The organism is Bacillus sp. FSL K6-1338 (genome assembly GCF_038006965.1).
GTDB classification, from domain to species: Bacteria; Bacillota; Bacilli; order Bacillales; family Bacillaceae_G; genus Bacillus_A; species Bacillus_A thuringiensis_S.
The window spans coordinates 5,211,211-5,267,920 of sequence record NZ_JBBOWI010000001.1 but is presented as its reverse complement, the minus strand read 5'-3'; the positions used below and the strand labels follow the sequence as shown (position 1 = coordinate 5,267,920).

Sequence of the window (56,710 nt, the reverse complement as noted above, 5' to 3'; positions counted from 1 at the left end):
AGGTGTCCCTCCTTTACTAAGATGGTAAAAGAATAAGGCTGCGCAACAAATGTACAACCTAATAAATATAAAATGTATATTTATACGAAACGTATTTTAAAACCTAAAAACGTCGTTTGTATATGAGATAGGGTTTTCGACAAAAAAACCAAATGTGGACAACTGTTTACCCACATGTGATTAAAACTGTCCACATGTTATACACAAATTGTGGATAAGATAAAGATGTGGAAAACTTATTCAAAGTGAAAACACAACTATAATATCAAAAAAAAGTGGCTATAGCAATGAATTTAAGAAAGTTATCCACAAAATCAATACCTTGTGGAATAAACTTGTCCACAACACGATATACTGTGTAAAAGTGGGAAAAAAGTTTGTGGATATAAAAAACGTGAAAAAACATTTATCCACAAGGAAATATAGATGCTGTGAAAAAGTATGTGAATAGGTTCAAAATGAATATTTGATGAAAATTTCTAGAACCATTGACATTTTCCTAGTTGATTAACTATAATTTATAGGACTGTCTTTAACAGATATTCCTCAGGGAGGTGTCATATAATGAAAAGAACTTACCAACCAAATAAACGTAAGCGCAGCAAAGTACATGGTTTCCGCAGCCGTATGAGCACAGCGAACGGACGTAAAGTGCTAGCAGCTCGTCGTCGTAAAGGAAGAAAAGTATTATCTGCGTAGACCACTGATCGTTCAGTGGTCTTTTTTTCTAAATAATAGTGAATTTCCGCTGATGAAATACAGGAGTGTCAATTGATATGAAGAAAAAACATCGTATAAAGAAGAATGATGAATTCCAGGCGGTTTTTCAAAAAGAAAAATCAAATGCGAATCGTCAGTTTGTTGTATACCAATTAGATAAAGAAGAACAGCCAAACTTTCGCATCGGCCTTTCTGTTAGCAAGAAAATAGGAAATGCAGTAGTTCGTAATCGAATTAAGCGCATGGTCCGTCAAGCTATTACAGAGTTAAAAGATGAGATAGATTCTGGAAAAGATTTTGTTATAATAGCAAGGAAGCCTTGTGCAGAGATGACATATGAAGAAGTAAAGAAAAGCTTAATTCATGTCTTTAAACGCTCTGGTATGAAAAGAATAAAAAAGTAGCGTAAGGAAATGAATTACACTATATACATACCGATACAAGGAGGAGTAGGCTTTGAAAAAGAAATTAGGTTTACTAGCCATGGTCGTTGCATTAATGGCGATTGCCACCGGTTGTAGTGAAACGGGTCAGCCGATTACATCGAAAAGTACTGGGATTTGGAATGAATATTTCGTATATCCGCTTTCTCAGTTAATCACGTATTTTGCCGACTTATTTAACAGTAATTACGGTTTAGCAATTGTTATTACAACTCTTATCATTCGTTTTGCATTATTACCATTAATGATTAAACAAACAAAGAGTACAAAAGCAATGCAAGCGTTACAACCAGAAATGGTGAAGTTAAAAGAGAAATATAGTTCTAAAGATCAAGCAACACAGCAAAAACTACAACAAGAAATGATGCAGTTATATCAAAAGAATGGTGTAAATCCATTGGCAGGATGTTTACCGATATTTGTTCAGATGCCTATTTTATTCGCGTTTTATCATGCGATTATGAGAACAACAGCAATTAGTGAACATACATTTTTATGGTTTGATTTAGGACAGGCAGATCCGTTCTATATCTTACCGGTTGTTGCAGCAATTACGACATTTATTCAGCAAAAGCTTGCAATGGCAGGAACAGCTGGTCAAAATCCGCAAATGGCAATGATGCTTTGGCTTATGCCGATTATGATTTTAATCTTTGCAATTAACTTCCCAGCTGCATTATCACTTTACTGGGTTGTTGGTAATATCTTTGGTATTGCTCAAATGTACTTTATCAAAGGGCCAGAGATTAAGGCTAGCAAAGCTGGAGGCTCAAGCAAGTGAGTATAATTACTGCTAAAGGACAAACAGTCGAGCTGGCAGTAGAGGATGCTTTAAGGCAATTAAATACATCAAAAGATCGAGTAGATATAAATATTGTCGATGAGGGTAAAAGAGGATTCTTAGGTTTATTTGGGAATCGTCCTGCAGTAGTAGAAGTTGTATTGAAGAAAGATCCAATTCAGGAATGTGAAGAATATTTAAGAAATGTTATTCACAATATGGGTGTGGAAGTTGAAATTAGTAAAGTTGTAAAAGGACGCGAGATCGAATTTACAATTTCTGGTGATGATGTAGGAGTTTTAATTGGAAAAAGAGGTAATACACTAAACTCTTTACAGTATTTAACAAAACTTGTTGCGAATCGTAACACGAAGCAGTATATAGGTATTACACTAGATGCTGAAAATTATCGTAGTAAAAGAAAAAGTACGCTAGAATCACTTTCTTATCGATTAGCGAAACAAGTATCTAATACGAAAAAAAGAGTTATTTTAGAACCGATGCCATCTTTTGAACGAAAAATTATTCATCAGGCATTATCAAATCATCAAGGTATCAAAACAACTTCTGAAGGAAATGAACCACATCGGCATGTTGTAATATCTCCTAAATGACCGGTTGCTCAAATGAGTGCCGGTTTTTTTGAGCGAAAAATAGATGTGGATAACTAAAAAACACTAAACTTATCCACTGTGAATAAGTTTAGTGTTTTTTACATGGGGATATAATAAAATGAGTTATTCTTCTTTTGTAGATAGGTTCGTTATGGTATCCTAATAATTTAGTGAAAGAAATAATCATGTTGAAATAGAGATAAATAAGCAAGTGAGGTGAAAGGACATGGAATTTGATACAATTGCTGCGATTTCCACAGCGCTTGGAGAGGGTGCAATTGCCATTGTTCGAGTAAGTGGGGATGATGCGGTTGAGAAAGTTGACCGTATTTTTAAAGGGAAGGATTTAACAGAGGTTCCTTCTCACACTATTCATTATGGTCATATCGTTGATTTAGATACAAATCAAGTTATTGAAGAAGTTATGGTGTCTATTATGCGCGCACCAAGGACTTTTACACGTGAAAATATAGTGGAAATTAACTGTCATGGCGGACTTGTTTCAGTAAATAAAGTATTGCAACTTATTCTAGCGCAAGGAGTACGATTGGCAGAACCGGGCGAATTTACAAAACGTGCTTTTTTAAATGGACGTATCGATTTATCACAAGCAGAAGCTGTTATGGATTTGATTCGAGCAAAAACAGATCGTGCGATGAATGTAGCAATTAATCAAATGGAAGGGCGATTATCTAAATTAATTGGTCGCCTACGTCAAGAAATATTAGAAACATTAGCTCATGTTGAGGTAAATATAGATTATCCAGAATACGATGATGTAGAAGAGATGACACATAATATTTTAATTGAGAAAGCGACGCATGTTCGTTCGGAAATCGAAAAAATATTAGAAACATCAAAACAAGGGAAAATTTTACGTGAAGGTATTGCTACAGCAATTATCGGTAGACCTAATGTTGGGAAATCATCGTTATTAAATAGTCTTGTTCAGGAGAAAAAAGCAATTGTAACTGATATTGCAGGAACAACTCGTGATGTTATTGAAGAGTACGTTAATGTGCGTGGTGTACCTCTTAAACTTATAGATACAGCCGGTATTCGTGAGACAGAAGATGTTGTTGAACGAATTGGTGTGGAGCGATCAAAAGAAATGATGAGCCAAGCAGATTTAGTATTAGTTGTTGTCAACTATAGCGAGGCTTTAACAAATGAGGATGAAGATCTATTCCATGCGGTACAAGGAAAAGACTTTATTGTTATTGTGAATAAGACTGATTTACCGCAAGCGATTGATATGGAACGTGTTACAGAGTTAGCTGCGGGAAATCGTGTTATTACAACATCCTTAATTGAGGAACAAGGAATAGATGAACTCGAAAAGGCAATAGCTGATTTATTCTTTGAAGGAACAATCGATTCTGCAGATATGACATATGTTTCTAATGCGAGACATATTGGATTATTAACACAAGCGGGACAAACAATCGGTGATGCAATTGAGGCAATAGAAAATGGTGTACCAATTGATATGGTGCAAATTGATTTAACAAGAACGTGGGAAATACTTGGTGAAATTACTGGTGACACAGTCCATGAAAGCCTAATTGACCAGTTGTTCTCTCAATTTTGTTTAGGAAAATAATATAGTGATGTTTTAGAAAGATAGAGATTATTAGGAGGAATAAACAATGGGATACAATGCCGGTTCATATGATGTCATAGTAATCGGTGCAGGTCATGCAGGATGTGAAGCTGGTCTTGCGGCAGCACGAATGGGCTCAAAAACATTAATGTTAACAATTAACTTAGATATGGTAGCTTTCATGCCATGTAACCCTTCTGTTGGTGGACCAGCAAAAGGGATTGTTGTTCGTGAAATTGATGCATTAGGCGGAGAAATGGGACGTAATATTGATAAAACTCATATTCAAATGCGTATGCTAAATACAGGTAAGGGGCCAGCTGTACGTGCACTTCGAGCGCAAGCTGATAAATTCTCTTACCAACATGAATTGAAGAAAACAATTGAAGAAACACCAAACTTAACGTTATTCCAAGGAATGGTAGAGCGTTTAATCGTTGAAGATGGTATGTGTAAAGGGGTAGTTACACAAGCTGGTGCAGAATATACAGCAAAAACCGTTGTAATTACGACTGGAACATTTTTACGTGGCGAGATTATCATGGGCGACTTAAAATATTCAAGCGGTCCAAATAATCAGCAACCGTCTATTACATTATCTGAGCATTTAGAGGAACTTGGGTTTGATCTTGTTAGATTTAAAACAGGGACACCTCCGCGTGTAAACAGTAATACAATTGACTACAGTAAAACAGAAATTCAACCGGGTGATGATAAGCCACGTTCGTTCTCTTTTGAAACAACGAAATTTATTATGGATCAAATTCCATGTTGGTTGACATATACAAGTACAGAAACACACCGTTTAATAGATGAAAATTTACATCGTTCAGCTATGTATTCTGGTATGATTAAAGGAACAGGCCCTAGATACTGTCCTTCTATTGAAGACAAAGTAGTAAGATTTAATGATAAACCACGTCATCAAATTTTCTTAGAGCCAGAAGGGCGTAATACACAAGAAGTATATGTGCAAGGTTTATCCACAAGCCTACCAGAAGATGTACAACGTGACATGCTTAGAACAATTCCAGGCCTAGAAAATGTTGAAATGATGCGCACAGGTTATGCAATTGAATATGATGCAATTGTGCCAACACAACTATGGCCAACACTTGAAACGAAAAAGATTAAAAATTTATATACAGCAGGACAAATTAATGGAACTTCTGGTTACGAAGAGGCGGCAGGACAAGGGCTTATGGCTGGGATTAATGCAGCATGCCGTTCTTTAGGTAAAAAAGAAGTTGTTTTAGGTCGTGAGGATGCTTATATTGGTGTCTTAATTGATGATCTTGTTACGAAAGGTACAAATGAACCATATCGTTTATTAACATCTCGTGCAGAATACCGTCTATTATTACGCCATGATAATGCTGATCTTCGTTTAACTGAAGTTGGTCGTGAAATTGGATTAATTAAAGAAGAGCGCTATGAGCGATTTACAAATAAAAAACTACAAATTGAACAGGAAAAGGAACGTTTAAGCAGCATTATTATTAAACCACGTCCTGAGGTTCAAGAATTAATTCGCAATATTGGCGGAAGTGAATTGAAAGATGGAATACGTGCAAGTGACTTATTACGTCGTCCAGAGATGACATATGAGCATATTCATCTTTTAGTACCAAGTGAAGTAGAATTAAGTGATGAAGTTACAGAACAAGTTGAAATTCAGATTAAGTACGAAGGATACATTGAAAAATCTTTACAGCAAGTAGAGCGTATGAAGAAAATGGAGAGTAAAAAAATACCTGTAGATATTGATTATGATGCGATTTCTAGCCTTGCCTCAGAAGCTAGACAGAAATTGAAAGATGTTCGTCCACTTTCAATGGGGCAGGCTTCACGTATTTCTGGCGTAAATCCAGCGGATATTTCCATTTTACTTGTTTATATAGAACAAGGAAAAATTGCGCGCGTATCGAACCAATAAATAGTAAGGAGATATTGCTAGATGAACATAGAACAATTTCAATCTATGCTAGAAGAGAAGGGGATCACCCTCTCTTCTAGACAGTTAGAGCAGTTCAAAATCTACTTTGAAACATTAGTAGAGTGGAATGAGAAAATGAACTTAACGGCTATTACAGAAAAAGAAGAAGTATACTTAAAACACTTTTTTGATTCTATTACAGCTGCTTTTTATTATGATTTTTCAAAACCGTTCTCAATTTGTGATGTTGGTGCAGGGGCTGGATTCCCAAGTATTCCTTTAAAAATCTGTTTCCCGCACTTAAAAGTAACAATTGTAGATTCATTGCAAAAACGTATTAATTTCTTAAATCACTTAGCACAAAAGTTAGAATTAAGTGATGTTGCATTTTGTCATGATCGTGCTGAAACATTTGGGAAAAAAGAAGGTGTACGTGAATCATACGATATTGTAATGGCACGTGCAGTTGCACGTCTTTCTGTATTAAGTGAGCTATGTTTACCACTTGTAAAAGTTGGAGGAACATTCATTGCAATGAAAGGTGCAGCAGCAAATGAAGAAATCGAAAATGGTAAGTATGCTTTAGAGGTGCTAGGCGGAGAGTTAAAAGAGATGTCTACGTTCCAATTACCGTTTGAAGAGAGTGAACGTAATATTTTATTAATCGAGAAAAAGCGCAAGACACCAAAGAAATATCCACGCAAACCGGGAACGCCCAATAAATTACCTATTGAAAAATAAATCTTATTAGACGTAAGATTAAATTATATAAATGAAAACGTAAATGTTTCATAGGAAACATTTTATGGAGAATAGTCAATAGGCCTAAAAGGTGGTGGAATATGTATGAAAAATACGTTTTCTCGTTTATTTGGCTTTGGAGATAAAGAGAGCGAATTCGAATTACAAGACGAAAGCCATGAAGAAATAGATAAAAAGGTATATGAAGAAATACAAGAAATTCCGATAGTAAATATTACCCCTAACCGTTATCAACCAAGAACAGTTTTTGATGATGCACGTATTGATGAGCTAGCATTAACGATTCGTACACATGGACTTATTCAACCGATTGTTGTAAGGCAATATGAGGATGATAAGTACGAGATTATCGCTGGAGAAAGACGCTTTCGTGCGGCAACAAAGTTAGGTTGGGAAAAGGTTCCTGCAATTATAAAGAACTTAAATGATACAGAGACAGCTTCTGTAGCTTTAATTGAAAACTTGCAACGTGAGGAACTAACGGCAATCGAGGAAGCTGTGGCATATCAAAAGCTGATTGAGTTACATAATTTAACACAAGAAGCATTGGCACAACGACTTGGAAAAGGACAATCTACAATCGCAAATAAGTTGCGATTGTTAAAGTTGCCTGAAGAAATAAAAAGTGCATTATTAGAAAAAAGCATTACAGAACGTCACGCCCGCGCTCTCATTCCTTTAAAAAATGAGGAATTACAACTGAAGGTTTTACAGGAAATTGTGGAGAAACAACTGAATGTAAAGCAAACAGAAGAACGAATTGCGAAGTTACTAGAGGAAGCAAAACCGAAGCGTAAGGCAAAGCAAAAAGCAGTAAGTCGAGATACGAGGATTGCTATGAATACAATTAGACAATCTTTACAAATGGTTACTGAAAGTGGTTTGAATGTTAATTCTGAGGAAGAAGAATTTGATGAGTACTATCAAATTACAATTAAAATTCCAAAGAAAAAATAATAACGACGTGTTAGAGACCTTATCCTATTGGAGAGGTCTCTTTTACTATATTTTCTTGTTAAATGAAGAAGGAGTTTAGAAATAAATTTTGAAGTTTAATAAAGGACGTAAAAGAAAAAGTTTTATTTCATGTTACAATAAACGTAATTGTTATTAGAATAAGATAGAAAGGTTGAAAGTAGGTGACATCATGGGAAAAATCATTGCTATTGCTAATCAAAAAGGCGGTGTTGGAAAAACCACAACATCTGTTAATTTAGGGGCTGGATTGGCGCAAGTAGGTAAAAAAGTCCTTCTTGTAGATATTGATGCTCAAGGAAATGCAACGACTGGTGTGGGAATTGAAAAATCTGAATTAGATCAATGTATTTACAACGTTCTTGTGGAAGATGCAGATGTTCAAGGGGTTATACAGAAAACCGCAACGGAAAACTTAGATGTTCTACCCGCTACAATTCAATTGGCTGGTGCTGAAATTGAATTGGTACCGACTATTTCCCGGGAAGTACGTTTACAAAGAGCATTACAGCCAGTTCGTGATGAATATGATTATATTATTATCGACTGTCCCCCATCTTTAGGGTTATTAACAATTAATGCATTAACAGCAGCAGATTCTGTTATTATTCCTGTACAGTGTGAATATTACGCACTAGAAGGGTTAAGTCAGCTATTAAATACAGTTCGACTTGTACAAAAACATTTAAATAAAAATTTAGCAATTCAAGGTGTATTGTTAACGATGTTGGATGCCCGTACAAATTTAGGGATCCAAGTTATAGATGAAGTGAAAAAGTATTTTAGGGATAAAGTATATCGCTCGATTATTCCGCGTAATGTACGCTTGAGTGAGGCTCCAAGTCATGGGAAACCTATTATGCAGTATGACGCTAAATCAAGAGGAGCAGAAGTATATATAGATTTAGCAGAGGAAGTGATTGCAGGTGGCTAAGGGATTAGGAAGAGGAATTAATGTGTTTTTTCCTGATTTAGATGTGAAAGAAGAGGAAACAATTCAGGAGATTCTTGTAACTGAATTAAGGCCAAATCCATATCAACCGCGTAAACACTTTAATAAAGAGGCTATTCAGGAATTAGCAATTTCGATTAAGGAACACGGTATTCTACAACCATTAATTGCTAGGAAGAGTATTAAAGGATATGAAATCGTTGCAGGTGAAAGACGATTTCGTGCTGCAAAAGAGGCTGGTTTAGAAAAGGTACCTGCGGTTGTAAGACAATTAACTGAACAGCAAATGATGGAATTTGCTTTGTTAGAAAACTTACAACGAGAAGATTTAAATCCTATGGAAGAGGCAATGGCATACCAGATGTTAATGAATGAGCTAAATGTAACGCAAGAACAATTAGCGAAACGTCTTGGCAAAAGCAGACCTTACATTGCAAATTATACTCGGTTATTAAGCCTCCCTTCGTTCGTCCAAGATATGATTGCAAATGGTCAACTTTCAATGGCTCATGGGAGAACTTTACTTACGATAAAAGATGAAGAACAATTGAAGTCCTTATTGAAACGCATTGAAAAAGAAGGATTAAATGTTCGTCAATTAGAGAAAATCGTCCAAGAGATTAATCAACACGTTTCACGTGAAACAAAAAAAGTGAAAAAAGAGCGAAATATATTTTTCGTAGAACGTGAAACGTTCTTAAGAGAAAAGTTTGGCACAGATGTGAAAATTAAAGAGACGAAAAAAGAAAAAGGTAAAATCGAAATTGAATTTTTTAATAAAGAAGATTTGAATCGTATTTTAGAACTATTATCACAAAAAAAATAAAGAGCAAACCATCTTATTATTTATAGATGGTTTGCTTTTTTTAGTGCGGATAATTTTTGATCCGTCTCTTTTATACTTTGTGCGATTACATCGGCCATTTTCATAACTAAACTTAATCTTGTATTTTGAAGAACGAAAAACTCCATAAACCCATTTAGATTGACGATACCGTGTATATGCAGATCACCAACTGCAGGTAATTTCTTATTCATAGCAGCTCCAGGCTTACTAGGGCCCTTTCCAGTAGTGATTGACCCGATATTTTGAGACTTTCCTAAACATGCATCAACAGCAATTATAAATGCAGCAGGATATTCTTTCTGTATATTTTGAATTTTTTCTTCTAAATTTAGCGCATGTACTGGCTCATCTAGTGTACCGAATACTTGGAGGTTTTTGATGTCTATTTGTTCAAGTTTTGTACCAACTAACGGGCCGAGTGCGTCACCTGTAGAACGATCTGTTCCGATACAAACGAGAATGAGTGGTATATTAGTTTTAATAGGAATGTGGGTAAGTAAGAAATTACTGATTATCTCAGAGGCTTCTAGATCCTGGTGCATAACGTTTTGAGTTTCTTTCTCAAAAAATGGTAAGCGAAAACTTCCAATATTCATGAAGCACCCATCCTTTTAATAAATTTTCAATATATGTTATATGGTGAGAAAAATGGAAATCTATAAGTGCGTAATTTTTGCAAAATGTGAATGAAAACGGAAATAATAGTACTAGTATATATATATTCGTTCCATTTTATACCTGAATGGCGGGGGTAAAATAGGATTAAAATCATAAAATTTTTTCAGCAATTAGAGGACTTCTGATACAATAATAAGGATAACTAAAAAGAAATTTTAGCTAGAGAGGTAGAGGTACATGGATTTATTAACGAAGTGGTTTAATTCTACGAAACAGTATTTATTAGATGCTGATCGTTGGGCTCATATTGGAGTTGCGACATTAAAAATATGTATTATTTTAATAATCGGTGCAGTTGTTGTGCGAATTGCAAGAGCGGTTGTACGAAATGCGTTTCGTATGGGGAGTCGTTCTCCAATTCAAATTTCAGAACGTCGTACAGTTACAGTAGCGAAATTACTTGAAAATATTGTAGCGTACGTTGTTATGTTTATTATGCTGATTGCGATTTTAGGTGTGTTTGATATTAATGCATCAGGTTTATTAGCGGGTGCCGGGGTAATTGGTTTAGCAGTCGGATTTGGTGCTCAAAGTTTAGTGAAGGACGTTATTACAGGTTTATTTATTTTGCTAGAAGATCAGTTTTCAGTTGGCGATTATGTTAAAATCGGTCAATTTGAAGGAGTCGTTTTAGAAATTGGACTTCGTACAACGAAAGTAAAGAGTTGGACAGGTGAAATTCATACTTTACCAAACGGAAGTATTATTCAAGTTACTAACTACTCAGTTAGTAATAGTGTAGCATTTGTTGATGTATCTATTTCATATGAGGCTGATATTGCGAAAGCAGAGCAGGTTATTGAAGATTTATTAGTAGAGTTACCTTCAAAGTACGAAAAAATGGTAACAACACCTCAATTATTAGGTGTGCAAACGTTAGCTGCATCAGAAGTTATATTACGCGTTATTGCTGAAGTAGAGCCGATGCAACATGCAGTTATTGCAAGGGCACTTCGTAAAGAGATTAAAAATCGTCTTGATTTACATGGAATTGAAATTCCATATCCACGTATGGTTTTATATAATCGTGAAGAATTGGTTAGTGGAAAAGCAATTTAGTATGGAGAGGAGGAGTTTGAAGAGTGGAGCAAAAGGAATATAACTTGTACGATGTTGTGGAAATGAAGAAAGCACATCCATGTGGCGAGAATCGTTGGAAAATTATTCGTATGGGAATGGATATCCGCATTAAGTGCGAGGGATGTGACCATTCAGTAATGATTACTCGAAGAGAGTTTGATCGTAAGGTGAAAAAAATACTTGTGAAGCACGAAGAATAGAGAGAGAGTAACAGTTACAGTAGGTAACTGTTACTTTTTTTCGTTTGGCGGAAACTTGTCATTTTTTTCGTTACTATCTATAATGATGAAAGATTGAGACATAGGAGTGAAAAATATGGGATTAACGGCTGGGATTGTTGGATTACCTAACGTAGGGAAGTCCACTTTATTTAATGCAATTACACAAGCAGGAGCAGAATCTGCGAACTATCCATTCTGTACAATTGATCCAAACGTAGGGATTGTAGAAGTACCAGATGAGCGTTTAAATAAATTAACGGAATTAGTAGAACCGAAAAAGACTGTTCCGACTGTATTTGAGTTTACTGATATTGCAGGTATCGTAAAAGGTGCTAGTAAAGGTGAAGGTTTAGGAAATAAATTCTTATCTCACATTCGTCAAGTAGATGCAATTTGCCAAGTTGTTCGTTGTTTTGAAGACGAAAATATTACGCACGTTTCAGGGAAAGTAGATCCAATTGATGATATCGAAACAATCAACTTAGAGCTAATTTTAGCGGACTTAGAGTCTGTTGATAAGCGTATCGAGCGTGTTGCGAAATTAGCAAGACAAAAAGATAAAGAAGCTGTATATGAGCATGAAATTTTAGTTCGTTTAAAAGAGGCTTTTGAAGAGGGGAAACCGGCTCGTACTGTTGAATTTACAGAAGAGCAGATGAAGATTGTTAAAGGCCTTCATTTACTTACAACAAAAGAAATGTTATACGTAGCGAACGTAAGTGAAGACGATATTATCGATCCTTCGGAAAATAAATACGTACAAATGGTAAAAGAATTTGCAGAAAATGAAAATTCTCAAGTAATCGTTGTATGTGCAAAAATCGAATCAGAAATCGCTGAATTAGACGAGGAAGAGAAAAAAGTATTCCTTGAAGAACTAGGTATTGAAGAGTCTGGTTTAGATCAATTAATTCGTGCAGCATATGACCTATTAGGACTTGCTACTTACTTTACAGCTGGCGTTCAAGAAGTACGTGCTTGGACATTTAAACAAGGTATGAAGGCACCACAATGTGCTGGTGTTATTCATACAGACTTTGAGCGTGGATTTATTCGTGCAGAAACAGTTTCTTACGATGACTTAATGACAAACGGTTCTATGACAGCTGCAAAAGAAGCTGGAAAAGTACGTTTAGAAGGAAAAGAGTATATCGTAAAAGATGGAGATGTTATGCACTTCCGTTTTAACGTTTAATTTAATATTTCCTAGGAAAAATAAAGATATGAGCTTGGCAAATATATTATATGTTTGCCAAGTTTTTTATGTATTGGTGAGTTGATTCATATAACTTACTATGATATAATCTAAACTCGTGAGTAATTACTATAAATTAATTGCTCCTTGCCCATTATGGGCCGTTTAGACCAAAAGGAGGTGAAAGTGTAATGAGAAAGTACGAAATTATGTACATCATTCGTCCTGGCGTTGAAGAAGAAGCTCAAAAAGCTTTAGTTGAACGTTTTGCAGGTGTTTTAACAAACAATGGTGCAGAAATCATTAACACGAAAGAGTGGGGTAAGCGTCGTTTAGCTTACGAAATCAACGACTTACGTGAAGGTTTCTACATGATCTTAAACGTGAACTCTAACGCAGAAGCGATTAACGAATTCGACCGTTTAGCTAAGATCAACGAAGATATCCTTCGTCATATCGTTGTTAAAGAAGAAGAAAAATAATTGATATATAAGGGAGAGTGGTTCGATTGATGAATCGTGTTATCCTCGTTGGTCGTTTAACTAAGGACCCTGACTTACGTTACACGCCCAATGGTGTTGCAGTAGCTACTTTTACGTTAGCTGTGAATCGCGCATTTGCGAATCAACAAGGTGAGCGTGAAGCTGACTTTATTAATTGTGTAATATGGCGTAAACAAGCAGAAAACGTAGCAAATTATTTGAAAAAAGGAAGCTTAGCAGGCGTAGATGGACGTCTTCAAACTCGTAATTACGATGGACAAGACGGTAAACGTGTGTATGTAACAGAAGTTCTTGCGGAAAGCGTACAATTTTTAGAGCCGCGTAATGGCGGTGGGGAGCAACGTGGTTCATTCAATCAGCAACCATCAGGAGCTGGTTTCGGTAACCAAAGCTCTAACCCATTTGGTCAATCTAGTAATTCAGGTAACCAAGGTAATCAAGGGAACTCTGGATTTACGAAGAATGACGATCCATTTTCAAATGTAGGTCAACCGATCGACATTTCCGACGACGATTTACCGTTCTAATACAGTAAATTTGTTAGTTTTAACAAAGAATGGAGGGAAATAGACATGGCAGGACGCAAAGGTGGACGTGCGAAACGTCGTAAGGTGTGTTTCTTCACAGCTAACGGCATCACTCGCATTGACTATAAAGATGTTGATTTATTAAAACGTTTCGTTTCTGAGCGTGGTAAAATTTTACCTCGTCGTGTAACAGGGACAAGCGCAAAATACCAACGCAAACTTACAGTTGCAATTAAACGTGCTCGTCAAATGGCACTTTTACCATATGTTGGTGAATAATAGCGTATGAAATGCACAGTAGAGTCCGACTCTACTGTGCATTTTGCTATGCTTTTCTTTTTTGAAAGAGAGGTTAAAATGTGAAACAAACAAAGTTTATTACAGAAGGTGCAGCGTTATTAGCTATATATGCAATTTTATTGCTTATATCTATGTATGTTCCGATTTTGGGTACTGTTGTAACTTTTGCGTTGCCGTTACCATTTATACTATTAACGATAAGACATAAACTATCTAATGTGCTCATGATTTTTGTAGCATCACTTTTTGTTACTATTATTGTGAGTCAACCCATAAATTTAGTGAAGACAATTATGTTTGGATTGATAGGGATTGTTTTAGGATATATGTATAAAACAAGAAAAAAGTCAGTAGAAATCTTAATAGCGGGGACGCTTGCATACTTAATTGGTTTTGTACTTATTTATGTTGCGAGTATAAAGTTTTTCAACATAGATATAATGAAGCAAATGCAAAGTATGTTTAGTGAAAGTATGGTGCAAAGTGAAAAGATAGTAAGTGCTACAGGTATGCCGATTAGTAAGGAACAAAAAGAGTTACTTACACAAATGAATGATATATTACAATCGTTATTTCCAAGTATACTTGTTCTAGTTTCAGTATGTTTTTCTTGGATTACAGTGATAATATCAGGTAGTGTTTTGAAAAAGTTAAAACATGACATTATACCTTGGCCTAAATTTAAAGATATACAATTACCAAAGAGTATTGTTTGGTATTACGTTATATTTATTTTGTTAGCAACTTTTATAAAAGTAGAACCAACATCATATTTACATATGGTATTTTCTAACCTAAATGTCATATTTACACTGTTGCTTGTACTGCAAGGTCTGACATTTATCGCCTTTTTAGCGTATAGAAAAGGTTTTACTAAAGGGATTCCTATTATTAGTTTTATTGCATGCATGTTTATTCCGATGCTGTTTCCTCTTGTGACAATCTTAGGTATAATTGACTTAGGGATTTCATTGCGTTCTAAAATAGGGGGATAAAACAATATTCCTTATACTATTTTAATCTGTTTAACTAACTGGAAGGTGAGTTAGTTTTACTTTATAGGAGTTGTATACATGCCTGAATTTGATAAGAAACAGTGGTTTTTATATCCTGTTTATGTATTGGCATTTTTTGTGTTTGTGCTCATTTCAATTCTCTGTTATTTTCATTTAATTATGGGAATAGCTGCTTTTGTCATTTTTTGTATCGTATTTTTTATCGTTATACGATTTGAACTTAATTTTCAAAGGAATTTCGAAAAGCATACTACAGATATGATTACAAGAGTAAAGAAAGTAAGTAATGAAGCATTTAACCAAATGCCGATTGGTATTTTGTTATACAATAAGGATTATGGGATTGATTGGGCAAATCCTTATTTATCTTCATGTCTGGGACAGCATGCATTAGCTGGATGGCACCTTTACGATGTATCAGAAACATTACTTCTTTTCATTAAAGGAGAAACTTCTGATGATATAGTCTCTTTAAATAATCGAAAGTTTCGCGTTTTTGTAAGGAAAGAAGAAAAGTTAATTTATTTCTTTGATGTAACGGAACAAACAGAAATCGAAAAGATGTATGAGGATCAACGTACTGTTTTAGCTGTAATTTATTTGGATAATTATGATGAAGTTACACAAGGATTAGATGATCAATTACGTACGAATATAACAAGTCTTGTGACATCGCGACTAAATGAATGGGCACTTAAGTATGGTGCGTATTTAAAACGTGCATCTTCAGAAAGATTCTTCGTTGTGCTAAATGAAAGTATTCTGACGCAAATGGAGAAAGGGAAATTTAGTATTTTAGATCAGGTGCGTGAAGAAACATCTAAAAGGAATATACCACTTACATTAAGTGTAGGTGTCGGATCAGGTGATTTACCTTTGTCAGAGCTTGGGGCAATGGCTCAATCTGGTTTAGACCTTGCGCTTGGACGCGGGGGAGATCAAGTAGCTATTAAACAAGCGACAGGTAAAGTTAAGTTCTATGGAGGCAAGACAAATCCGGTTGAAAAGCGTACCCGTGTACGTGCTAGGGTCATTTCGCATGCGTTAAAGGATTTAGTATTAGAAAGTAGTAATGTCATTATCATGGGGCATAGGGCTCCTGATATGGACGCAATTGGTGCTGCGATTGGTATTTTAAAAGTGGCTCAATTAAACGAGCGTAAAGGATATATTGTATTAGATGAAAATGATTCTGATAAGGGAATTAAACGCTTGATGGACAAAGTGAAACAAAATGAGGAATTATGGTCTCACTTTATTACTCCAGAGCAAGCGATGGAATTTGCGAATGATGAGTCATTACTTGTTGTTGTTGATACACATAAACCTTCTATGGTGATGGAACAAAAATTGTTACATAAAATTGAAAATGTAGTAGTTATCGATCATCATCGCCGTGGAGAAGATTTTATTGAAGATCCATTGCTAGTTTATATGGAACCATATGCTTCTTCAACGGCAGAACTGGTTACAGAATTGCTTGAGTATCAACCGAAAAATTTAAAGATGACAATGTTAGAAGCAACGGCATTGTTAGCGGGGATTATTGTCGACACGAAAAGTTTCACATTCCGGACGGGGGCTCGTACGTTTGATGCTGCTTCCTATTTACGCTCACATGGTGCAGATACTGTACTTGTACAAGAACTTTTAAAGGAAGATATGGATCAGTATTTACGGGTTGCAAAAGCTATAAAAAATGCGTACATTTATAAAAATGGAATTGCGATTGCTAAAGTTGATAGTGATGATTACTACGATCAAGTGCTTATTGCGCAATCAGCTGACACGTTATTAACAATGACAGGAATTATTGCATCATTTGTTGTTGCGAAACGTGGCGAGAATCTCATTGGAATTAGCAGCAGGTCTTTAGGTGAAGTGAATGTGCAGCTAATTATGGAAAACTTAGGTGGTGGCGGGCATTTGACGAATGCAGCCACACAAATGAAAAATGTTACAGTAGATGAAGCCGAGGAGAAGCTTCGATTTGTTATTGATGACTATTTACAGGGAGGCACACAATCATGAAAGTAATTTTTCTAAAAGACGTAAAAGGTAAAGGTAAAAAAGGAGAAGTAAAAAACGTACCAGATGGCTATGCAAATAACTTCTTACTAAAACAGGGATTGGCTGCTGAAGCAACAAATAGCAGTATGAAAACTTTAGAAGCTCAAAAGCGTAAAGAAGAAAAAGATGCAGCGGCAGAAGTTGAGAATGCAAAAGAGCTGAAAGAAACATTAGAGAAATTAACTGTAGAAGTAAAAGCGAAATCTGGAGAAGGTGGCCGTTTATTCGGTTCTATTACGAGCAAACAAATCGTAGATGCGATGCAAAAATCACATAAAATTAAACTTGATAAACGTAAATTTGAAATGGATGATGCAATCCGTGCATTAGGCTACACAAATGTAACAGTGAAATTGCATCCGCAAGTAACAGCGACAGTAAAAGTTCATGTTAGTGAACAATAAAAATAAATTAAGCAAGGAGGATTGCGTATGAGTGATGTACTTGCTGATCGTACCCCTCCGCATAATATAGAAGCCGAGCAGGCGGTTTTAGGGGCCATATTAATTGATCAAGATGCGTTAACATCAGCATCAGAGTTATTGGTACCTGACTCATTCTATCGAACGAAACATCAAAAGATTTTTGAGGTAATGCTTGGGTTATCTGACAAAGGAGAACCGATCGATTTAGTAATAATGACATCAGCGATGGCTGATCAAGGATTACTAGAAGAAGTTGGTGGAGTGTCTTATCTAGCAGAGTTAGCAGAAGTTGTTCCAACAGCTGCTAACGTTGAATATTATGCACGTATCATCGCTGAAAAGGCACTTTTACGTCGTTTAATTCGAACAGCGACTCATATTGTGTCGGATGGATACGAGAGAGAAGATGACGTAGACGGCCTTTTAAATGAGGCCGAGAAAAAAATATTAGAAGTATCCCATCAAACGAATGCAAAAGCATTTCAAAATATTAAAGATGTTCTTGTAGATGCTTATGATAAAATTGAACTTTTGCATAATCAAAAAGGTGAAGTTACTGGGATACCAACTGGATTTACTGAATTAGATAAGATGACGGCAGGTTTCCAGCGAAATGATTTAATCATCGTAGCAGCACGTCCGTCAGTAGGGAAAACTGCATTTTCATTAAATATTGCACAAAACGTAGCGACGAAAACGGATGAAAATGTAGCGATTTTTAGTTTGGAGATGGGCTCCGATCAGCTTGTTATGCGTATGCTTTGTGCAGAAGGAAATATCGATGCGCAAAGACTTCGTACCGGGTCATTAACTTCTGATGATTGGGCGAAATTAACAATGGCGATGGGTAGTCTTTCAAATGCCGGTATATATATTGATGATACACCAGGAATTAAGGTAAATGAGATTCGAGCGAAATGTCGTAGACTAAAGCAAGAACAAGGTCTTGGTATGGTTTTAATTGACTACTTACAGCTTATTCAAGGAAGTGGGAAATCAGGTGAGAACCGTCAGCAGGAGGTATCTGAGATTTCTCGTACTTTAAAAGGGATTGCGCGTGAATTGCAAGTGCCTGTTATTGCCTTATCACAGTTATCTCGTGGTGTAGAATCTCGTCAGGATAAACGCCCGATGATGTCTGATATTCGTGAATCTGGTAGTATTGAGCAGGATGCTGATATTGTAGCTTTCCTATATCGTGAAGATTACTATGACCGTGAAACGGAAAATAAAAATACGATTGAAATTATCATTGCAAAACAACGTAATGGTCCGGTAGGTTCAGTAGAGCTTGCGTTTGTTAAAGAATTTAATAAATTCGTTAATTTAGAACGACGCTTTGAGGATGGGGCATAAAGGCAGTATAAAAAAGAAACACATTTCTTATAATAAGATGTGTTTCTTTTTTTATGGGATAAAGATAAGGCTTTCATAAGGTGAAAATATAATTCTTACGAACGAAAATGATTTTTAATAAAAAAATGTTCGCTTTTTGGTTGACTTCTTTTTCGGTTTTGGTACAATTATATTGTTTGAATAGATCGTTTGAAAATTGCGGAGGTGCTTTAATAATGTCTTCAGTAGTAGTTGTAGGAACACAATGGGGCGACGAAGGAAAAGGTAAAATCACTGATTTTCTTTCTGAGCATGCGGAAGTAGTTGCAAGATATCAAGGTGGAAATAACGCGGGACATACAATTGTTTTCGGCGGAGTTAAATATAAGTTACACTTAATTCCATCTGGTATTTTCTATAAAGAGAAAATTTGTGTAATCGGAAATGGCTTAGTAGTAGATCCGAAAGCATTACTTGAAGAGTTAAAATACTTACACGACCGTGGTGTAAGTACTGATAATTTACGTGTAAGTAACCGTGCACACGTTATTTTACCTTATCACTTAAAACAAGATGAGTTAGAAGAGGCTAGTAAAGGTGATAACAAAATCGGTACAACGAAAAAAGGTATCGGTCCTGCATATATGGATAAAGCTGCTCGTATTGGTATCCGTATGGCTGATCTTTTAGACCGTGAAGCATTTAAAGAGAAGCTTGAGCGCAATTTAGTAGAGAAAAATCGTTTGTTTGAAAAAATGTACGATACAGAAGGTTTCAGCGTAGAGGAAATCTTTGAAGAGTACTTCGAATATGGACAACAAATCGCACAATATGTATGCGACACATCTGTTGTATTAAATGATGCACTAGATAACAATCACCGTGTATTATTTGAAGGTGCACAAGGTGTTATGCTTGATATTGACCACGGTACGTACCCGTTCGTTACATCTTCTAACCCGATTGCGGGTGGTGTAACAGTTGGAACTGGAGTTGGCCCTGCGAAAGTTACTCGCGTTGTAGGTGTATGTAAAGCATATACAAGCCGTGTTGGTGACGGTCCATTCCCTACTGAACTTAATGATGAAATTGGTCATCAAATTCGTGAAGTTGGTCGTGAGTACGGAACAACAACTGGTCGTCCGCGCCGCGTAGGTTGGTTCGATAGCGTTGTTGTAAGACATGCGCGTCGTGTTAGTGGTTTAACGGATCTATCATTAAATTCTATCGACGTTCTAACAGATATTCCAACTCTTAAAATTTGTGTTGCTTACAAATACAATGGCGAAGTTATCGATGAAGTTCCAGCAAACTTAAACATTTTAGCGAAATGTGAGCCTGTATATGAAGAGCTTCCAGGTTGGACAGAAGATATTACTGGTGTAAAATCATTAGACGAGCTTCCTGAAAATGCAAGAAAATACGTAGAACGTGTTTCTGAGTTAACAGGAATTCAATTATCTATGTTCTCAGTTGGACCAGATCGTAACCAAACGAATATTGTTCGTAATGTATACGAAGCTTAATTGATATTTTTAGAAAAAACTCATGTCCGCATGAGTTTTTTCTTATCTTTTATAAAAAAATGAAAAAAAGTATTGCGAAGAATACAGAATACATGTTATGATACATCTTGTCGTCACGAAAATATGACGTTGGTGAGTATGAGCCATTAGCTCAGTTGGTAGAGCATCTGACTTTTAATCAGAGGGTCGAAGGTTCGAATCCTTCATGGCTCACCATTTTATTTTTCGTGGCCCGTTGGTCAAGTGGTTAAGACACCGCCCTTTCACGGCGGTAACACGGGTTCGAATCCCGTACGGGTCATGTTTTTTTTATGCTTATTTTTGGTCCCGTGGTGTAGTGGTTAACATGCCTGCCTGTCACGCAGGAGATCGCCGGTTCGACCCCGGTCGGGACCGCCACTTTTGTTTATACCACCATTAGTGGTTTTATATATAGTTTTGGCTCGGTAGCTCAGTCGGTAGAGCAGAGGACTGAAAATCCTCGTGTCGGCGGTTCGATTCCGTCCCGAGCCACTCTCAGGATATTAAGTGGGCCCACTTAATATCCTTTTTATTTATGTAATTTTACAAAACTGAGTAGTTATTTTAAAATAGAACGAGGAGCCTCTAGCAGTTGAAGCTAGAGGTTTTTCTATAGATCGTATAGGATGCCGTGTAAAAGTGGATCATACATGAGTCTATGAGAATAGAGGAGAAAATACTTAAACAAAGGATGCGGTCATATAGGACATACTATGTAAACATCGATATGTTTAGGGATTATTGACCATATTTTTATAAGGAGGAAATAGACGATGATGGGAAAGAAAATTTTAGTAGTTGATGATGAAAAGCCGATTGCAGATATTTTGAAGTTTAATCTAGAAAAAGAAGGTTTTGAAATAGTAATGGCGCATGATGGTGATGAAGCAATTGAAAAAGCTAATGAAGAACAACCAGATATGGTTTTATTAGATATTATGCTACCGGGTAAAGATGGATTAGAGGTTTGCCGTGAAATACGTAAAAGTTCAGAAATGCCGATTATTATGCTTACAGCAAAGGACTCTGAGATTGATAAAGTATTAGGGCTTGAGCTTGGGGCAGATGATTATGTAACGAAGCCATTTAGTACGAGGGAATTACTTGCTCGTGTGAAGGCGAATTTACGCCGTCATCAACAAGGTGGTTCTGCAGAAAAAGAAGAAAATACAGAAATGGTTATTGGACCAATTGTTATTAATCCAAATGCATATAGTGTAACGAAGCGCGAGGAAAATATCGAGCTTACACATCGTGAATTTGAGTTGCTACATTATTTAGCGAAACATTTAGGACAAGTTATGACACGCGAACATTTATTACAAACAGTTTGGGGTTATGACTATTTTGGAGATGTGCGCACAGTAGACGTAACAGTACGTCGTTTGCGTGAAAAAATTGAAGATAATCCAAGCCATCCTACTTTAATTGTAACTAGACGTGGAGTAGGGTATTACTTGCGTGACCCAGAGCAGGAATAGTATATGAAGAAAGTTGGTTTTTTTCAATCTATTCATTTAAAATTTGTGCTTATATATATGCTATTAATATTAATAGCGATGCAAGTTATTGGGGTTTATTTCGTAAGGGAATTAGAGAAGAGCCTAGTACAAGGTTTTAGGGATTCTTTAACGCAGCAAACAAACTTATTATCATATAACTTGAAACAAGAGTTTAAAAAAAGTTATACAAAAGCAGAAACAGAGTCAACAGATGAAACCATTAAAACTTCTATTCGAAAATTTGCCTCTGATCAAAAGAAAGTTATACAAGAGGTAAGTGTATTTGATTCGCATAGAAAGTTATTGGCTATTTCAGATGAATCAAAGCAGAATAAGGTGAATAGAACATCAACTGATATAGCTGTTCAGCGAGTGTTAGTACAAAAAAAGCCAGAAGTGAAAATTGAGAAGGATGGTAGTACAGGCCATCGTGTTCAAGTTATGCTTACTCCGATTCTAGATGATAATGGCAAGGATGCGCTTGGTGTTATATACATCGTTGCATCTATGGAAGATGTATATAAACAAATGAAGGATATAAATCAAATTTTTGCTACGGGAACAGTAATTGCCTTATTAGTAACGGCCGTACTTGGGATTTTATTGGCTCAAACAATTACAAGACCAATTTCAGATATGCGGAGACAAGCAATCGAAATGGCAAAAGGAAATTATTCGAGAAAAGTAAAAGTGCATAGCCATGATGAAATTGGACAACTGGCATTATCCTTCAATAATTTATCAAAAAAATTACAACAAGCTCGTTCTTCTACAGAAAGTGAAAGGCGTAAATTATCATCCGTTTTATCACATATGACAGATGGAGTAATTGCTACTGACCGAAAAGGGGATATTATTTTACTAAATGACCCTGCGGAAAAGATGTTAAATGTTTCTCGTGAAACAGCGCTCGATCAATCTGTTTTAGAGGTATTAGGGATACAGGAAGAATTTACGCTCGATCATTTATATGAAGAGCCAGATTCTGTGTTATTAGATTTTAGTACGAGAAACGAACCATATATTTTACGTGCTAGTTTCTCTGTTATTCAAAAAGAAACAGGGAAGGCCAATGGCTTAATTGCTGTACTATATGATGTAACAGAGCAGGAGCGTATAGAAGGGGAACGCCGTGAGTTTGTGGCGAATGTCTCTCATGAATTAAGGACGCCATTAACGACGATGCGCAGTTATTTAGAGGCACTTACAGATGGAGCGTGGCAGGATCCGAATATTGCACCACAATTTTTAACGGTTACACAAGAAGAAACAGAAAGAATGATTAGACTTGTAAATGCGTTGTTACAGCTATCTAAACTTGATAGTACAGAGCACCGTTTAATGAAAGAATGGGTCGACTTTACTGATTTCTTTAATAATGTTATTGATCGCTTTGAAATGTCTAAAGAGCAAAATGTAAGTTTCAAACGATCTTTCTCTAAAAAATCTAGGTTTATTGATATGGATACTGACAAAATTACTCAAGTGCTGTATAACATTATTTCTAACGCATTAAAGTATTCACCAGAAGGTGGAACAGTAACATATCGCTTACGTGATCGCGGTGATTTATTAGAAATTAGCGTAAGTGACCAAGGAATGGGTATTCCAAAAGAAAACGTTGATAAAATCTTTGAACGTTTTTATCGCGTAGATAAAGCTCGTTCAAGACAAATGGGTGGTACGGGACTTGGATTAGCAATTGCAAAAGAAATGATTGAGGCACATGGTGGCTCTATTTGGGCGAAGAGTGAAGAAGGAAAAGGGACAACTATTTATTTCACGTTACCAATGGCAGCAGATGAAGAGGACGATTGGGAATGAGTATGGAAAACTTTAAAACAATAGTTTTAATTAACCTAGTCGTAATTAGCCTATTTCTTACTTTTAACCTATGGACGTATGTGCCAGATTCTACATCCATGCAAAACGCGAAATTTGTACAGGGCAATGAAGGAACGAATCAAACTAAAATTGCCGATGTTGTCCGTCCTACTTCTATCATCGTGCATAAAGATAAAAATCATTATGGGAGCAGAAGAGAGGCAGATATAGAATCAATCTATAAGCCTCTGGAAGTAGGGGAACTACATGAGTTTAGAGAGATATCAATCACTAAGGGTGATTTCCTGTCCTATGTGCATGGTGAAGGGAAAATTGAACTTGTTTTCCCTACCGATATCCCATTTGATGCAGTTAAATCCATGTTTAACATGAAAGAGAAAGGTACAGATAAGCCTAAACATTTTAATCGTATTCTTCTTGATCCTTCTAGAAGTAAGGATCAAGAAATTAAAATTAACTTTGTTTCTGATGGTGATAACTTTAAAATATATGAGGCAAAATTAAGTGGCGTGTATTTAAAAGATATTGTAAATGCCCAAAATCAATTTATAGTATCAGCAAAGCCTTATTTTGATTATCAAATCAATGATATGAAAAAGTTATTTTTACCAGATGGAACGACAGAGTTAAACAATATAACATATATCTCATCTAATTTAGCAGTGGATACGTTTAAGAATGCTCTGTTTAGTGATCCTCGTTATTTAAGTCCAATTACTGAGATATCGAAAGAAACATTTACAGATGGTATTAGATCTATGGAAATTGAAGACGATCGTCACATGCTAAAGTATAAAAACTCTTCTGTCTTAACTGAGAAAACGATAGATAATTTAATGCTGTTACAAAAAAGCTTTGAATTCGTAAGTGGTCACAGTGGAAGTTTGGATTCATATCGTTTGGACTATATGAATAAAGGAGAGACAGTGTTTCGCTTACATGAAGATGGATATTCCGTATTCAATACAGATGGATTAGCTGAATTGAGACAAAAATGGGGATCAGAAGAAGTAATGGAATATGAAAGACCGTTGCTGTCTTTAAATACTAAAGGCATAGAACAGAAGGTTACTCTTCCGTCGGGGCATGTTGTAATAGCATCTCTAGAAAATAATCCAGAGATAAAGAAACAAGTAATTAAGGATATTGGTATTGGATACAAGTTATCACTAGATGGACAAGTAGTTCGACTACAACCAATTTGGTATGTAAAGCTTGTTGAAGGTGAAACAGGTAAACAGAAAATCTATGAGTGGAGTGAGGGAGGACTAAATGGATTGGGATCGGATTAAAACCATATTTATTGTGACCTTTTTTGTTTTGGACCTCTTTCTCATTTTTCAATTCATTCAAAAGCAAGATAGTAATCAATTGGAGCTTATTGCAGAAACAAAGATAGATCAAGAATTAAAGGCAAACAAAATTACTATAGGGAATATCCCTAAGGAACCGAAAAAAGAGTCGTTTATTAGAGCGGAAAATAAAGCCTTTAAAGAAGATGATATACAGTCTTTGAAAAATCAAACGGCGCATATACAAAATATGTACAAGATAGAAAGTAAGCTAAAAGAGCCTTTTTTAAATACGAAATCATTATCAAAAGATAAGTATAATGAATTTTTGAAGAACTATGTATTGGATGGACAAAAGTATGAATTTGGAGCGGTGAAAGACTCTAAAATTTATTTCTTCCAAAAATATAAAGATAAGCCTATTTTCTATAATAATCAGGCGATGATTGTTGTGGAATTAAATGAAAAAAATGAACTTGTTTCATATACGCAGACAATGCTAACTGATTTAAAAGAAATGGGCGAAGGTGAAAAAACGAAAGAGCAAGAAATTATTACGGCTCAAACAGCTTTAGAAAATTTGTATTTAAAAAATAAAATTCATGGAAATACGCATGTTAAAGAAGCACAAATTGGCTATGCCACTCTTACCGCATCTACTTCTAATAACCAAGTACTTGCTCCAACGTGGAATTTAAAAACGGAGCAGAAACAGGACTTCTTTGTGAATGCAATTGAAGGACAAGTTATGGAATTAGGGGAAAAGGAAAATCAAGTGGTTGATGAACATACTGGAGTGAGAAAGAATGGGGTTGCATTTTAGCGTACTTGCAAGTGGAAGTACAGGAAATATGCTATACGTAGGAACCGATGAAAAAAAATTACTAGTCGATGCAGGTTTAAGTGGTAAAGCGACAGAGGCTTTATTTAAACAAGCAGAACTGAATATAAATGATGTATCAGGTATTCTTGTAACACATGAGCATAGTGATCATATTAAAGGGTTAGGTGTATTGGCGCGTAAATATGATTTACCCGTTTATGCGAATGAGAAAACATGGAATGCAATGGAACATTTAATAGGAAATATCCCAACTGAGCAAAAATTCATTTTCTCAGTTGGGGATGTGAAAACATTTGGTGATATTGAAGTCGAATCATTTGGAGTTTCTCATGATGCGGCAGAACCGATGTTTTATGCTTTCCATAACAATAATAGGAAATTAGCACTTATTACAGATACGGGATACGTAAGCGACCGTATGAAGGGCGTTATTAAGGGAGCTAATGCTTTCGTATTTGAAAGTAATCATGATGTGGAAATGCTTCGTATGGGACGTTACCCATGGAGCATTAAACGACGTATTTTAAGCGACGTTGGGCATGTTTGTAATGAAGATGCTGCATTAGCAATGGCAGATGTAATTACAGATGAGACAAAGCATATTTATTTAGCCCATTTAAGCTTAGATAATAACATGAAAGAACTAGCTCGTATGTCAGTATCACAAGTACTAGAGGAAAAAGGATTTGGAGTGGGTGAATCCTTTGAAATTCACGATACAGATCCAAAAATGCCTACAAAAATTCAATACGTATAATTCTTCATTTTAGTAAACAATAAAGGTGAATATAGTTGTTTTCAGGAAGATGGGTGAACAAATATGTCCTTTATTGATGAAGAAAATTATCGTATGAAACGTGCAGGGAAAAAGAAGCATAAAGGTATAGTTCTTTCTAGTATAGCGGGAACAATTGTAGGAGCTTCTTTATTTGCGTTTGGAGCTCCTTTATTTTCAAATTCTGCTGATACGCTTCCGCAAGCTGAAGCAAGCGGAAGTAATATGGCCGAAGCTCAAGGAATTAAACAGATTAGCTTTGTAGATGCTGTTGACCGTGCATCTGAAGCTGTTGTGGGCGTTATTAACATTCAACGAGATAACTTTTCAGAGGCAGATTCAGAGGCTGGTACAGGATCAGGAGTAATTTATAAAAAGACAAATGGTCAAGCTTATATTGTAACGAATAATCATGTTGTAGCTGGAGCGAATCGTATTGAAGTAAGTTTAAGTGACGGTAAGAAGGTTCCTGGAAAAGTATTAGGAACCGATGTAGTCACAGATTTAGCTGTATTAGAAATAGATGCAAAGCATGTGAAAAAAATAATTGAAATCGGCGATTCTAATACTGTTCGCAGAGGAGAGCCAGTCATTGCGATTGGAAATCCACTCGGACTGCAATTCTCTGGAACTGTTACACAAGGTATTATTTCAGCTAATGAACGTATTGTCCCTGTAGATTTAGATCAAGATGGACACTATGATTGGCAAGTAGAAGTGTTACAAACGGATGCGGCGATTAATCCGGGGAATAGTGGCGGTGCGCTTGTAAATGCAGCAGGACAATTAATTGGTATTAATTCAATGAAAATTGCTGCAAAAGAAGTAGAAGGAATCGGACTTGCTATTCCGGTGACTAGGGCTGTTCCGATTATGAATGAACTTGAGAAGTATGGAAAAGTAAGAAGGCCGTATGTTGGGATTGAACTTAGGTCATTAAATGAAATTCCAAACTATTATTGGTCAAAAACATTACATTTACCAGGTACTGTAACAGAAGGAGTTTGTATTTTGGATGTGAAAAGTCCTTCGCCAGGCGCAGATGCTGGTTTAAGAGAACATGATGTTATTGTGGCAGTAGATGGAAAACCGATTCGCGATATTATTGGATTCCGCACGGCCTTATATGATAAGGAAATTAATGATAAAATGACTCTTACGTTTTATCGTGGTACAAAAAGAGTAACAACAACAGTGAAATTAGGCATTCAAAAGTATTAAAAACAGGAGGGCCTACCTCCTGTTTTCTATTGTAGAAAAGTGAGGTGAAGAAAATGAATTTACCTTGTTGTTTAGAACATGTTGAATTAGCGTTAGATATTATTGTGGATGAGTGTGAAGTTGCGCCGGTTATCAACAATGTGGATAACTCAGAAAAAGAGAAAAAAACATGTGAATTTTGTCAAAATGAGGCGACATATGTTGTATCGAACACAGATTCTCACACAATATGTGGGTAGTGTTTGTGGATATGTGGATAAGTTTTGTGGATAACATGTTTGTAAGGTGGATGATACGTGTGAATATCTCGATTATTTCAATTGGGAAATTAAAAGAAAAATATTTGAAACAAGGTATAGCAGAATACTTAAAACGATTATCAGCATACGCAAAAGTAGAAGTAATTGAATTGCCCGATGAAAAGGCGCCAGAAAATTTAAGTGAAGCAGAAATGTTAATTGTAAAGGAAAAAGAAGGTATACGTATACTGGATAAAATTTCTGATGACACGCATGTGATTGCATTAGCTATAGAAGGAAAGCAAAAGTCATCAGAAGAATTTGCGGTAAGTCTAGATCGCCTTGCTACATACGGAAAGAGTAAAGTCGCATTTGTAATTGGTGGATCACTCGGACTAAGTTCAGAAGTGATGAAGCGTTCAAACGAATCACTTTCTTTTTCAAAGATGACATTACCACACCAATTAATGCGATTAGTATTGCTTGAACAAGTGTATAGAGCGTTTCGGATTAATCGTGGGGAACCGTATCATAAGTAAGATATTCTATGTAAAATAAAAGTAAGACACTGATATTATCATATTTATTTTATTATGCCTATAACTGGAGGCTATGTGAATGGTAAGTGATCAGACGAGATATTCTAGGCTCGCGAATATAACAAAAATAATAAATACGAAATTAGAACTACGTGAAGTATTGCAGCGTGTGACAATGGCGATATCGGAGGAGATTGTTAGGTGCGATGCTGTTGGAATTTATTTACCACAGGAAGATGGAACATTTAGAGGGTTTGCAGGAAAACCAGAGACCATAAATGGCGTAACGCTCGATACTCAGGTAATTGATCCTGAAATAGACTTACTGGCAAAAGAAGTTATTGAAACGAAAAAAACCATCTATATTCCTGATACCTCAAAGGATCATCGACCAGATCCGAGACCAGTTGATGCGTTTAAAATTAAGTCCTTATTAGCTCTGCCTATCTCATTTAGGCAAGAGTTATTTGGTCTGGTTTTTTTATTTGATTATGGGATTCCGATGAACTTAACAGATTCAGAAATTCAAAGTGTTGAAGCTTATGTAAATATGGCCGCGGTCGCAATTCAAAACGCAAATAATTTAACACAAAAGGAAAACCTTATTGCTGAGAAGCAGCTGTTACTAAATGTTACCCGTGATTTATCAATGTGTTCTTCGATACAGGAGAGTTTTGATAAATGCTTTTTTTACTTAGAACAGATTTTAGAGAGTAAAAATATGACTGCCCATCTTCTAGATCCGCTAGATAAAACAACGATTAAAACAACGAAATTAAGTAAGGGCTGTGATTGGACAGAAGCGGATCGGACAGAGAAAAGCTATGAAGCCAAGATCCAAGAGGTTATTCAAACAAAAAATATAGATAGTAAGGATCTATTGATGATTCCATTGGTTTCAGTGGGAGAAGTATTAGGGGTAATCGTCGTTGGCAAAGAAGGAAAAGCTCACAATTACGATAATTCTCAAATTCAACTAGCAAAATCTATCGTTGATGCCACAGCCCCTACGTTTTCAAATTTGTTATATATGGATCAACTAGAAAGCATAGTGAAAGAGCGAACGGGAGAGCTAGCTGCTGCTAATGAAAAAGTTATAAGTGTGATTGAATGTATTACGGATGGATTCTTTACTTTAAATAATAAATGGGAATTTACGTACGTAAATAAGCACCAATATTTTCCGCAAAGAAAAACAGCAAAAGATGTATTAGGAAAGAATATATGGGATGTTTTCCCGAGTGACATCGACACAGTTATGTATAAGGAATTTCATCGTGTGATGTCAGAGCGAACTACAGTTCATTTCGAATTTCTTTCTACTGCAGATGAATATTGGCACGAAGTTATTGCATACCCGTATGATGATGGTATTTGCTGTATTTTTAAAAACATAACGGAAAAAAAGAAATATGAACAGGAATTGAAAAGATTATCTAACATTGATTTAATAGGGCAAATGGCAGCAGGTATCAGCCATGAAATTAGAAATCCAATGACAACGGTACTAGGATTTTTGCAGTTATTAAAAGAAGAGAATACCTATGAGAAACATAATAAGTACTTTCATTTAATGATTGAAGAACTTAACCGTGCCAATTCTATTATTACTGAATTTCTCTCAATGGGTAATACAAGGAAATTAGATTTGCAGATGTTAGATTTAAATTCAATTATCCGCGATATTATCCCTTTAATAAAGATTGATACGTATAATCAAAATAAATATATTCAAGTCGATACAAATGACATTCCGGAATTACTTTTAAATCGTAATGAGATACGGCAATTATTAATGAATCTATATCGTAATGGCTTAGAAGCGATGAATACAGGGAAAGTTCTAACCATTAGCACCTACAAGGAAGGTCAAAATTGTGTGGTGCTTGCAGTGCACGATCAAGGAAAAGGTATCAGGCCTGAAGTCTTAGAGAAACTGGGTACGCCATTTTACACGACCAAAGATAATGGAACTGGATTGGGGTTAGGTGTATGTTATGCCATTGCTGCCCGCCATAATGCAAAAATAGAAATTCAAACAGGATCGGAAGGCACTACCTTTTTTGTTAAATTTAATTATAAAGATAATAAAAATTAAACTTATTTAGATTAGTTACGGTGAACTGTATCATAAATATTGATCCGAAATTAATCATGCCTTGTGTACCAACATGAAGTATTATTGGCTGTATATTGAATAAAAAATATAATCAAGAAAAAAGCACTTATCTTTACAAGATAGAGTGCTTTTTTATACGCATTTTATTATTTTAGATTTAACCGATATGTAATGAAGATGTACAGTAAATATGGGGGTATGCAAGTGCCTGGTGAAATCAAGTATACTCAATATAGGAAAAAAGAAGTATTAGATGTACTTAGGGGGGATTAACATATTTAAGGAAGATATGAAAAAAATATTGGCATCATTACTAAAAAATCCATTAGTAATAATCGTATACTGGATTTTTTGTTATGAGTTAGCTTTATTATGTATGTATGGGAGAATGAATAATAATATTTATATTTGGTTATTATCTATAGCATTTCTAATACTTATCATTATATTTACTACAATTAAAATTGTGAAAAATAGGGAACGCGAATCATCCAAATTATTAAATGTAAAGGGATGGAAATACATTTCTGTTCTAATACTTATCCTTATAACGTCTTTTTATGGGATAAAAATTTATAAAAGTGCAACGAATTATGGCGGTAAACTAGCATGGTTTATAGAAAGCGTAAAAAACGAAAGATCAGTTAAACTTGAGCGTGATAATATATATAAGTATGGTGTAGAGGGCATTTTTGAAGATATAAATAAGAAATATACTTTGCCAAAGAAGTTATATATGTCGGATGATTTTACTTTGGAATTTAAATCAGATGGAACAATTACATCATTTGATACTTTTCTTTATGGGAAAAATGCTGCTGGAAAAGAGGAAAGCTACTTAATATCTTATAATAAAAATAAATCAAAAGATATTTTTGTAGGATTAAATGGGTATGTTAACGCTGATTATAATGAAGATAAATTAGTAAAACCTTTAATTAAAACAGTTCAAGCCATTCCAGTTAAACAAACTGTAAGTAAGTGGAATGAAGATAAGTATGGGCTGGTCTATTATGGGAAAAGGAACTGGGGTTACAACAGAGAAGGAATTATTAATATTAATAAAGATGGGAAATTAGAGAAGCTTGAAGAAGCAAAGTCCGAAATAATTGAATATACGGTATCTATATTTATCCCTGGAAAAGAGAAAGAGGTAGTACCTGCTAGATATAATTTACTAGGTGACCCAAATTGGAGTAAGGAAAGTAGTTCTAAAAAGAAAAAGAAGAATTTAACTAATAATAATGAGCAATTTTACTTTTCAAAAGAAGTTGGTTATAAACTAGATGTCACAGATAAAGCATTAGGGAGCACCTTTTATTCACTAAGCAAGACAATTGATGGAGGGGAAACATGGGGAGTTATAAATGAAGACCCGTTCAATGAAGCGGTAGGTAGTGCATCAGGAATCATCTTTTTTAATGAAAAGCTCGGATTTTTAAGGGCAGCCAGACCCTCTGGAAATGAAGGGAGGTTATACCGTACAGATGATGGGGGTATAACTTTTAAAAAGTTGAGCTATACAAATTATGAAGTGAAACTAGAAAGTGGACAGGCAATAAATCCGTTTGATTTTCCTAATATGCCTTATGAGAAGGATGGAGTTTTTAACATGCTAGTAGGGCAAGGAGCAGATGGAGACTACAATGGTAATAGTAGTATACTTTATCAATCAAAAGATCAAGGTGAAACATGGGAGTATGTAAAAGAGGTTAAAGATAATTAATAGTGGGAAAGACCATTGGACAAAAATTACCGATGGTCTTTTAAACATTATTAGATGGTATGTACATTTCCTAAAATAAGTATGTTTCTATTTCTATAAAAATATGCTGTAATATGAAGAGGAAAAAGTATAAGTAGTTAGAGAAGTGAGGAATTAAAGGTGAAGAAGTTTAAGAAGTTTTACTTGGAGATTACGAGTGTGTGTAATCTTGCGTGTAGCTTTTGTCCGCCGACGGAAAGGCAGAAGCAATTCATTTCTGTAGAGGATTTTGCTAAAAGATTAGACCAAATTAAACCTCACACAGACTACATTTATTTGCACGTGAAGGGTGAGCCGTTGCTCCATCCGAAAATAGATCAGCTATTAGACTTAAGTCATGAAAAAGGGTTTAAAGTTAATATTACAACGAACGGAACGTTAATTAATAAGAGAAGGCATAGGCTGTTAAATAAGCCCGCGTTAAGACAAATGAATTTTTCACTGCATAGTTTTGATGGACACCCAGGTTCGCAAGATAAAGAGGGCTATGTAAGGAGTATACTTTCCTTCATTAGGGAAGCGACAAGTCAATCAGATTTAATTGTATCGTTAAGGTTATGGAATTTAACTCAGGATAATAAAACAAATGCTGAAATCCAGAAAAATAGAGAGTTATTATCCATAATTGAAAATGAATTTGATCTATCTTATCAGATTGAAGAGAAGCTTACACCAGGAAAAGGTATAAAAATTGCAGAACGTGTCTTTATTAATCAAGACTATGAATTCCAGTGGCCAGCATTACATGAAGAAGAGGATGACGGGAAAGGATTCTGTCATGGACTTCGTAATCAGGCAGGGATTTTAGCGAATGGGACGGTTATTCCTTGTTGTTTAGATGGTGAAGGGATTATTAACCTTGGAAATATTAATAATGATTCATTTTCTAACATTATAGAAGGTGAAAGAGCAACAAACATTGTCGATGGATTTTCAAAAAGAGTTGCGGTTGAAGAGCTTTGTAGGAAATGTGGATATCGTAAAAGGTTTGGGAAGTAAATATGAAATAAGCCCTCATAAAGCGAGGGCTTATTTTTTATTCTTGATAAGAATGCTCTAATTCATCAATTAATGAACCAACGTAAGAAACAGCTTTACGGATTGCATCTGATTTTGACATATCTACTCCGGCATGTTTCATTAGTTCAAGTGGTTTCATTGTACCACCAGCGCGAAGCACATCTAACCAGCGATCAATAGCAGGTTGTCCTTCCTCTTTAATCATTTGAGCTATTGCAGTAGCTGTAGTGAGGCCTGCGGAATATGTGTAAGAATATAGACCCATATAATAATGAGGCTGACGCATCCAAGTTAAGCCCGCACCTTCATCGATTTCTACAGAATCTCCCCAGAATGTCGAAAGGACATTTGTTTTAATTTCAGTTAAAGTTGTAGCTGTAAGGGCCTGTCCTTCTTCTGCTAGAGCATATACCCTACGTTGATATTCACCCTCAAGTAAATGAGTAACAAAGTTGTGATAATATGTGCCGAGTAGTTGTAGAATGACCCATCTGCGCATTCTCTTATCGTCAGTAGTCGCTAGTAAATGCTGAGCTAATAGTAATTCATTCATAGTTGATGGTGCTTCAACAAAGTACATAGATGGGCGTACGTTCATGATACGTTGGTTTTTATTTGCTAAATAGAAATGACCAGCATGTCCAAATTCATGTGCTAATGTGAAGCATCCACGCATCGTATTTTGCCATGTAATTAAAATATAGGGATGAGAGCCGTATGGACTTGAGCAAAATGCCCCGGTTGATTTGCCTACGTTATCTGCAAGATCTACCCATCTTTCTTTGAATCCTTTTTGGATTATTGAACTATATTCATCGCCTAATACTTTTAAAGAATCTTGAATGAGCGTGCCTGCTTCTTCATAAGTAATAGCTGGATTAAATTCGGGATCTAAAGGTGCATGTAAGTCGCAGAAAAGCATTTGATCGAGTCCTAATACTTTCTTTTTTAAATCTGCAAAACGGCGCATATGAGGTGCTAATTCTTTATAAATAATATCAAGTTGGTTGTTATACATTTCAAGTGGAACTCTTTGTGGTTCTAATAGCATATGGGTAACGGATTCATATTTACGTAAACGAGAAAGTGTTACTTGTTTTTTAACTTCAGTAGCATATGTTGTGGCAATTGTATTTTTATATTGTTTTAGTGTGGAAACAAATGATGAATATGCTTTTCGACGTATATATGTGCTTGGAGAAAATTCATATTTGCTTTCAAATAATGAGAATGAAACAGGGAGTTCGTTTCCTTGTTCGTCTTGTATAGAAGTGAAATCCATATCGGCCAATTTAGTCATGCCGTAAATTTTGTATGGAGAACTATGAACTTCGCCAAGTGCAGCAAGTGCTTCTTCTGTTTCAGGAGAGAGTGTGTGCTGCCTTTTTTTGAGTATCTCTAGTAACGACTTACGGAAAGGTTCAAGTTTTGTTTCGTCAGTTAAATATTTTTCAATTGTTCCTTCTTCAAGTGAGAGAATTTCATTATGGATAAAGGATAGTGCAGTATGTACTTTCGTCCATAAAGCAGAAATTTTGGAAGAGTTCGCTTGAATAACTGGATTTGTACGATCAGTAGATTCTTTTAAATTTGCATATGAATACAGTTTTGTTAACTTCATTAAAAGCTCTTCTTCTAAAAGTAGGCAATTTAATAAAGTTGTGGAGTTGGTATGTAAACGTCCTTTAAATGTATCAAGTTTCTGTATATCATTTTCTAATACGTTTAATGCGGTATGCCATTCGGCATCAGAATTATACAAATCGGATAAATCCCATGTTAGTTCAGCAGGCACCTCTGCGCGATTAAGGCGATTTTCCATTACATTTTTCAAGTCTATCTCCTCCTCATTAAGACTATTTAAAAACATGATACTAGAAAATTCAGTAAAATAAAAATATTTTATGTTTTTATATATTAAAAAGAAGGACAAGCACTTTTATGCTTGTCCTTCTTTTTAAATTTAAGAATTAATATACTTTATCGCCGTTGAAAATCGAGTTTTTCACGACAACATAATCTACAGTACGAATAGCATCTAATTTTGTTCCGCCAGCGTAAGAGATAGAAGATTGAAGATCTTGTTCCATTTCGATTAACGTATCTTCTAAAGAACCTTTATGCTCAACGAACATTTTCTTACCTTCAACGTTTTTCTTCTCACCCTTTTGGAATTCAGAAGCAGAACCGAAGTATTCTTTATAAAGTTTGCCATCTCTTTCGATTGTTTCCCCTGGAGACTCTTCGTGACCAGCGAATAGAGAACCGATCATGACCATAGTTGCCCCAAATCGAATAGATTTAGCTACGTCGCCGTGTGTACGAATACCACCATCAGCGATAATTGGCTTACTTGCAGCTTTTGCACACCAGCGAAGTGCAGCTAGCTGCCAACCACCAGTTCCGAAGCCTGTTTTAATTTTAGTAATACAAACTTTACCAGGTCCAATACCAACTTTTGTTGCATCAGCACCAGCATTTTCTAATTCTCTTACCGCTTCTGGAGTTCCAACGTTTCCAGCGATAACGAAGCTCTCTGGTAAATGTTTTTTTATATGTTGAATCATGTTGATCACAGCATTAGAATGACCGTGTGCGATATCAATCGTGATATATTCAGGTGTAATTTGCTCAGCAGCTAATTGTTGTACGAATTCATATTCGTCCTCTTTTACACCAACGCTGATAGAAGCGATTAATCCACGTGATTGCATATCTCTAATGAATGAGATTCGTTTCTCTGGTTGGAAACGATGCATGATATAGAAGTAATTGTTTTCAGCTAAATAAGTTGCGATTCTTTCATCAATAATCGTTTGCATATTTGCAGGCACGACAGGTAATTTAAATTTATGTTTTCCTAAAGTGACAGTTGTATCACATTCAGAGCGGCTATTTACAATACATTTTGCAGGAATTAATTGAATATCTTCATAGTCGAATACGTTTTCCATCATTTACACCCCTAAAATACGAATATTTTATTTTTATTAATCAAAAATGTTCGTCCATAGGATAATTTACATTATTTTTATTAAGAAGTCAAAGGATTTCTTAACATTTTTTGAAAAACTAGATGTTACATCTGAAAAATAACGTTAAAAACGAATTTAAAATGTATTTTTATTTATATTGTTCGTTTATGGTAAAGATTGAAAAATTGAGATAATTATATAAGGTTGTATGTATTCTTTTTATTTTTTTGGAGTGGGATGGAGGATACCATGAAAGAGTCAATGCTAACAATACGAGAAAAAGATGTTATCAATTAGTTGAACAATATATGAAATGATAAGGTTTATTTCTATATAAAAAGAGGAATCTGGTATGAACCACCTTTTTATGTAAGGTTTCAAGTATAATAAGTAGGGTAATAGTAACGTATACAAAAGATAAAAAAGAAAATAATACATAATAAAATGAGGTTAATATATGAGTAAAAAAAGTTTTTCTGATTATAAATTAAGTAAGGAAATTGTAAGGGCACTTACTGGGTTAGGATATGATCATCCAACAGAAGTACAAGGTGAGGTTATTCCAGTCGCATTACAAAAGAAGGATCTTGTTGTGAAGTCTCAGACTGGAAGTGGAAAAACAGCTTCATTTGGTATTCCACTTTGTGAAATGGTGGAGTGGGAAGAGAATAAACCACAAGCATTAGTTTTAACACCAACGAGAGAGCTTGCGGTGCAGGTAAAAGAAGATATTACAAATATAGGTCGATTCAAAAGGATTAAGGCTGCGGCAGTTTATGGGAAATCTCCATTTGCACGTCAAAAATTAGAATTAAAGCAAAAGACACACATTGTAGTTGGGACTCCTGGTCGTGTATTGGATCATATTGAGAAGGGTACCCTTTCTTTAGAGTGTTTGAAGTATTTAGTTATTGATGAAGCAGATGAGATGCTAAATATGGGCTTTATCGATCAAGTAGAGGCAATTATTGATGAATTACCTACAAAAAGAATGACAATGTTATTTTCAGCAACACTTCCAGAAGATGTTGAAAAATTGTCTCGTACATATATGAATTCACCAACTCATATTGAAATTAAAGCAGCTGGGATTACAACGGATAAAATTGAACATACTCTTTTTGAGGCGATAGAAGACGAGAAGTTTTCACTACTTAAAGATGTAACAATGATTGAGAATCCTGATAGTTGTATTATTTTCTGCCGTACACAAGAAAATGTAGATCATGTATATAGACAGCTAAAACGAGCTAATTATCCTTGTGACAAAATACATGGTGGTATGGTACAAGAAGATCGTTTTGAAGTCATGGATGATTTTAGAAAAGGAAAATTCCGTTATTTAGTAGCAACAGACGTAGCTGCGAGAGGAATTGATATTGATAATATTACACATGTTATTAATTATGATATTCCACTTGAAAAAGAAAGCTATGTACATCGTACTGGAAGAACGGGACGAGCTGGAAATAGTGGAAAAGCTATTACATTTATAACACCATATGAAAATAGATTTTTAGAAGAGATTGAGGATTATATTGGTTTTGAAATTCCAAAGGCAATTGGACCTTCAAAAGAAGAAGTTATGAAAGAGAAAGCTGCATTTGAAGAAAAGATACATGCTAAACCAATTATTAAGAAAGATAAAAATGCGGACATAAACAAAGGCATTATGAAATTGTACTTTAATGGCGGGAAGAAAAAGAAAATTAGAGCGGTAGATTTCGTCGGTACAATTGCTAAAATTAAAGGTGTTACAGCAGAAGATATAGGCATTATTACGATACAAGATAACGTTTCTTACGTTGAAATATTAAATGGAAAAGGACCACTTGTCTTGAAAGTCATGAAGACTACAACGATTAAAGGGAAACAATTAAAAGTTCATGAGGCAATTAAGTAAATAAAAAACTATCCACTTTAATAGGTGGATAGTTTTTTATTTATGATTTTTTCAAATCATCAACTAGTTGCTCTGCTAAACGTCTATACATATTACTCATAGTCACGAAGGATGTTAATAGTAGAAATTTTTCTAGCTTTGTACCTTCTAAGGAAGAAATCTTATTTACTTCTGTAACACGTTTATTTACGTCTTGTTTAAAGTTTTCGACATTGCTTGCAGTAAGAGCAAGATAATTTTTATATAACGCATTTAATTCAAATGAATCATCGTTTAATAAGGAGTCATTTATATTTTCTAATGAACTTTTTATGTCGTTAATGGAGAGAGCTCCCTTTAATTGGTAAATCAGGCTAATTAAAATCATATGCTCTTTTGAATACTTTTTATTTTTGATAGGGATGAATAGTTTCCCTTTTGCGTAATTATTAATCATCGTTTTTGTTAATACTTTTTCATCATCAGTTCTCGTTGTATCTGCATAAGTATTCTCAAATAGTTGGACAACTTGGTCTACATATAAGTCAACATTTGGAATATCCTCAAGTTTAATATTTTTTTCTAAATGTAATGTCTCAAGTAATTCATTTATATTTTCCACGTAGAATCCCTCACTTTTATAACTTAGTGGAACTTAATGTTTAATATATCTTTAAATATGGTATTACGAAACAAATGAATTGTAAATGTTGACCTTAAAAAGAAATGTGTATATAATTACATGTAGTTATAAAAACTACATGTAATTATATGAGGGGTGTTATTATGAATACTTATGTAAGGGAACCAGTTAACGCATTTACTCACTTAGGTGGAGCGATCTTATCATTTATTGCCTTATTAGCTATGCTTGTGAAAGTTTCTATTAAGATGCCATCATTTGCTGCAATTACAGCTGTTATTTTGTTTGGTATTGGAATGATGGTCCTTTATGCGGCGTCAGCTGTGTATCATAGTGTTGTGGCCAATGAACGTGTTATTTACTTCTTTAGGAAGCTAGATCATTCTATGATTTTTATATTAATTGCAGGTACATATGCACCCTTTTGCTTAATTACATTAAATTCAGCAAGTGGTTTGCTATTATTTTGTTTAGTCTATGCAACTGCGATTTGTGGTATTATGTTTAAAATGTTTTGGTTTAATTGTCCAAGATGGTTATCGACAGCAATTTATATTACAATGGGTTGGTTAATTGTTTTGTTCTTTGCACCGTTAGCTGAGAATTTAAGTACAGGAGGTATTGTTTTCTTAGTACTTGGGGGCATTTTTTATACAATTGGTGGATTTATTTATGGCACAAAGCCAAAATGGCTAGAGTTTAAATATATGGGACATCATGAAATTTTTCATGTTTTTGTATTATTAGGTAGTCTTGCGCATTTTCTAAGTGTATATTGTTACGTAATTTAATAAAAAAAACGCCACATAATTTTTATTATGTGGCGTTTTTTTTATTACCTGATTAGAATCGTATATGTTATAAAATTATTATGGGATAAAATGTAAGTTTCTGTGTTCGCATGTTAAACATAGGATAAGAAATATGTGATATACTTTGAGAAGTTTATAATGAATGAAATATGGAGGACTATAATTATGGCAATACTTGTAACAGGTGGAGCAGGATATATTGGTAGTCATACATGTGTAGAATTACTAAATAGCGGTTACGAAGTTATAGTAGTGGATAATCTTTCGAATAGCTCGGTAGAATCCATAAATCGAGTGAAAGAAATAACAGGAAAACAATTTAAGTTTTATAAAGAAGATGTTTTAAATCGCGAAGCGCTTGACGCAATTTTTGAAGAAAATGTAATTGAAGCAGTTATTCACTTTGCAGGATTTAAAGCTGTAGGGGAGTCAGTAGCGATTCCATTAACATATTATCATAACAACATTACAAGCACGTTAGTGCTATGTGAAGTAATGCAGAAACATAATGTAAAGAAGATGATCTTTAGTTCATCTGCAACTGTATATGGTATCCCGGAAACGTCACCGATTACGGAGGAGTTTCCATTAAGTGCAACAAATCCATATGGTCAAACGAAATTAATGATTGAGCAAATTATGCGTGATGTAGCATTTGCAGATGCAGAATGGGGTATCGCATTACTTCGCTATTTCAATCCATTTGGTGCACACGAAAGTGGGCGTATCGGAGAAGATCCAAATGGAATCCCAAATAACTTAATGCCATATGTAACGCAAGTAGCAGTAGGTAAGTTAAAAGAATTAAGTGTATTCGGAAATGACTATCCAACGAAAGATGGAACAGGAGTCCGTGATTACATCCATGTTGTGGACTTAGCAAATGGTCACGTAAAGGCGCTTGAGAAAGTAATGAGTACAACAGGAGTAGATGCTTATAACCTGGGCACAGGCATGGGCTATAGTGTACTAGAGATGGTTGAAGCATTTGAAAAAGTTTCGGGCAAGAAAGTTCCTTATAAAATCACAGAGCGTCGCCCAGGTGATGTGGCAGTATGTTTTGCTGATGCATCGAAAGCAAAGCGTGAATTAGGCTGGGAGGCAACACGCGGATTAGAAGAGATGTGTGCAGATTCTTGGAAATGGCAATCAAATAATAAAAATGGCTATTTAGAAGTTTAATGATGAATAAAAAAATGACCTTTGCTTAAAAGCAAGAGGTCATTTTTTATATTCATTTTTTATTAAGTTTATTACCTAACCTAGAAAAGAACGTTCCCTGTTTTATAGGAATATTTGACTGGCAACACGTGTAGGAATCGATACTTTCAATATTAGTAAAGGTATTGATTATTAAGTATGCGCTCTATTTCTCGTCTTAGAACGAAAGTGTATTTAATATAGCCTAGTAGTAAGTGAATAAAGATTGAAAAGTGCTACAAAGGTATTGTTATAAATAAGGAAAATTATCGGAAAGGATATAGATGAGGGATCAACTGCCTGTAAAACCCCAACTGATTAAAGTTTTATTTTATGATCAGCCAGCAACACAAGAGCAATTTCAGCGAGCATATGTAAATTTATTAAAAGAAATTAAAGGTTTTGATTCAAGCCTATTCCTTATACAAAATTGAGGATTTGAAACAATCAAAAACTGTTAAGGGTTACTATCGCGTTTTAGGTCCGTAATACAATTTTCTCATAAGAAAGAATGTATTACGGACCACCACCTATTACATAATAGGAGGAATTAATGAATTCGAACAAGTTGTTTGTGATATACTGTGTTTCCCTCTTGACTTGTATATGGTGGGAGACTTCGTCCGAAACAATTTGCAATAATATTGGAGTGAGCGGGATAAGAAATACGTATTTCATACAAATCAATAGTTTCATCTAAATTAGCATAAAAGACTGCGAGATGATTGCCTTGTAAAACATATGGGAATTCTACTTCTGCATTTTCACCAATTAATACAGGTAACTTTACAGGATTAGAATAATTAGACCAATCCCACACTTCTATATTTACATAGTGAGCGTAATATGCATCTAAATTTACAATGTTTATGACCGCTGAAATAGTTGCAGGTTCTCTTGTTAATACACCTGTAGAGTGAAAAACAGAATGATTTGGATAATGAAGAGGCATAAATATCAAACCTTTCTTAAAATGATAGGATTTTACAATATCTTATGCTAGAAGGTAGTAGAATGAGATAGAGGAATGTATTATTTTATTCATTTTTTATGGAAATTGAAAGCGTATTATTGAAATGTATTCCAACACTTGTATCATCGCTAGAGTCCGTTTATAATCAAGGAATCCTAGTTCATGTTTTGATAGGATTATTTATTATTGAAAGCGTTTTAAGTTCGCTCCTTTTTAAGGTAGGAGGTCTGACTTATACAGATGAAAAATTATGTATGTAGTTTTAAATGGGAAGAAAAATAATATAAGTATCACTTTATAGTGTGGGGAGGTTAAAAGTGTGAAAGGTAAAGATTTTCACACGAGTATATATGGGTTATGTAGGATTATTACTTTCAGGGGCAGCTTTATTTTTAAATAGTCTTGTTATATTAGGGAAAGCAGAGATGAAAAGTGCGGGTGTTTTTAATTTATTTGTGGGTGCACTACAAATTATTATTCCGTTTTATTTGATCATGATTTCTGACCAAAGCAATTGGACAGTGTATTCATATGCGGCTACTTTCTTATTTGGATTAACCTATTTATATGTAGGTGTTACTTTTATAAAGGGAATGGATAGTAGTGGTCTAGGATGGTTTTGTATTTGGGTAGCAATTATAGCCTTATTCTATATGGTTGTTTCATTTGTTCAATTTCATGATGTTGTTAATGCGTTAACATGGTTTATGTGGGCATTACTTTGGTACTTATTCTTTGTGCTAAATACACAAAAAAAGAATATTAATCAATATCTCGGACGAATCGCCTTCGTACAATCATGGGTAACATTGACTTTACCTTCACTATTTTATTTTATGGGAGTGTGGGGAGAGGGATTTGTATATGAACTATGGGTTTATGTATCAGTAATTTCTATTTTGTACTTTTGTTATTGTATTTTTAAATATAGAGTCCGTTAATATATTATCTGCATAAAAGCATGGAATCGTTAAACTGATTTCATGCTTTTTTTTATAATAGCCTTTTATAATAAAAGAAGTAGTATTTTATAAATTGCAAAAATGGGGATGATGAAATTGAAGAAAGTGTTGGTGCTAGGAGGAACAAGATTTTTTGGTAAACATTTAGTAGAGTACCTTTTGCAAGCTGGACACGATGTAACAATTGCCACGAGGGGAGTTACTGAAGATTCTTTTGGTAACGCAGTAAAAAGAATAATTGTCGATAGAGAAGATGGAAAACTACTAGAAGAGCGTCTAGAAGGAAAAAGTTATGATATTGTATACGATAATTTATGCTATAGTTCAAATGCAGCGAAAATGGTATTTGAAGTTTTGAAAGGAAAAACGAAGAAGTATATTATGACATCTTCAATGGCTGTCTATGAACCTGCATTAAGCTTGTTAGAAGAGGACTTTAATCCATACGAATATGCAATTACATATGGAGATAGGAATGATTTTAATTATAGTGAAGGAAAGCGATTAGCCGAAGCGGTTTTATTTCAATATGCAACATTCCCAGTCGTTGCAGTGCGTTTTCCAGTTGTTATTGGAGAAAATGATTATACGAAAAGGTTACAATTTTACGTTGAATGTGTTGTGAACCAAAACCCTATCGTTGTGGATCATGTAGATGGAAATTTGTCATTTATACATGAAAAAGAGGCAGGAGAGTTTCTAGCTTGGTGCGGAATGGAAAATGTGAAAGGACCAATTAACGCCTGTAGTAACGGGGTAGTTTCTACGGAAGAAATTATTCATTTCATAGAAGAGAAGACGGGAATAAAAGCACTTATCCAGGAAGCTGGGGAAAATATAGCTCCTTATAATGAGGTAACTAACTGTACGTTACATAATGGAAAGGCTCGTGAATTTGGATTTTTGTTCCGAGAGCTGAAAATAGAAATAAAAAATGTTTTAAAACATTATATAAATACAATGAAGTAATCATAAATCCCCCGGTGGCAATCCGGGGGATTCTGGAGGATTTCGACAATACTGATTTTACATTACCAAATTTACCTTATACGTACGACTAATGTTTTTGCGATTGAATTGCTTGTAAATACTTCTCGTTTACTTGGTCCCAGTTTACTGTATGCCACCAGTTGGTAACAAACTCGGGGCGCCGATTTTGATACTTTAAATAATAAGCATGTTCCCATACATCAATTACGAGTAAGGGGATTTTTCCTTCTTGCAAAGGCGTATCTTGATTTGGTGTACTCATAACAGAGAGTTCCTCACCGTCAAGAACAAGCCATCCATAGCCACTTCCAAAACGACTAATAGCTGCTTTGGAAAGTTGATCTTTTAAGTTGTCAAAGGTATTGAAATAATAATCAATTACTTTTGCAACGTCTCCATTAGGCTCACCGCCACCTCGTGGGCTCATCACTTCCCAAAAAAGACTATGACAATAGTGACCACCACCGTTATTTCGTACAGCTGTAACAATTTCCTTCGGTAAAGCATCTAAATTACATAGCAATTCTTCTAAAGATTTATTATGTAATTCAGTATAATTTTCTAAAGTAGCATTTAAATTGTTTACGTATGTCGCATGGTGCTTTCCATGATGAATGGAAAGTGTATTGCTATCGATATGTGGCTCTAGTTCATCATAGTCATATGAAAGCTTTGGCAATTGAAATGAAGACATAACATTCCCTCCTTTCTATTCAAAAGTTGGTCTAGGTAAAAATACTTTACCCGAGTCAAAAATACACTCATTTTCTATGGAAGTCAATAGTAAGTTCGTTAATTTTCTGAAAAATATTACAATAAAAGTAACACTCTCGCTTTCATTTGTGACTCCTATCCTTTTTGCTTATACTGTAAAGTATCAGGGTTTTGTTGAAATAGAAGGAGATTGTTTATGAGTGAAACGAAACAATTAATAGAGGAAGCAAGTAATTTTATTACGATTTGTTATAAAGAGCTTCATAAAGAACAATTGATAGAAGAACGTATAAAAGAAATTCAAATTGAGGTAGAGAAGACAGGGACATATGAGCATACATTTGAAGAACTTGTTCATGGTTCACGAATGGCATGGCGTAACAGTAATAGATGTATTGGAAGACTATTTTGGAGTAAGATGCACATATTAGATGCGCGCGAAGTAAATGATGAAGAGGGTGTATATAATGCATTAATTCATCATATTAAATATGCAACGAACGACGGGAAAGTTAAACCAACCATTACGATTTTTAAGCAATATCAAGGTGAGGAAAATAATATACGAATTTATAATCACCAATTGATTCGATATGCAGGATATAAAACAGAAATGGGAGTGATCGGTGACTCTCATTCCGCTACATTTACGGACTTTTGTCAGGAGCTTGGCTGGCAAGGAGAAGGTACGAATTTCGATGTATTGCCACTTGTGTTTTCTATAAACGGGAAGGCGCCTACATATAAAGAAATTCCGAGGAAAGAAGTAAAAGAAGTGCCAATTGAACACCCAGAATACCCTATTTCATCACTTGGAGCAAAATGGTATGGGGTTCCAATGATCTCGGATATGTGCTTAGAAATTGGCGGTATTTCTTATACAGCTGCTCCGTTCAATGGATGGTATATGGGAACAGAAATTGGGGCGCGCAACTTAGCGGATCATGATCGTTATAATTTACTTCCGGCTGTTGCGGAGATGATGGATTTAGATACATCGAGAAACGGTACGTTATGGAAGGATAAGGCGCTAATTGAGTTGAATATTGCCGTACTACACTCTTTTAAAAAACAAGGAGTTAGTATTGTTGATCATCATACTGCTGCACAACAATTTCAGCAATTTGAGAAGCAAGAAGCTGCTTGTGGTCGTGTTGTAACAGGTAATTGGGTGTGGCTTATTCCACCATTATCTCCAGCTACCACTCATATTTATCACAAACCGTATCCGAATGAAATTTTGAAGCCAAATTTCTTTCATAAATAATATTTAGTGCAGTTTTTTCTGCAAAATATAATTTTTTTAATTACTGTTATGTAGCAAATGGAAGCCTTTACTCTCGGTTATTTTTGGAAGAGGATTTTTGAACCAAGGAGTTCCTTATGTTATAATCAAATTTCTGTTTCGAAGACCTTATAGAAATATAAGGTCTTTTGTTTTGCTTTTTTATGTAAGAGAAAGAGATTTTTTCTTTTTAATAAGGGATTTGGCATATTTTTAGGGACAACATAAGTATGTGGGAAGTCGATAAAATGTTATGCATATATAATTATTGTGTTTTGGGTTTAAACAATAAAACATAATAAAGTTGTTTTTTTAGATTGCTGAGGAAGGAGGAATTGTAAATGAGGATGAAGAATCGAAAAACTGATTGGCCTGTATTTATTATTAGCGGTGGTTCACTTTTATTATTTGTAATTGCAGTTTTTTTGAACAAGGATTATGTAGAGAGTGCGATTAATAACAGTTTCGCTTTTTCAATTAAATATTTTGGTGCCTTCTGGCAAGTTTTATTATTAGGTACATTTATTGTTGCGATGTGTATGGCGTTCTCCAAATATGGGAGAGTTAAACTTGGGGGATTAGAAAAACCTGAGATTAGTACGGCAAAATGGCTTGCTATTATTATGTCTACATTACTTGCCGGAGGTGGCGTTTTTTGGGCAGCAGCAGAGCCAATGTACCATTTGATGACGGTGCCACCAATACATGATGGTATATCTGCTGGAACGAAAGAAGCAGTCATGCCTGCTTTAGCACAAAGTTATATGCATTGGGGATTTTTAGCATGGACGATTTTAGGTACAATTAGTGCGGTAGTTATGATGTATGGACATTATCATAAAGGTATGCCGCTAAAACCTCGAACGCTTTTATATCCTATTTTTGGGGAAAAATTAAGAAAGAGCCTGCTTGGAACGATAATTGATGCAGCTGCAATTATTGCAGTAGCTGCAGGTACAATTGGCCCCATTGGATTTTTAGGTTTACAAGCAAGTTATGGGTTACAAGAATTATTTGGAATTTCTGATGTGTTTACTACTCAATTGGCAATTATTGTTTGTGTAGTGGCCGTGTCTACCATATCGGCAGTAACAGGTATTGATAAAGGGATTCAAATTATAAGTAATTTAAATGTTAGATTAGCAATTTTGTTAATGGCATTCATATTACTATTTGGGCCAGGTGGATTTATTATTGATTCGTTTGTTTCTTCGTTTGGATTTTATGTAAGTGAGTTTATACCGATGAGCACATACCGTGGTGATACAAGTTGGTTAGGATCTTGGACAATCTTTTTCTGGGGATGGTTTATTGGATACGGACCAATGATGGCAATTTTAGTGAGTCGAATTTCAAGAGGGAGAACGATTCGAGAAATCATCGTTGCAATTGGAATTATCGCACCTATTATTACAACGTTTTGGTTTACTATATTAGGTGGATCAGGTGTGTTTTATGAGTTAATGAATCCTGGTTCTATCTCGGACGCATTAAGTGAATCTGGTATGCCGGCAGCTATGATTGCAATTACAGGGCAATTGCCACTTTCTAATATTATTGGACCAGCATTTCTTTTATTAACAATTTTATTTGTAGTGACAACAGGAGATTCAATGGCGTATTCCATTTCAATGGCAGTGACTGGAGACGGAGATCCTAGAATTAGTTTGCGAATTTTTTGGTCGCTTATTATGGGAGCAGTTGCAGCAATTCTTTTATATATGGGTGAAGGAAGTATTAATGCGCTACAATCGTTTATCGTAGTGACGGCAGTTCCGGTATCAATTTTATTATTCCCAATGCTATGGTTAGCGCCTAAAGTTGCGGGAGAATTAGCATTAAAACAAGGTATTGTAAAAGAAGAAGATAAAACTGCATTCTTATTTCAGAAGGCTAGTAAATCAAAATAAATAAAAACGTAAAAGAGGAAGCATCTTAAATAAGATGCTTCCTCTTTTACGTTTAATCTAATACTTTTCCCTTTGTTTCTGGTACACATATTAGCATTGTAATTAACCCGATTGGGTAGATGATAAAAATCAAGGACAATGCTCCAAGCAGGTTGCCGCCTGTAGCGAGTAAGCCGATAATAACAGGCCCAAATCCAGCTAACCCACGTCCTGTACCGAAAATAAAGTTTTCTGCGGTAGAGCGAGCTTCAGCAGGGTAGTTTTCAGCTAAAATTGCCCCAAACCCTCCCATCATTCCATTTGCAAAGAATCCAAGCAATGCACTTCCCCATAATAATAATGTTGAATCTGTGAATAAGAAGAAGTAAATGAGACAGTATACTGTACCACCAATATAATAAATTGCAAAAGTTTTACGACGACCAATTTTATCAGCCAGAATACCAAAGATTGCAATTCCAATTAGCATACCGATGGTAGAAATGAACATCCAGCCACTCGCTTTTGCTAATGTATAGTTATATTTATTTGCTAAAATAGTTGGCATCCATGTGAAGATGCCGTAATATCCGAAGTTCTGGATAAACGACATAATAATAAGACCGATTGTTGTGATTGTTACTTTTTTATTGGCAAATAATTTTCGAAGTGGGAATTTTTTTATATGTTTTAGTTGTTCTGCTTCAGTAGTTGTTAATTTACCTGTAGCTTCTTTTTGCAATAGTTCCTTTTTGTAGCGTTGTTTTTGCTCCCATATTTTCGGTTCACTTAAACTTTTACGGACATAGACAGCTAGTAAAGCTGGAATTAATCCAAATAAGAAAACGGCTCTCCATCCAAAGTGTGGGACAATAAATGCTGGAAGGAGTGAAGCAATCAGTACACCAAATTGCCATCCAAGTGCAACAACAGATGTCGCTTTAGCGCGCATTTCTTTAGACCATGTTTCTGTTACAATGGCCATTCCGATTCCGAATTCACCACCAACTCCCATTCCAACTAAAAAGCGAAGAATTAATAATTGCCAGTAGTCTGTTGCGAAATAAATGAGTGCGGTTGCTAGTGAAAACAGTAAGATTGTGAAGGCCATTGTACGAATACGGCCAAATAAATCAGCAATAAATCCAAATAAATAAGAACCAATTAACATCCCTATTGTGGTAGCTAATGTTAAGTTTCCACCTTCAACAGGACTTAAGTGAAACTCTTTTAAAATATAGACAAGTACGAAAGATAATAGCAACATATCTAAACCTTCTGCTGCATATCCTAGCGCAGAACCAAATAATGTTTTATACCTTTTCGCTTTCGTCTCCTCTGTTGTTTGTTGTACATCAGTAGTGACGTTCATTATTACTCCTCCTTATTTTCTACAGTCGCTATGGAAGAATAACAAAAGGCCTTCTCACCTGATATGATGAGAAGGCCAAAAAAGCATACGTATCCCCAAAAAAGAACATACGTATATTGTATTCCGGCTTCCTTCTCAACCTCACAGGGTTGGGTTAAAGGACTGTATTATATTGCTTTATTTTTAGCACTCTTCTATTGGATTGTCAAATAAAGAGGAAGTTATTATGTGTGAAATATTTCAAAAAACATTTCGTTCTTCTTGACGTCGGCTTCATTATTTTCCCATAATAAAACTAACTAAATAAAAAGGAATGAATCAAAGATGCTAAATTTAGTACTCATGATGATTGAACGAGTCGGACTTATAGTTATTTTAGGATTTTTACTCTCTCATATCAAAACTTTCAGGCGCCTCCTTCATAAACAGGATGGCTATGTAGATAAGCTTAAGCTTATTTGTATTTTTTCGGTATTTACAATTGTAAGCAATTACACTGGGATTGAAATAGCAGGAAATACGATTATGAATGAAAATTGGTTACAAGGTGTTTCTTCGTCAAGTACAATTGCGAATACGCGTATTATGGGTGTTGGTATTAGTGGCTTACTTGGTGGCCCTATCGTAGGGGTTGGAGTAGGGTTTATTGCTGGTATTCATCGTTATATGCTTGGTGGTACGACAGCGCTAAGCTGCGCAATCTCTTCTATTTTAGCGGGGATTATAACTGGTTATATCGGATATATTTTCAAAAAATATAATCGTACAATTACTCCTAAGTTTTCAGCAGTTTTAAGTGTTTTTATCGTATCTTTAGAAATGCTTATGATTTTATTAATTATAGAGGATGGAATTAGCGTTGTGAAAACAATAGCGATACCGATGATTCTTGTAAATAGTTTTGGAAGTTTTATTTTACTTTCTATGATACAAGCTATTTTGCGTCAGGAGGAGAATGCAAAAGCACTTCAGACTCATAAAGTATTGCGTATTGCTGATAAAACGTTACCGTATTTTCGTCAAGGCTTAACAGAAGAATCGTGTAAGCATGTGGCACAAATTATTCACCGCTTTACAGGAACAGATGCGGTATCTTTAACAGATACAGAGAAAATATTAGCGCACGTTGGATTAGCATCAGATCACCATATTCCTTCACATAGTTTAATAACTGGTTTATCAAAAGAAGTTTTACATACAGGGCAAATAATGAAGGCGAAATCACGTGAGGTTATTAATTGCCAACATGAAGGCTGTCCCTTACAAGCCGCTATTGTTATTCCACTAACTTCACATGGAAATACGATAGGGACATTAAAACTGTATTTCAAAAATTCTAACCAGTTAAGTCGCGTTGAAGAAGAATTAGCAGAAGGGTTAGCAAAAATATTCTCCACGCAGTTAGAGTTAGGAGAAGCTGAGTTGCAAAGTAAATTACTTCAAGATGCGGAGATAAAAGCATTACAAGCGCAAATTAACCCGCACTTTTTATTTAATGCGATTAATACAGTATCAGCTTTATGCCGAACAGATGTAGAAAAAGCAAGGAAGTTATTATTACAGCTTAGCGTGTATTTCCGTTGTAATTTGCAAGGAGCACGTCAGTTATTGATTCCACTGGAACAAGAATTAAACCATGTACAGGCATACTTATCACTAGAACAAGCAAGGTTCCCAAATAAGTATGAGGTAAAGATGTATATTGAGGATGAGCTAAAGACAACTTTAGTACCACCATTTGTTCTTCAACTATTGGTTGAAAATGCATTGCGACATGCTTTTCCGAAGAAGCAACCAGTGTGTGAAGTGGAAGTGCATGTTTTTGAAAAAGAGGGTATGGTTCACTTTGAAGTAAAAGATAATGGACAGGGAATTGAGGAAGAACGTTTAGAACAATTAGGAAAGATGGTAGTTTCGTCAAAGAAAGGGACTGGAACAGCTTTATATAATATTAATGAACGTCTTATTGGGTTATTTGGGAAAGAAACGATGCTTCATATCGAAAGTGAATTAAATAAAGGGACGGAGATTACCTTTATTATTCCAAAAAAAGTAGGGGAGGAAGAGCCAGGTGTTAAAAGTATTAGTAGTTGACGATGAAATGTTAGCACGTGATGAACTAAAGTATTTATTAGAGAGAACGAAAGAAGTTGAGATAGTTGGTGAGGCTGATTGTGTGGAAGACGCATTAGAAGAACTAATGCAATGTAGACCAGATATTGTATTTTTAGATATTCAATTATCTGATGATAACGGATTTGAAATCGCGAATATATTAAAGAAGATGAAAAATCCACCTGCAATTGTATTTGCTACTGCCTATGATCAATATGCGTTGCAAGCATTTGAAGTAGATGCGTTAGACTACATTTTAAAACCATTTGATGAAGAGCGTATTGTGCAAACATTAAAGAAGTATAAAAAACAAAAACAAGCGCAAATAGAAACGAAGCACGAAATAAAGGGGACAGATGTAACAGCAGAGATGCATAAATTAGCATTACCAATTGAAGAATCAATCGTACTTGTGAATATTGAAGATATTATATATGTAGGGCTTGTAGATGGGAAAGTAACAGTAAAAACAATGAGGGAAACATATGTAACACATGATACACTTGTAATTTTAGAGAAGAAGTTACCACAAGCAAACTTCATGCGCGTCCATCGTAGCTTTATTGCAAATATTAATCATATTACTGAAATTCAGCCATGGTTCAATTCTACTTATAATTTAATCATGAAAGAAGGATCGAAAGTACCTGTTAGCCGTACATATGCCAAAGAACTCAAGAAGCTGCTTCGTATTTAAGAAGCAGCTTTTGTATTTCATCCTTTTATATTTGTAACTGATTCTGTATATTTGACGTTCTGTTATGTAAACGCTTACCTCGTTACTTACATCTTATACAATAAAGGTACCAAATCGAAAGAGGTGGCCAAAATGAGCACGAAAAAAGTATACAGTTTCTTATCACAAGCATTCATATTCTCAGCTATTATGTTAATTTCTAATATTATTGCAACACATTTACCAATTCCGATGCCTTCATCGGTAATCGGGTTAGTTATTTTATTTAGTCTATTATGTTTAAAAGTTATTAAATTGGAGCAAGTTGAATCACTTGGAACAGCTTTAACAGGTATTATCGGATTCCTTTTCGTCCCATCAGGTATTTCAGTTATTAATTCTCTTGGTGTAATGGGACAATATTTTGTACAAATTTTAACTGTAATTGTTGTAGCAACAGTTATTTTACTAGCTGTAACAGGATTATTTGCACAATTTATTTTAGGAAAAGATGAAAAAGAAACAGAAGATACAAAAGAATTGAAAGTAGTAAATAAAGGACGCAAGCACGGAAAGGTTGCGTAACCATTGCATTTATATATTGTTAGGAGGTAATGAATATGGCAAGCACAATGACTCCATATTTCGGAATCGTCGTTTCATTAATCGCATACGGGATCGGAACGTTATTATTCAAGCATTCAAAAGGATTCTTCTTATTTACACCATTATTTGTAGCGATGGTATTAGGGATTGTCTTTCTAAAGGTAGGTAACTTTACTTTTGAAGAATATAATACTGGCGGAAAAATGATTAGTTTCTTCTTAGAACCAGCAACAATTGCATTCGCTATCCCACTATACAAGCAAGTGGATAAGTTGAAAAAATATTGGTGGCAAATTTTATCGGCTATCGTGGTGGGATCTATTTGCTCAGTAATTGTCGTGTTCATTGTTGCAAAAGCAATCGGTTTAGATACAGCAGTAATGAATTCAATGCTACCACAAGCAGCAACAACAGCAATTGCGTTACCAATCTCAGAAAGTATTGGTGGTATTCCAGCAATTACATCGTTTGCAGTTATTTTCAACGCAGTTATCGTATACGCATTAGGGGCATTATTCTTAAAAACATTTAGAGTTAAGCATCCGATTGCAAAAGGTTTAGCACTTGGAACAGCGGGCCATGCATTAGGAGTTGCAGTAGGAATTGAAATGGGTGAGGTAGAGGCAGCGATGGCAAGTATTGCTGTAACGGTAGTTGGGGTTGTAACAGTAGTTGTCATCCCAATGTTTATGCCATTCATTGGATAGTAAAACTTACTTAAAAAATAAGAAAAGCAAGCTATTTGTAGGACAGATTTCTACTGATAGCTTGCTTTTTATGTTACAGTAGTGGTAAGACCTATTTAAAAAAATGTAAGTTTCCTTAAATCTTCATTAATACTATGTAGAATACGTTTTGAATTAGGTCATTGTATTGTAAAATAAGAAGTAATCTACTATATACCTGTTAAGATAGGCATATAATGAGTTTATAAAAATCTTAATATGAATGAATAATTTAAAAGTAGAAAAGAGAGAAATCTACTTATTAACGTTTTAGTTTATAGGACAGGAGAGAGTATTCGTCGATTATGCAAATAAAAAACCTGTTTCAAAGCAAAGGATTTCAGAGGTTACTCGTATTAGTAATACTTGCTCTCGTGTTATACGGGCTGCAAAGTATGTTGAATTTAATATTAATTACGTTTATTCTCACGTATTTAATGGATCGATTCCAAAAGTTTATTTCCCGCAAATTAGATCATTTCATGCCTATTAATCGAAAAATTATTATAGCATTTCTATATGTAATGTTAATTGGTGGAATTGCTATTACGCTATTTAAATATTTACCAGTATTAACGATACAAATTTCACAATTGATTTACCAATTCAATGTATTTTTAAGAAACCCACCAGATAGTGAACTAATTAAGTATGCAGTTAATGCTGTCAATCATATGGAGCTTTCTAAATATGTAGGACAAGGCGTAGACATTTTGTATAAATCGATTACGAATGTTGGTAAATTTGGCCTTCAAGTTTTACTTTCTTTAATTTTGAGTTTGTTTTTCTTACTAGAAAAATCTCGTATTGTTGGTTTTACTGTAAAGTTTAAAGAAAGCAGGCTTGCAATTTTCTATACTGAAATTGAGTACTTCGGAAAGAAATTTGCACGTTCATTTGGAAAGGTAATCGAAGCGCAATTTTTAATTGCTGTTGTTAACTGTGTTCTTTCAGTTATCGCATTATGGATATTAGGATTCCCACAATTATTAGGTTTAGCGTTAATGATTTTCTTGCTTGGCTTAATTCCAGTAGCGGGGGTTATCATTTCGTTATTCCCACTTTGTATGATTGCTTACAATATTGGCGGTATTATGTACGTTGTTTATATTTTAGTTATCGTAACAGTTATTCATGCGCTTGAAAGTTACGTATTAAATCCGAAGTTTATGTCGCAAAAAACAAATTTACCGATTTTCTATACTTTTATGGTATTAATTTTCTCAGAGCACTTCTTAGGTGTATGGGGACTGATTATCGGTATTCCAATTTTCATTTTCTTATTAGATGTCTTAGATGTGACAAGTGATGAAATGGAGAAGGATGTTGGAACAAAATAAAGTGAAGTAGAGAAAAAGCATCGATGTTCGATGCTTTTTCTTTTATAACATTATGTTTCTTATGCCATACTGTAAGGAGAATATAGAATAGGGGTGAAGTAATGGCTGTAAATGAAAAGGTAGAATTGGCTACATTTGCTGGAGGGTGTTTTTGGTGTATGGTTTCTCCATTTGAAGAGATGGAGGGAATTATACAGGTTATTTCAGGTTATACAGGCGGTCATAAAGAGGACCCAACGTATAAAGAAGTGTGCTCGGAAACAACAGGACATTATGAAGCGGTACAAATTACATTTGATGCAAATAAAATGCCGTATGAGGAATTGTTAAATATATATTGGAGACAAATTGATCCGACCGATATTGGGGGACAATTCCATGACCGCGGACAGTCTTATGAAACGGTGATTTTTTATCATAATGAAGAACAACATAAAAAAGCAGAAGCTTCAAAAGAAGAGCTTGAGCAGAGTGGGCGCTTTTCGAAACCAATTGCGACAAAAATACTACCAGCAGCTACATTTTATCCAGCTGAAGAATATCACCAAGGATATCATAAGAAAAACACATTCCGCTATGAGTTATATCGTAAAGGCTCAGGACGAGATGCTTTTATTAAGGAACATTGGCCAAAGGATAATGCTCATTTAAAAGAAAAACTCAATGAGATGCAGTTTTATGTAACACAGGAAAATGGTACAGAACCACCATTTCGAAATGAGTATTGGAACCATAAAGAGGAAGGTCTTTATGTAGATATCGTTTCAGGTGAGCCGTTGTTTACTTCTCTAGATAAATTTGATAGTGGATGTGGATGGCCTAGTTTTACAAAACCAGTTATGTCAGCAAGTGTGAAAGAAAAGATGGATGTGAGTCATAATATGACACGTACAGAAGTGAGAAGTAAAGAGGGAGATTCGCATCTTGGGCATGTATTTCCAGACGGTCCAGGACCGAATGGGCTTCGTTACTGCATTAATTCCGCAGCTCTTAGATTTATTCCAAAAGAGGAATTAGAGAAAGAAGGTTATGGCGATTTCTTAATCTTGTTTGGAAATAAAAAATAACCTCGCAGTTAGCGAGGTTATTTTTTTGCTATTTTGTTTTTTTCTTTTTAAATTTGCTTAATACTTCATAAACAATTGGAACAATAAGAAGTGTTAATAACGTTGAACTTGTTAATCCACCAATTACTGTTACACCAAGTCCTTTAGAAATTAAGCCGCTACCTTCAAATCCTAATGCAAGCGGGATAAGAGCTCCGATTGTTGCAATTGCAGTCATTAAAATTGGACGCAAGCGTGTTGCACCAGCTTCTAATAAAGCTTCACGTGTTGATAAACCTTCATTTTCTTTATGAATAACGCGGTCGATAAGCACGATTGCGTTTGTTACAACGATACCGATTAACATAAGCGCCCCAATCATTGCAGATACACTTAATGTTTCACCAGAGATTAATAAGGCAACAAGGGCCCCAATAATTGTGAATGGTAGCGAGAATAAAATTGCGAATGGTGCAAGGGCACCGCCAAATGTAACGACAAGAACGAAGTATACAATGGCAATCGCAGCTAACATCGCTAGGCCAAGTTGCTTGAATGATTCTTGAATATCTTTAGTAACACCGCCCATAGAAACATCTACACCAGAAGGAAGATCCATTTTATCTACTTCTTTTTGGACTGCAGCAGATGCTTTTGAAACGTCATCAGATGTTAATTTTGCACTAACCTCTGCATAAACACGGCCATCTCGGTGTGTTACTGTATTCGATGTTTCACCTTCTTTTACAGTCATAACATCTTTTACAGCTACTTCATTACCAAGTGGTGTTGTAATTTTGCGATTTGTTAAGTC

Annotated in this window: 53 protein-coding genes and 4 tRNA genes (1 of these 57 cut by a window edge); 49 read left to right on the top strand and 8 right to left on the bottom strand. The window is 35.1% G+C overall.

The features are described from left to right. Positions 1 to 564: 564 nt before the first annotated feature. The 10 genes from rpmH (at position 565) to spo0J (ending at position 9,612) form a co-directional block, all read left to right on the top strand. Positions 565 to 699: a 50S ribosomal protein L34 gene (gene rpmH / locus NZ044_RS27060; protein WP_000831901.1), complete on the top strand. Its 135-nt coding sequence runs from the start codon at positions 565 to 567 to the stop codon at positions 697 to 699. A gap of 77 nt (positions 700 to 776) precedes the next feature. Further along, entirely contained in the window at positions 777 to 1,124 is a 348-nt protein-coding gene (gene rnpA, locus NZ044_RS27055; protein WP_118961617.1) for a ribonuclease P protein component, read from the top strand. 52 nt (positions 1,125 to 1,176) lie between these two features. Next, positions 1,177 to 1,944, top strand: a complete 768-nt coding sequence (gene spoIIIJ / locus NZ044_RS27050; protein ID WP_000727741.1) for a YidC family membrane integrase SpoIIIJ — start codon at positions 1,177 to 1,179, stop codon at positions 1,942 to 1,944. Then, positions 1,941 to 2,558 (top strand): RNA-binding cell elongation regulator Jag/EloR, encoded by a 618-nt coding sequence (jag, locus tag NZ044_RS27045; protein ID WP_000022797.1) that lies wholly within the window; start codon positions 1,941 to 1,943, stop codon positions 2,556 to 2,558. The genes spoIIIJ and jag overlap by 4 nt, the downstream gene beginning before the upstream one ends. 226 nt (positions 2,559 to 2,784) lie before the next feature. After that, entirely contained in the window at positions 2,785 to 4,161 is a 1,377-nt protein-coding gene (mnmE, locus tag NZ044_RS27040) for a tRNA uridine-5-carboxymethylaminomethyl(34) synthesis GTPase MnmE (RefSeq protein WP_000393760.1), read from the top strand. Between the two features lie 46 nt (positions 4,162 to 4,207). Next, complete coding sequence (gene mnmG, locus NZ044_RS27035) at positions 4,208 to 6,097, top strand: tRNA uridine-5-carboxymethylaminomethyl(34) synthesis enzyme MnmG (RefSeq protein WP_000541045.1); 1,890 nt, start codon at positions 4,208 to 4,210, stop codon at positions 6,095 to 6,097. A 21-nt stretch (positions 6,098 to 6,118) separates the two neighbouring features. After that, positions 6,119 to 6,838 carry a 16S rRNA (guanine(527)-N(7))-methyltransferase RsmG gene (gene rsmG / locus NZ044_RS27030; RefSeq protein ID WP_001019628.1) on the top strand — a complete coding sequence of 240 codons (720 nt, stop codon included), beginning with the start codon at positions 6,119 to 6,121 and terminating at the stop codon, positions 6,836 to 6,838. Positions 6,839 to 6,943: 105 nt separating this feature from the next. Further along, on the top strand, positions 6,944 to 7,816 hold the full coding sequence (gene noc, locus NZ044_RS27025) for a nucleoid occlusion protein (RefSeq protein WP_000799016.1): 873 nt from the start codon (positions 6,944 to 6,946) through the stop codon (positions 7,814 to 7,816). 190 nt (positions 7,817 to 8,006) lie between these two features. Further along, the gene (gene soj, locus NZ044_RS27020; protein ID WP_000516114.1) at positions 8,007 to 8,768 is read left to right on the top strand and encodes a sporulation initiation inhibitor protein Soj; all 762 of its coding nucleotides are present in this window, start codon (positions 8,007 to 8,009) and stop codon (positions 8,766 to 8,768) included. Beyond that, a complete protein-coding gene (gene spo0J, locus NZ044_RS27015; protein ID WP_001051833.1) occupies positions 8,761 to 9,612 on the top strand; it encodes a stage 0 sporulation protein Spo0J in 852 nt (283 codons plus the stop codon). The genes soj and spo0J overlap by 8 nt, the downstream gene beginning before the upstream one ends. Before the next feature lie 20 nt (positions 9,613 to 9,632). Here the strand turns inward: spo0J and yyaC are convergent, their stop codons facing one another. Then, the gene (gene yyaC, locus NZ044_RS27010) at positions 9,633 to 10,229 is read right to left on the bottom strand and encodes a spore protease YyaC (protein ID WP_001020711.1); all 597 of its coding nucleotides are present in this window, start codon (positions 10,227 to 10,229) and stop codon (positions 9,633 to 9,635) included. Between the two features lie 259 nt (positions 10,230 to 10,488). Between yyaC and NZ044_RS27005 the strand changes: the two genes are divergently transcribed. The 26 genes from NZ044_RS27005 to NZ044_RS26880 all read left to right on the top strand — a co-directional run bounded on the left by NZ044_RS27005 (position 10,489) and on the right by NZ044_RS26880 (position 33,670). Further along, positions 10,489 to 11,370, top strand: a complete 882-nt coding sequence (locus tag NZ044_RS27005; protein WP_000365111.1) for a mechanosensitive ion channel family protein — start codon at positions 10,489 to 10,491, stop codon at positions 11,368 to 11,370. Positions 11,371 to 11,393: 23 nt separating this feature from the next. After that, a complete protein-coding gene (locus tag NZ044_RS27000; RefSeq protein ID WP_000435486.1) occupies positions 11,394 to 11,591 on the top strand; it encodes a DUF951 domain-containing protein in 198 nt (65 codons plus the stop codon). Positions 11,592 to 11,706: 115 nt separating this feature from the next. Then, positions 11,707 to 12,807 (top strand): redox-regulated ATPase YchF, encoded by a 1,101-nt coding sequence (gene ychF, locus NZ044_RS26995; protein WP_000524658.1) that lies wholly within the window; start codon positions 11,707 to 11,709, stop codon positions 12,805 to 12,807. Between the two features lie 191 nt (positions 12,808 to 12,998). Continuing rightward, positions 12,999 to 13,289: a 30S ribosomal protein S6 gene (rpsF, locus tag NZ044_RS26990; RefSeq protein ID WP_001233781.1), complete on the top strand. Its 291-nt coding sequence runs from the start codon at positions 12,999 to 13,001 to the stop codon at positions 13,287 to 13,289. A 26-nt stretch (positions 13,290 to 13,315) separates the two neighbouring features. Next, positions 13,316 to 13,837, top strand: coding sequence for a single-stranded DNA-binding protein (ssb, locus tag NZ044_RS26985; RefSeq protein WP_000981963.1), 522 nt, complete (start codon positions 13,316 to 13,318; stop codon positions 13,835 to 13,837). A gap of 45 nt (positions 13,838 to 13,882) precedes the next feature. After that, a complete protein-coding gene (gene rpsR / locus NZ044_RS26980; RefSeq protein ID WP_000918873.1) occupies positions 13,883 to 14,116 on the top strand; it encodes a 30S ribosomal protein S18 in 234 nt (77 codons plus the stop codon). Between the two features lie 80 nt (positions 14,117 to 14,196). After that, entirely contained in the window at positions 14,197 to 15,132 is a 936-nt protein-coding gene (locus tag NZ044_RS26975) for a YybS family protein (RefSeq protein ID WP_098506538.1), read from the top strand. Positions 15,133 to 15,210: 78 nt separating this feature from the next. Continuing rightward, positions 15,211 to 17,184 carry a DHH family phosphoesterase gene (locus NZ044_RS26970; RefSeq protein ID WP_001113785.1) on the top strand — a complete coding sequence of 658 codons (1,974 nt, stop codon included), beginning with the start codon at positions 15,211 to 15,213 and terminating at the stop codon, positions 17,182 to 17,184. Beyond that, positions 17,181 to 17,627 carry a 50S ribosomal protein L9 gene (gene rplI, locus NZ044_RS26965; protein ID WP_000864237.1) on the top strand — a complete coding sequence of 149 codons (447 nt, stop codon included), beginning with the start codon at positions 17,181 to 17,183 and terminating at the stop codon, positions 17,625 to 17,627. The genes NZ044_RS26970 and rplI overlap by 4 nt, the downstream gene beginning before the upstream one ends. Positions 17,628 to 17,654: 27 nt before the next feature. Then, a complete protein-coding gene (gene dnaB, locus NZ044_RS26960; RefSeq protein WP_001286147.1) occupies positions 17,655 to 19,004 on the top strand; it encodes a replicative DNA helicase in 1,350 nt (449 codons plus the stop codon). A gap of 215 nt (positions 19,005 to 19,219) precedes the next feature. Next, positions 19,220 to 20,509, top strand: a complete 1,290-nt coding sequence (locus NZ044_RS26955) for an adenylosuccinate synthase (RefSeq protein WP_000100230.1) — start codon at positions 19,220 to 19,222, stop codon at positions 20,507 to 20,509. A gap of 140 nt (positions 20,510 to 20,649) precedes the next feature. Then, a tRNA-Lys gene (locus NZ044_RS26950) sits at positions 20,650 to 20,725 on the top strand. Positions 20,726 to 20,738: 13 nt separating this feature from the next. Beyond that, positions 20,739 to 20,810 (top strand) — tRNA-Glu (locus NZ044_RS26945). A gap of 22 nt (positions 20,811 to 20,832) precedes the next feature. Continuing rightward, positions 20,833 to 20,908, top strand: a tRNA-Asp gene (locus NZ044_RS26940). A 41-nt stretch (positions 20,909 to 20,949) separates the two neighbouring features. Beyond that, positions 20,950 to 21,022: transfer RNA gene (locus NZ044_RS26935), tRNA-Phe, on the top strand. 281 nt (positions 21,023 to 21,303) lie between these two features. Beyond that, the gene (walR, locus tag NZ044_RS26930; RefSeq protein ID WP_000971869.1) at positions 21,304 to 22,011 is read left to right on the top strand and encodes a cell wall metabolism DNA-binding response regulator WalR; all 708 of its coding nucleotides are present in this window, start codon (positions 21,304 to 21,306) and stop codon (positions 22,009 to 22,011) included. A gap of 3 nt (positions 22,012 to 22,014) precedes the next feature. Continuing rightward, the gene (gene walK, locus NZ044_RS26925; RefSeq protein ID WP_000755366.1) at positions 22,015 to 23,856 is read left to right on the top strand and encodes a cell wall metabolism sensor histidine kinase WalK; all 1,842 of its coding nucleotides are present in this window, start codon (positions 22,015 to 22,017) and stop codon (positions 23,854 to 23,856) included. After that, entirely contained in the window at positions 23,853 to 25,169 is a 1,317-nt protein-coding gene (locus NZ044_RS26920) for a YycH family regulatory protein (RefSeq protein ID WP_000061567.1), read from the top strand. Before walK ends, NZ044_RS26920 begins: the two co-directional genes overlap by 4 nt. Beyond that, entirely contained in the window at positions 25,150 to 25,992 is an 843-nt protein-coding gene (locus NZ044_RS26915; RefSeq protein WP_000383719.1) for a two-component system regulatory protein YycI, read from the top strand. The genes NZ044_RS26920 and NZ044_RS26915 overlap by 20 nt, the downstream gene beginning before the upstream one ends. Then, complete coding sequence (locus NZ044_RS26910; protein WP_000522837.1) at positions 25,976 to 26,770, top strand: MBL fold metallo-hydrolase; 795 nt, start codon at positions 25,976 to 25,978, stop codon at positions 26,768 to 26,770. The genes NZ044_RS26915 and NZ044_RS26910 overlap by 17 nt, the downstream gene beginning before the upstream one ends. A 63-nt stretch (positions 26,771 to 26,833) precedes the next feature. Continuing rightward, positions 26,834 to 28,009, top strand: coding sequence for a S1C family serine protease (locus NZ044_RS26905; protein WP_000008032.1), 1,176 nt, complete (start codon positions 26,834 to 26,836; stop codon positions 28,007 to 28,009). Between the two features lie 53 nt (positions 28,010 to 28,062). After that, positions 28,063 to 28,248, top strand: coding sequence for a CxxH/CxxC protein (locus NZ044_RS26900; RefSeq protein WP_001052827.1), 186 nt, complete (start codon positions 28,063 to 28,065; stop codon positions 28,246 to 28,248). 59 nt (positions 28,249 to 28,307) lie between these two features. Then, positions 28,308 to 28,787: a 23S rRNA (pseudouridine(1915)-N(3))-methyltransferase RlmH gene (gene rlmH / locus NZ044_RS26895; protein ID WP_001027003.1), complete on the top strand. Its 480-nt coding sequence runs from the start codon at positions 28,308 to 28,310 to the stop codon at positions 28,785 to 28,787. Positions 28,788 to 28,866: 79 nt separating this feature from the next. After that, positions 28,867 to 30,885, top strand: coding sequence for a GAF domain-containing sensor histidine kinase (locus NZ044_RS26890; RefSeq protein ID WP_016078232.1), 2,019 nt, complete (start codon positions 28,867 to 28,869; stop codon positions 30,883 to 30,885). Positions 30,886 to 31,159: 274 nt separating this feature from the next. Beyond that, positions 31,160 to 32,632, top strand: coding sequence for a WD40/YVTN/BNR-like repeat-containing protein (locus NZ044_RS26885; RefSeq protein WP_340950052.1), 1,473 nt, complete (start codon positions 31,160 to 31,162; stop codon positions 32,630 to 32,632). 159 nt (positions 32,633 to 32,791) lie between these two features. After that, complete coding sequence (locus tag NZ044_RS26880; protein ID WP_000713633.1) at positions 32,792 to 33,670, top strand: radical SAM/SPASM domain-containing protein; 879 nt, start codon at positions 32,792 to 32,794, stop codon at positions 33,668 to 33,670. 37 nt (positions 33,671 to 33,707) lie between these two features. Here NZ044_RS26880 and pepF read toward each other — a convergent pair whose 3' ends face one another. Together pepF and guaC are read right to left on the bottom strand one after the other, a co-directional pair. After that, positions 33,708 to 35,525 carry an oligoendopeptidase F gene (pepF, locus tag NZ044_RS26875; protein ID WP_000800233.1) on the bottom strand — a complete coding sequence of 606 codons (1,818 nt, stop codon included), beginning with the start codon at positions 35,523 to 35,525 and terminating at the stop codon, positions 33,708 to 33,710. 136 nt (positions 35,526 to 35,661) lie between these two features. Further along, positions 35,662 to 36,645, bottom strand: coding sequence for a GMP reductase (guaC, locus tag NZ044_RS26870; RefSeq protein WP_000432438.1), 984 nt, complete (start codon positions 36,643 to 36,645; stop codon positions 35,662 to 35,664). A 478-nt stretch (positions 36,646 to 37,123) separates the two neighbouring features. On the opposite strand from guaC, the gene NZ044_RS26865 reads away from it, so the two are divergent. Next, positions 37,124 to 38,569, top strand: coding sequence for a DEAD/DEAH box helicase (locus tag NZ044_RS26865; RefSeq protein ID WP_000039346.1), 1,446 nt, complete (start codon positions 37,124 to 37,126; stop codon positions 38,567 to 38,569). 40 nt (positions 38,570 to 38,609) lie between these two features. On the opposite strand, the gene NZ044_RS26860 is transcribed toward NZ044_RS26865, so the two are convergent. Next, the gene (locus NZ044_RS26860; protein WP_000427875.1) at positions 38,610 to 39,170 is read right to left on the bottom strand and encodes a DUF1836 domain-containing protein; all 561 of its coding nucleotides are present in this window, start codon (positions 39,168 to 39,170) and stop codon (positions 38,610 to 38,612) included. 164 nt (positions 39,171 to 39,334) lie between these two features. On the opposite strand from NZ044_RS26860, the gene trhA reads away from it, so the two are divergent. Both trhA and galE read left to right on the top strand, forming a co-directional pair. Beyond that, a complete protein-coding gene (gene trhA / locus NZ044_RS26855; protein ID WP_098506537.1) occupies positions 39,335 to 39,982 on the top strand; it encodes a PAQR family membrane homeostasis protein TrhA in 648 nt (215 codons plus the stop codon). A gap of 186 nt (positions 39,983 to 40,168) precedes the next feature. After that, entirely contained in the window at positions 40,169 to 41,185 is a 1,017-nt protein-coding gene (gene galE / locus NZ044_RS26850; protein WP_000996551.1) for a UDP-glucose 4-epimerase GalE, read from the top strand. A 568-nt stretch (positions 41,186 to 41,753) separates the two neighbouring features. Here the strand turns inward: galE and NZ044_RS26840 are convergent. Further along, positions 41,754 to 42,155, bottom strand: a complete 402-nt coding sequence (locus NZ044_RS26840) for a hypothetical protein (RefSeq protein WP_001128270.1) — start codon at positions 42,153 to 42,155, stop codon at positions 41,754 to 41,756. 371 nt (positions 42,156 to 42,526) lie between these two features. Between NZ044_RS26840 and NZ044_RS26835 the strand changes: the two genes are divergently transcribed. Then, entirely contained in the window at positions 42,527 to 43,117 is a 591-nt protein-coding gene (locus tag NZ044_RS26835) for an AmiS/UreI family transporter (RefSeq protein ID WP_000542567.1), read from the top strand. Between the two features lie 102 nt (positions 43,118 to 43,219). Then, on the top strand, positions 43,220 to 44,107 hold the full coding sequence (locus tag NZ044_RS26830) for an NAD-dependent epimerase/dehydratase family protein (RefSeq protein WP_118961602.1): 888 nt from the start codon (positions 43,220 to 43,222) through the stop codon (positions 44,105 to 44,107). A gap of 88 nt (positions 44,108 to 44,195) precedes the next feature. Here the strand turns inward: NZ044_RS26830 and sodA are convergent, their stop codons facing one another. Beyond that, complete coding sequence (gene sodA / locus NZ044_RS26825) at positions 44,196 to 44,822, bottom strand: superoxide dismutase [Mn] (RefSeq protein WP_000094037.1); 627 nt, start codon at positions 44,820 to 44,822, stop codon at positions 44,196 to 44,198. A 216-nt stretch (positions 44,823 to 45,038) separates the two neighbouring features. Here sodA and NZ044_RS26820 point away from each other — a divergent pair, with 216 nt between their 5' ends. Both NZ044_RS26820 and NZ044_RS26815 read left to right on the top strand, forming a co-directional pair. Beyond that, positions 45,039 to 46,109 (top strand): nitric oxide synthase oxygenase, encoded by a 1,071-nt coding sequence (locus NZ044_RS26820; protein WP_000005086.1) that lies wholly within the window; start codon positions 45,039 to 45,041, stop codon positions 46,107 to 46,109. A gap of 359 nt (positions 46,110 to 46,468) precedes the next feature. Then, on the top strand, positions 46,469 to 48,037 hold the full coding sequence (locus NZ044_RS26815; RefSeq protein ID WP_098506354.1) for a BCCT family transporter: 1,569 nt from the start codon (positions 46,469 to 46,471) through the stop codon (positions 48,035 to 48,037). A gap of 52 nt (positions 48,038 to 48,089) precedes the next feature. Here NZ044_RS26815 and NZ044_RS26810 read toward each other — a convergent pair whose 3' ends face one another. Next, positions 48,090 to 49,388 carry an MFS transporter gene (locus NZ044_RS26810; RefSeq protein ID WP_001103414.1) on the bottom strand — a complete coding sequence of 433 codons (1,299 nt, stop codon included), beginning with the start codon at positions 49,386 to 49,388 and terminating at the stop codon, positions 48,090 to 48,092. 324 nt (positions 49,389 to 49,712) lie between these two features. On the opposite strand from NZ044_RS26810, the gene lytS reads away from it, so the two are divergent. The 6 genes from lytS (at position 49,713) to msrB (ending at position 55,917) form a co-directional block, all read left to right on the top strand. Further along, a complete protein-coding gene (gene lytS, locus NZ044_RS26805) occupies positions 49,713 to 51,482 on the top strand; it encodes a two-component system sensor histidine kinase LytS (RefSeq protein WP_000933588.1) in 1,770 nt (589 codons plus the stop codon). After that, positions 51,460 to 52,200 carry a LytR/AlgR family response regulator transcription factor gene (locus NZ044_RS26800; RefSeq protein WP_000921846.1) on the top strand — a complete coding sequence of 247 codons (741 nt, stop codon included), beginning with the start codon at positions 51,460 to 51,462 and terminating at the stop codon, positions 52,198 to 52,200. Before lytS ends, NZ044_RS26800 begins: the two co-directional genes overlap by 23 nt. A gap of 132 nt (positions 52,201 to 52,332) precedes the next feature. Then, positions 52,333 to 52,764 carry an antiholin-like murein hydrolase modulator LrgA gene (gene lrgA, locus NZ044_RS26795; RefSeq protein WP_000104901.1) on the top strand — a complete coding sequence of 144 codons (432 nt, stop codon included), beginning with the start codon at positions 52,333 to 52,335 and terminating at the stop codon, positions 52,762 to 52,764. 35 nt (positions 52,765 to 52,799) lie between these two features. Beyond that, positions 52,800 to 53,492: an antiholin-like protein LrgB gene (lrgB, locus tag NZ044_RS26790; RefSeq protein ID WP_000168869.1), complete on the top strand. Its 693-nt coding sequence runs from the start codon at positions 52,800 to 52,802 to the stop codon at positions 53,490 to 53,492. A 323-nt stretch (positions 53,493 to 53,815) separates the two neighbouring features. Then, a complete protein-coding gene (locus NZ044_RS26785) occupies positions 53,816 to 54,850 on the top strand; it encodes an AI-2E family transporter (protein ID WP_001166012.1) in 1,035 nt (344 codons plus the stop codon). Between the two features lie 101 nt (positions 54,851 to 54,951). Continuing rightward, on the top strand, positions 54,952 to 55,917 hold the full coding sequence (msrB, locus tag NZ044_RS26780; protein WP_000290172.1) for a peptide-methionine (R)-S-oxide reductase MsrB: 966 nt from the start codon (positions 54,952 to 54,954) through the stop codon (positions 55,915 to 55,917). Positions 55,918 to 55,945: 28 nt separating this feature from the next. On the opposite strand, the gene NZ044_RS26775 is transcribed toward msrB, so the two are convergent. Beyond that, a protein-coding gene (locus NZ044_RS26775; protein WP_001033480.1) for an efflux RND transporter permease subunit crosses the window boundary here: on the bottom strand, positions 55,946 to 56,710 show its 3' end. Its footprint extends 2,352 nt past the window's final position; the window shows 765 of its 3,117 coding nt (coding positions 2,353–3,117); its start codon lies off the right edge, out of view — the gene reads right to left on this strand; its stop codon occupies positions 55,946 to 55,948.

Excerpts from the sequence above, each read along its gene's own strand:
- rpmH (WP_000831901.1), top strand. The coding sequence starts at position 565 with ATGAAAAGAACTTACCAACCAAATAAACGTAAGCGCAGCAAAGTACAT.
- rnpA (WP_118961617.1), top strand. The coding sequence starts at position 777 with ATGAAGAAAAAACATCGTATAAAGAAGAATGATGAATTCCAGGCGGTT.
- mnmE (WP_000393760.1), top strand. The coding sequence starts at position 2,785 with ATGGAATTTGATACAATTGCTGCGATTTCCACAGCGCTTGGAGAGGGT.
- mnmG (WP_000541045.1), top strand. The coding sequence starts at position 4,208 with ATGGGATACAATGCCGGTTCATATGATGTCATAGTAATCGGTGCAGGT.
- rsmG (WP_001019628.1), top strand. The coding sequence starts at position 6,119 with ATGAACATAGAACAATTTCAATCTATGCTAGAAGAGAAGGGGATCACC.
- noc (WP_000799016.1), top strand. The coding sequence starts at position 6,944 with ATGAAAAATACGTTTTCTCGTTTATTTGGCTTTGGAGATAAAGAGAGC.
- soj (WP_000516114.1), top strand. The coding sequence starts at position 8,007 with ATGGGAAAAATCATTGCTATTGCTAATCAAAAAGGCGGTGTTGGAAAA.
- yyaC (WP_001020711.1), bottom strand. The coding sequence starts at position 10,229 with ATGAATATTGGAAGTTTTCGCTTACCATTTTTTGAGAAAGAAACTCAA.
- NZ044_RS27005 (WP_000365111.1), top strand. The coding sequence starts at position 10,489 with ATGGATTTATTAACGAAGTGGTTTAATTCTACGAAACAGTATTTATTA.
- ychF (WP_000524658.1), top strand. The coding sequence starts at position 11,707 with ATGGGATTAACGGCTGGGATTGTTGGATTACCTAACGTAGGGAAGTCC.
- rpsF (WP_001233781.1), top strand. The coding sequence starts at position 12,999 with ATGAGAAAGTACGAAATTATGTACATCATTCGTCCTGGCGTTGAAGAA.
- rpsR (WP_000918873.1), top strand. The coding sequence starts at position 13,883 with ATGGCAGGACGCAAAGGTGGACGTGCGAAACGTCGTAAGGTGTGTTTC.
- NZ044_RS26970 (WP_001113785.1), top strand. The coding sequence starts at position 15,211 with ATGCCTGAATTTGATAAGAAACAGTGGTTTTTATATCCTGTTTATGTA.
- rplI (WP_000864237.1), top strand. The coding sequence starts at position 17,181 with ATGAAAGTAATTTTTCTAAAAGACGTAAAAGGTAAAGGTAAAAAAGGA.
- dnaB (WP_001286147.1), top strand. The coding sequence starts at position 17,655 with ATGAGTGATGTACTTGCTGATCGTACCCCTCCGCATAATATAGAAGCC.
- NZ044_RS26955 (WP_000100230.1), top strand. The coding sequence starts at position 19,220 with ATGTCTTCAGTAGTAGTTGTAGGAACACAATGGGGCGACGAAGGAAAA.
- walR (WP_000971869.1), top strand. The coding sequence starts at position 21,304 with ATGATGGGAAAGAAAATTTTAGTAGTTGATGATGAAAAGCCGATTGCA.
- walK (WP_000755366.1), top strand. The coding sequence starts at position 22,015 with ATGAAGAAAGTTGGTTTTTTTCAATCTATTCATTTAAAATTTGTGCTT.
- NZ044_RS26920 (WP_000061567.1), top strand. The coding sequence starts at position 23,853 with ATGAGTATGGAAAACTTTAAAACAATAGTTTTAATTAACCTAGTCGTA.
- NZ044_RS26915 (WP_000383719.1), top strand. The coding sequence starts at position 25,150 with ATGGATTGGGATCGGATTAAAACCATATTTATTGTGACCTTTTTTGTT.
- NZ044_RS26910 (WP_000522837.1), top strand. The coding sequence starts at position 25,976 with ATGGGGTTGCATTTTAGCGTACTTGCAAGTGGAAGTACAGGAAATATG.
- NZ044_RS26905 (WP_000008032.1), top strand. The coding sequence starts at position 26,834 with ATGTCCTTTATTGATGAAGAAAATTATCGTATGAAACGTGCAGGGAAA.
- NZ044_RS26900 (WP_001052827.1), top strand. The coding sequence starts at position 28,063 with ATGAATTTACCTTGTTGTTTAGAACATGTTGAATTAGCGTTAGATATT.
- NZ044_RS26890 (WP_016078232.1), top strand. The coding sequence starts at position 28,867 with ATGGTAAGTGATCAGACGAGATATTCTAGGCTCGCGAATATAACAAAA.
- NZ044_RS26885 (WP_340950052.1), top strand. The coding sequence starts at position 31,160 with ATGTACTTAGGGGGGATTAACATATTTAAGGAAGATATGAAAAAAATA.
- guaC (WP_000432438.1), bottom strand. The coding sequence starts at position 36,645 with ATGGAAAACGTATTCGACTATGAAGATATTCAATTAATTCCTGCAAAA.
- NZ044_RS26865 (WP_000039346.1), top strand. The coding sequence starts at position 37,124 with ATGAGTAAAAAAAGTTTTTCTGATTATAAATTAAGTAAGGAAATTGTA.
- trhA (WP_098506537.1), top strand. The coding sequence starts at position 39,335 with ATGAATACTTATGTAAGGGAACCAGTTAACGCATTTACTCACTTAGGT.
- galE (WP_000996551.1), top strand. The coding sequence starts at position 40,169 with ATGGCAATACTTGTAACAGGTGGAGCAGGATATATTGGTAGTCATACA.
- NZ044_RS26840 (WP_001128270.1), bottom strand. The coding sequence starts at position 42,155 with ATGCCTCTTCATTATCCAAATCATTCTGTTTTTCACTCTACAGGTGTA.
- NZ044_RS26835 (WP_000542567.1), top strand. The coding sequence starts at position 42,527 with ATGGGTTATGTAGGATTATTACTTTCAGGGGCAGCTTTATTTTTAAAT.
- NZ044_RS26830 (WP_118961602.1), top strand. The coding sequence starts at position 43,220 with ATGGGGATGATGAAATTGAAGAAAGTGTTGGTGCTAGGAGGAACAAGA.
- sodA (WP_000094037.1), bottom strand. The coding sequence starts at position 44,822 with ATGTCTTCATTTCAATTGCCAAAGCTTTCATATGACTATGATGAACTA.
- NZ044_RS26820 (WP_000005086.1), top strand. The coding sequence starts at position 45,039 with ATGAGTGAAACGAAACAATTAATAGAGGAAGCAAGTAATTTTATTACG.
- NZ044_RS26815 (WP_098506354.1), top strand. The coding sequence starts at position 46,469 with ATGAGGATGAAGAATCGAAAAACTGATTGGCCTGTATTTATTATTAGC.
- NZ044_RS26810 (WP_001103414.1), bottom strand. The coding sequence starts at position 49,388 with ATGAACGTCACTACTGATGTACAACAAACAACAGAGGAGACGAAAGCG.
- lytS (WP_000933588.1), top strand. The coding sequence starts at position 49,713 with ATGCTAAATTTAGTACTCATGATGATTGAACGAGTCGGACTTATAGTT.
- lrgA (WP_000104901.1), top strand. The coding sequence starts at position 52,333 with ATGAGCACGAAAAAAGTATACAGTTTCTTATCACAAGCATTCATATTC.
- lrgB (WP_000168869.1), top strand. The coding sequence starts at position 52,800 with ATGGCAAGCACAATGACTCCATATTTCGGAATCGTCGTTTCATTAATC.
- NZ044_RS26785 (WP_001166012.1), top strand. The coding sequence starts at position 53,816 with ATGCAAATAAAAAACCTGTTTCAAAGCAAAGGATTTCAGAGGTTACTC.
- msrB (WP_000290172.1), top strand. The coding sequence starts at position 54,952 with ATGGCTGTAAATGAAAAGGTAGAATTGGCTACATTTGCTGGAGGGTGT.